The 56,005-nt window shown below is 54.1% G+C and carries 58 protein-coding genes, 1 tRNA gene, 2 pseudogenes and 1 riboswitch (2 of these 62 only partly in view); of the genes and pseudogenes, 27 read left to right on the forward strand and 34 right to left on the reverse strand.

The features are described from left to right. The 4 genes from AB5Y94_RS02420 to aqpZ all read left to right on the forward strand — a co-directional run. A protein-coding gene (locus AB5Y94_RS02420; protein ID WP_005298645.1) for a hypothetical protein crosses the window boundary here: on the forward strand, positions 1–131 show its end. 256 nt of this gene lie to the left of the window's left edge; 131 of the gene's 387 nt are visible here — the last part of the coding sequence; the start codon falls outside the window, past its left edge; it ends in the stop codon at positions 129–131. Positions 132–338: 207 nt separating this feature from the next. Continuing rightward, a complete protein-coding gene (locus AB5Y94_RS02425; protein WP_368204661.1) occupies positions 339–1,247 on the forward strand; it encodes a Gfo/Idh/MocA family protein in 909 nt (302 codons plus the stop codon). Between the two features lie 187 nt (positions 1,248–1,434). Continuing rightward, the gene (ruvC, locus tag AB5Y94_RS02430; RefSeq protein ID WP_017766544.1) at positions 1,435–1,956 is read left to right on the forward strand and encodes a crossover junction endodeoxyribonuclease RuvC; all 522 of its coding nucleotides are present in this window, start codon (positions 1,435–1,437) and stop codon (positions 1,954–1,956) included. A gap of 326 nt (positions 1,957–2,282) precedes the next feature. Continuing rightward, a complete protein-coding gene (gene aqpZ / locus AB5Y94_RS02435) occupies positions 2,283–2,969 on the forward strand; it encodes an aquaporin Z (RefSeq protein ID WP_025202032.1) in 687 nt (228 codons plus the stop codon). 255 nt (positions 2,970–3,224) lie between these two features. Here the strand turns inward: aqpZ and AB5Y94_RS02440 are convergent, their stop codons facing one another. The 3 genes from AB5Y94_RS02440 to AB5Y94_RS02450 form a co-directional block, all read right to left on the reverse strand. After that, a complete protein-coding gene (locus AB5Y94_RS02440; RefSeq protein ID WP_368205007.1) occupies positions 3,225–3,974 on the reverse strand; it encodes a lytic transglycosylase domain-containing protein in 750 nt (249 codons plus the stop codon). Between the two features lie 172 nt (positions 3,975–4,146). Beyond that, positions 4,147–5,544, reverse strand: coding sequence for an alpha-amylase family protein (locus tag AB5Y94_RS02445; RefSeq protein WP_005298654.1), 1,398 nt, complete (start codon positions 5,542–5,544; stop codon positions 4,147–4,149). A 194-nt stretch (positions 5,545–5,738) separates the two neighbouring features. Continuing rightward, entirely contained in the window at positions 5,739–6,902 is a 1,164-nt protein-coding gene (locus AB5Y94_RS02450) for a M23 family metallopeptidase (RefSeq protein ID WP_368204664.1), read from the reverse strand. A 467-nt stretch (positions 6,903–7,369) separates the two neighbouring features. Here AB5Y94_RS02450 and AB5Y94_RS02455 point away from each other — a divergent pair, with 467 nt between their 5' ends. Further along, on the forward strand, positions 7,370–7,810 hold the full coding sequence (locus AB5Y94_RS02455; protein WP_019839648.1) for a GNAT family N-acetyltransferase: 441 nt from the start codon (positions 7,370–7,372) through the stop codon (positions 7,808–7,810). Positions 7,811–7,814: 4 nt separating this feature from the next. Here the strand turns inward: AB5Y94_RS02455 and AB5Y94_RS02460 are convergent, their stop codons facing one another. After that, positions 7,815–8,357: a DUF1439 domain-containing protein gene (locus AB5Y94_RS02460; protein ID WP_005298658.1), complete on the reverse strand. Its 543-nt coding sequence runs from the start codon at positions 8,355–8,357 to the stop codon at positions 7,815–7,817. 96 nt (positions 8,358–8,453) lie between these two features. On the opposite strand from AB5Y94_RS02460, the gene cls reads away from it, so the two are divergent. After that, positions 8,454–9,935: a cardiolipin synthase gene (gene cls, locus AB5Y94_RS02465; RefSeq protein ID WP_005298659.1), complete on the forward strand. Its 1,482-nt coding sequence runs from the start codon at positions 8,454–8,456 to the stop codon at positions 9,933–9,935. Between the two features lie 95 nt (positions 9,936–10,030). Beyond that, a complete protein-coding gene (locus AB5Y94_RS02470; RefSeq protein ID WP_017785845.1) occupies positions 10,031–11,293 on the forward strand; it encodes a DUF945 family protein in 1,263 nt (420 codons plus the stop codon). Positions 11,294–11,362: 69 nt separating this feature from the next. On the opposite strand, the gene purU is transcribed toward AB5Y94_RS02470, so the two are convergent. Beyond that, complete coding sequence (purU, locus tag AB5Y94_RS02475; protein WP_011705222.1) at positions 11,363–12,199, reverse strand: formyltetrahydrofolate deformylase; 837 nt, start codon at positions 12,197–12,199, stop codon at positions 11,363–11,365. A 199-nt stretch (positions 12,200–12,398) separates the two neighbouring features. Continuing rightward, a riboswitch (FMN riboswitch) is annotated at positions 12,399–12,556 on the forward strand. A 105-nt stretch (positions 12,557–12,661) separates the two neighbouring features. On the opposite strand from purU, the gene ribB reads away from it, so the two are divergent. Then, complete coding sequence (gene ribB, locus AB5Y94_RS02480; protein ID WP_005298666.1) at positions 12,662–13,315, forward strand: 3,4-dihydroxy-2-butanone-4-phosphate synthase; 654 nt, start codon at positions 12,662–12,664, stop codon at positions 13,313–13,315. A gap of 224 nt (positions 13,316–13,539) precedes the next feature. Beyond that, on the forward strand, positions 13,540–13,782 hold the full coding sequence (locus AB5Y94_RS02485; RefSeq protein WP_010634682.1) for an Lpp/OprI family alanine-zipper lipoprotein: 243 nt from the start codon (positions 13,540–13,542) through the stop codon (positions 13,780–13,782). Between the two features lie 143 nt (positions 13,783–13,925). Here the strand turns inward: AB5Y94_RS02485 and AB5Y94_RS02490 are convergent, their stop codons facing one another. Both AB5Y94_RS02490 and AB5Y94_RS02495 read right to left on the reverse strand, forming a co-directional pair. Beyond that, positions 13,926–14,774 carry a tetratricopeptide repeat protein gene (locus AB5Y94_RS02490; protein WP_126882294.1) on the reverse strand — a complete coding sequence of 283 codons (849 nt, stop codon included), beginning with the start codon at positions 14,772–14,774 and terminating at the stop codon, positions 13,926–13,928. Beyond that, on the reverse strand, positions 14,771–15,493 hold the full coding sequence (locus AB5Y94_RS02495; RefSeq protein WP_195878194.1) for a 4'-phosphopantetheinyl transferase superfamily protein: 723 nt from the start codon (positions 15,491–15,493) through the stop codon (positions 14,771–14,773). The genes AB5Y94_RS02490 and AB5Y94_RS02495 overlap by 4 nt, the downstream gene beginning before the upstream one ends. 275 nt (positions 15,494–15,768) lie before the next feature. Here AB5Y94_RS02495 and AB5Y94_RS02500 point away from each other — a divergent pair, with 275 nt between their 5' ends. The 3 genes from AB5Y94_RS02500 (at position 15,769) to AB5Y94_RS02510 (ending at position 18,306) form a co-directional block, all read left to right on the forward strand. Next, positions 15,769–16,257, forward strand: coding sequence for a C40 family peptidase (locus AB5Y94_RS02500; protein WP_005298673.1), 489 nt, complete (start codon positions 15,769–15,771; stop codon positions 16,255–16,257). A gap of 151 nt (positions 16,258–16,408) precedes the next feature. Next, complete coding sequence (rlmF, locus tag AB5Y94_RS02505; protein WP_139397382.1) at positions 16,409–17,353, forward strand: 23S rRNA (adenine(1618)-N(6))-methyltransferase RlmF; 945 nt, start codon at positions 16,409–16,411, stop codon at positions 17,351–17,353. Positions 17,354–17,586: 233 nt separating this feature from the next. Further along, a complete protein-coding gene (locus AB5Y94_RS02510; protein WP_042006045.1) occupies positions 17,587–18,306 on the forward strand; it encodes a MaoC family dehydratase in 720 nt (239 codons plus the stop codon). Positions 18,307–18,444: 138 nt separating this feature from the next. On the opposite strand, the gene AB5Y94_RS02515 is transcribed toward AB5Y94_RS02510, so the two are convergent. Further along, the gene (locus AB5Y94_RS02515; RefSeq protein WP_042050485.1) at positions 18,445–19,443 is read right to left on the reverse strand and encodes a DUF481 domain-containing protein; all 999 of its coding nucleotides are present in this window, start codon (positions 19,441–19,443) and stop codon (positions 18,445–18,447) included. A gap of 27 nt (positions 19,444–19,470) precedes the next feature. Then, the gene (locus AB5Y94_RS02520) at positions 19,471–20,388 is read right to left on the reverse strand and encodes a L,D-transpeptidase family protein (protein WP_368204667.1); all 918 of its coding nucleotides are present in this window, start codon (positions 20,386–20,388) and stop codon (positions 19,471–19,473) included. Positions 20,389–20,805: 417 nt separating this feature from the next. Between AB5Y94_RS02520 and AB5Y94_RS02525 the strand changes: the two genes are divergently transcribed. The 8 genes from AB5Y94_RS02525 (at position 20,806) to AB5Y94_RS02560 (ending at position 30,623) form a co-directional block, all read left to right on the forward strand. After that, positions 20,806–20,895 (forward strand) — tRNA-Ser (locus AB5Y94_RS02525). Between the two features lie 1,306 nt (positions 20,896–22,201). Further along, positions 22,202–22,603, forward strand: coding sequence for a hypothetical protein (locus AB5Y94_RS02530; protein WP_368204669.1), 402 nt, complete (start codon positions 22,202–22,204; stop codon positions 22,601–22,603). Positions 22,604–24,287: 1,684 nt separating this feature from the next. Beyond that, on the forward strand, positions 24,288–24,833 hold the full coding sequence (locus AB5Y94_RS02535; protein WP_368204670.1) for a fimbrial protein: 546 nt from the start codon (positions 24,288–24,290) through the stop codon (positions 24,831–24,833). Between the two features lie 90 nt (positions 24,834–24,923). After that, a complete protein-coding gene (locus AB5Y94_RS02540; protein WP_368204673.1) occupies positions 24,924–27,404 on the forward strand; it encodes a fimbria/pilus outer membrane usher protein in 2,481 nt (826 codons plus the stop codon). A gap of 34 nt (positions 27,405–27,438) precedes the next feature. Beyond that, positions 27,439–28,182 carry a fimbria/pilus periplasmic chaperone gene (locus AB5Y94_RS02545; RefSeq protein WP_368204674.1) on the forward strand — a complete coding sequence of 248 codons (744 nt, stop codon included), beginning with the start codon at positions 27,439–27,441 and terminating at the stop codon, positions 28,180–28,182. Between the two features lie 82 nt (positions 28,183–28,264). Then, positions 28,265–28,750 carry a fimbrial protein gene (locus tag AB5Y94_RS02550; RefSeq protein ID WP_368204676.1) on the forward strand — a complete coding sequence of 162 codons (486 nt, stop codon included), beginning with the start codon at positions 28,265–28,267 and terminating at the stop codon, positions 28,748–28,750. After that, entirely contained in the window at positions 28,743–29,711 is a 969-nt protein-coding gene (locus tag AB5Y94_RS02555) for a reverse transcriptase domain-containing protein (RefSeq protein WP_368204677.1), read from the forward strand. Before AB5Y94_RS02550 ends, AB5Y94_RS02555 begins: the two co-directional genes overlap by 8 nt. 51 nt (positions 29,712–29,762) lie before the next feature. Continuing rightward, positions 29,763–30,623: a hypothetical protein gene (locus AB5Y94_RS02560; RefSeq protein ID WP_368204679.1), complete on the forward strand. Its 861-nt coding sequence runs from the start codon at positions 29,763–29,765 to the stop codon at positions 30,621–30,623. 1,261 nt (positions 30,624–31,884) lie between these two features. Here AB5Y94_RS02560 and AB5Y94_RS02565 read toward each other — a convergent pair. Continuing rightward, positions 31,885–32,226: pseudogene (locus tag AB5Y94_RS02565) on the reverse strand (IS3 family transposase); the annotation flags it as partial. 315 nt (positions 32,227–32,541) lie between these two features. Here AB5Y94_RS02565 and AB5Y94_RS02570 point away from each other — a divergent pair. The 4 genes and pseudogenes from AB5Y94_RS02570 (at position 32,542) to AB5Y94_RS02585 (ending at position 36,101) form a co-directional block, all read left to right on the forward strand. Next, the gene (locus tag AB5Y94_RS02570) at positions 32,542–32,964 is read left to right on the forward strand and encodes a hypothetical protein (RefSeq protein WP_368204680.1); all 423 of its coding nucleotides are present in this window, start codon (positions 32,542–32,544) and stop codon (positions 32,962–32,964) included. 599 nt (positions 32,965–33,563) lie between these two features. Continuing rightward, positions 33,564–34,185, forward strand: a pseudogene (locus AB5Y94_RS02575) (hypothetical protein); the annotation flags it as partial. A 61-nt stretch (positions 34,186–34,246) separates the two neighbouring features. Continuing rightward, positions 34,247–34,372 (forward strand): hypothetical protein, encoded by a 126-nt coding sequence (locus AB5Y94_RS02580; RefSeq protein WP_368205015.1) that lies wholly within the window; start codon positions 34,247–34,249, stop codon positions 34,370–34,372. Positions 34,373–35,975: 1,603 nt separating this feature from the next. Continuing rightward, positions 35,976–36,101, forward strand: coding sequence for a hypothetical protein (locus AB5Y94_RS02585; protein ID WP_368204682.1), 126 nt, complete (start codon positions 35,976–35,978; stop codon positions 36,099–36,101). A gap of 554 nt (positions 36,102–36,655) precedes the next feature. On the opposite strand, the gene AB5Y94_RS02590 is transcribed toward AB5Y94_RS02585, so the two are convergent. From AB5Y94_RS02590 to AB5Y94_RS02600, 3 genes are all read right to left on the reverse strand, one after another. Then, positions 36,656–37,687: an OmpA family protein gene (locus AB5Y94_RS02590; RefSeq protein ID WP_368204685.1), complete on the reverse strand. Its 1,032-nt coding sequence runs from the start codon at positions 37,685–37,687 to the stop codon at positions 36,656–36,658. 83 nt (positions 37,688–37,770) lie between these two features. Then, positions 37,771–38,331 (reverse strand): outer membrane beta-barrel protein, encoded by a 561-nt coding sequence (locus AB5Y94_RS02595; protein ID WP_368204686.1) that lies wholly within the window; start codon positions 38,329–38,331, stop codon positions 37,771–37,773. Between the two features lie 199 nt (positions 38,332–38,530). Next, positions 38,531–39,802, reverse strand: a complete 1,272-nt coding sequence (locus AB5Y94_RS02600; RefSeq protein WP_368204688.1) for a transcriptional regulator — start codon at positions 39,800–39,802, stop codon at positions 38,531–38,533. Positions 39,803–40,261: 459 nt separating this feature from the next. On the opposite strand from AB5Y94_RS02600, the gene AB5Y94_RS02605 reads away from it, so the two are divergent. Then, the gene (locus AB5Y94_RS02605) at positions 40,262–40,969 is read left to right on the forward strand and encodes a hypothetical protein (protein WP_368204690.1); all 708 of its coding nucleotides are present in this window, start codon (positions 40,262–40,264) and stop codon (positions 40,967–40,969) included. A gap of 84 nt (positions 40,970–41,053) precedes the next feature. Here the strand turns inward: AB5Y94_RS02605 and AB5Y94_RS02610 are convergent, their stop codons facing one another. Then, positions 41,054–42,268 carry a transcriptional regulator gene (locus AB5Y94_RS02610; protein WP_368204691.1) on the reverse strand — a complete coding sequence of 405 codons (1,215 nt, stop codon included), beginning with the start codon at positions 42,266–42,268 and terminating at the stop codon, positions 41,054–41,056. Positions 42,269–42,351: 83 nt separating this feature from the next. On the opposite strand from AB5Y94_RS02610, the gene AB5Y94_RS02615 reads away from it, so the two are divergent. After that, complete coding sequence (locus AB5Y94_RS02615) at positions 42,352–42,651, forward strand: hypothetical protein (RefSeq protein ID WP_368204692.1); 300 nt, start codon at positions 42,352–42,354, stop codon at positions 42,649–42,651. Positions 42,652–42,831: 180 nt separating this feature from the next. On the opposite strand, the gene AB5Y94_RS02620 is transcribed toward AB5Y94_RS02615, so the two are convergent. The 20 genes from AB5Y94_RS02620 to AB5Y94_RS02715 all read right to left on the reverse strand — a co-directional run bounded on the left by AB5Y94_RS02620 (position 42,832) and on the right by AB5Y94_RS02715 (position 55,341). Continuing rightward, complete coding sequence (locus tag AB5Y94_RS02620) at positions 42,832–43,239, reverse strand: type IV toxin-antitoxin system YeeU family antitoxin (RefSeq protein WP_368204694.1); 408 nt, start codon at positions 43,237–43,239, stop codon at positions 42,832–42,834. 2 nt (positions 43,240–43,241) lie between these two features. Next, positions 43,242–43,556 carry a hypothetical protein gene (locus AB5Y94_RS02625; RefSeq protein ID WP_368204695.1) on the reverse strand — a complete coding sequence of 105 codons (315 nt, stop codon included), beginning with the start codon at positions 43,554–43,556 and terminating at the stop codon, positions 43,242–43,244. A 125-nt stretch (positions 43,557–43,681) separates the two neighbouring features. After that, positions 43,682–43,975 carry a hypothetical protein gene (locus tag AB5Y94_RS02630; protein WP_368204697.1) on the reverse strand — a complete coding sequence of 98 codons (294 nt, stop codon included), beginning with the start codon at positions 43,973–43,975 and terminating at the stop codon, positions 43,682–43,684. Between the two features lie 56 nt (positions 43,976–44,031). Next, positions 44,032–44,922 (reverse strand): DNA cytosine methyltransferase, encoded by an 891-nt coding sequence (locus AB5Y94_RS02635; protein WP_368204698.1) that lies wholly within the window; start codon positions 44,920–44,922, stop codon positions 44,032–44,034. 199 nt (positions 44,923–45,121) lie between these two features. Next, entirely contained in the window at positions 45,122–45,334 is a 213-nt protein-coding gene (locus AB5Y94_RS02640) for a hypothetical protein (RefSeq protein ID WP_368204700.1), read from the reverse strand. A gap of 1 nt (position 45,335) precedes the next feature. Continuing rightward, positions 45,336–45,878: a hypothetical protein gene (locus AB5Y94_RS02645; protein ID WP_368204701.1), complete on the reverse strand. Its 543-nt coding sequence runs from the start codon at positions 45,876–45,878 to the stop codon at positions 45,336–45,338. 82 nt (positions 45,879–45,960) lie between these two features. Continuing rightward, positions 45,961–46,224, reverse strand: coding sequence for a hypothetical protein (locus AB5Y94_RS02650; protein ID WP_368204703.1), 264 nt, complete (start codon positions 46,222–46,224; stop codon positions 45,961–45,963). A gap of 20 nt (positions 46,225–46,244) precedes the next feature. Beyond that, positions 46,245–46,607 carry a hypothetical protein gene (locus AB5Y94_RS02655; protein ID WP_368204706.1) on the reverse strand — a complete coding sequence of 121 codons (363 nt, stop codon included), beginning with the start codon at positions 46,605–46,607 and terminating at the stop codon, positions 46,245–46,247. Next, complete coding sequence (locus tag AB5Y94_RS02660) at positions 46,604–46,819, reverse strand: hypothetical protein (protein WP_368204708.1); 216 nt, start codon at positions 46,817–46,819, stop codon at positions 46,604–46,606. The genes AB5Y94_RS02655 and AB5Y94_RS02660 overlap by 4 nt, the downstream gene beginning before the upstream one ends. Next, complete coding sequence (locus AB5Y94_RS02665) at positions 46,819–47,325, reverse strand: hypothetical protein (RefSeq protein ID WP_368204710.1); 507 nt, start codon at positions 47,323–47,325, stop codon at positions 46,819–46,821. Before AB5Y94_RS02665 ends, AB5Y94_RS02660 begins: the two co-directional genes overlap by 1 nt. A gap of 178 nt (positions 47,326–47,503) precedes the next feature. Further along, positions 47,504–47,758 (reverse strand): hypothetical protein, encoded by a 255-nt coding sequence (locus tag AB5Y94_RS02670; RefSeq protein WP_346209899.1) that lies wholly within the window; start codon positions 47,756–47,758, stop codon positions 47,504–47,506. A gap of 24 nt (positions 47,759–47,782) precedes the next feature. Continuing rightward, entirely contained in the window at positions 47,783–47,974 is a 192-nt protein-coding gene (locus AB5Y94_RS02675) for a hypothetical protein (protein ID WP_368204712.1), read from the reverse strand. Then, complete coding sequence (locus tag AB5Y94_RS02680; protein ID WP_368204714.1) at positions 47,971–48,468, reverse strand: JAB domain-containing protein; 498 nt, start codon at positions 48,466–48,468, stop codon at positions 47,971–47,973. The genes AB5Y94_RS02675 and AB5Y94_RS02680 overlap by 4 nt, the downstream gene beginning before the upstream one ends. Before the next feature lie 88 nt (positions 48,469–48,556). Beyond that, positions 48,557–48,751 (reverse strand): hypothetical protein, encoded by a 195-nt coding sequence (locus AB5Y94_RS02685; RefSeq protein WP_368204717.1) that lies wholly within the window; start codon positions 48,749–48,751, stop codon positions 48,557–48,559. 148 nt (positions 48,752–48,899) lie between these two features. After that, positions 48,900–49,283: a DUF2787 family protein gene (locus AB5Y94_RS02690; protein WP_368204719.1), complete on the reverse strand. Its 384-nt coding sequence runs from the start codon at positions 49,281–49,283 to the stop codon at positions 48,900–48,902. Between the two features lie 19 nt (positions 49,284–49,302). Continuing rightward, on the reverse strand, positions 49,303–49,881 hold the full coding sequence (locus tag AB5Y94_RS02695; RefSeq protein WP_368204721.1) for a lecithin retinol acyltransferase family protein: 579 nt from the start codon (positions 49,879–49,881) through the stop codon (positions 49,303–49,305). 88 nt (positions 49,882–49,969) lie between these two features. Beyond that, entirely contained in the window at positions 49,970–50,410 is a 441-nt protein-coding gene (locus tag AB5Y94_RS02700) for an IrmA family protein (RefSeq protein ID WP_368204724.1), read from the reverse strand. Between the two features lie 79 nt (positions 50,411–50,489). Continuing rightward, positions 50,490–51,092 (reverse strand): hypothetical protein, encoded by a 603-nt coding sequence (locus AB5Y94_RS02705; protein ID WP_368204726.1) that lies wholly within the window; start codon positions 51,090–51,092, stop codon positions 50,490–50,492. Positions 51,093–51,182: 90 nt separating this feature from the next. Next, a complete protein-coding gene (locus AB5Y94_RS02710; RefSeq protein ID WP_368204728.1) occupies positions 51,183–51,743 on the reverse strand; it encodes a recombinase family protein in 561 nt (186 codons plus the stop codon). A 748-nt stretch (positions 51,744–52,491) separates the two neighbouring features. Next, positions 52,492–55,341 carry a hypothetical protein gene (locus tag AB5Y94_RS02715; protein ID WP_368204730.1) on the reverse strand — a complete coding sequence of 950 codons (2,850 nt, stop codon included), beginning with the start codon at positions 55,339–55,341 and terminating at the stop codon, positions 52,492–52,494. Positions 55,342–55,695: 354 nt separating this feature from the next. On the opposite strand from AB5Y94_RS02715, the gene AB5Y94_RS02720 reads away from it, so the two are divergent. After that, positions 55,696–56,005: the 5' portion of a helix-turn-helix transcriptional regulator gene (locus AB5Y94_RS02720; RefSeq protein WP_368204732.1), read on the forward strand. It continues 83 nt past the right edge of the window; only the first 310 of its 393 coding nucleotides appear in the window; the start codon lies at positions 55,696–55,698; the stop codon falls past the right edge of the window.

Genomic DNA, 56,005 nt, shown 5'->3' on the forward strand with positions numbered 1-56,005 from the left:
AGGCCAACTATGTCCACGTCTATATTCCTGCCCGTAAAATGCTGTTCGGGGTGATCGACCTTAACTACAACGACAAGCCGCGGGTCACCTACTACGACTGCCAGTCCCTCAAAGGGCTGTCACGGGGCTGATCCTCGCAGGCCGATTCGGCGTGTAATGCAAGCAACAGATGCAGAAACAGGGGCGACCGGCGGGTCGCCCCTGTTGCTTTTGGCGCCGCCGATGGAGGGGAGAGGAGGGGAGTGCTACTCTGTCCACCAGTTTGCATTGACCGGTTGGCGCAGGCGTTCACCATCGCTGACTCTGCCCACGCGTGCCTGATAAAACAAGGAGTTGTCATGCGCATTGCCCTCGTAGGTCTTGGTGATATTGCCCAGAAAGCCTATCTGCCGCTGCTGGCCAGTGACGAGCGAGTCACCCCGCTGCTCTGTACCCGCAATTCGGCGGTATTGGAGAAGCTGGCCCGCCAGTACCGAATTGCCGAGTGTTTCACCGAGCTGGGCGACCTGCTGGCAAGCCGCCCCGATGCGGTGATGATCCACGCCGCCACCGCGGTACACCTTGAGCTGGCTACCCAGTGCCTGCGCGCCGGCATCCCCACCTTTGTCGACAAGCCGCTCTGCGACACTCTTGCCGGGGTAGAGAGCCTCGCTAATATCGCCATCGCCAAGAACTGCCCGCTGTTTGTGGGCTTCAACCGCCGCTATCTGCCCGCCATGAGCGAAGCCCGCGGCCAGCTGCTTACCGAGCTCAACTGGCAAAAACACCGCCACGCCCTGGCGGGGGCCCCGCGCGCATTTCTGTTCGACGACTTTATCCATGTGCTCGACAGCCTCTGCTACTACGGCGGCACGCCTGATGGGGATCTGCATGCGGTGCTGCGGCGCTGTACCCGCCAACCCGAGTTGCTGGCCGGGGTGAGCGTGGCCTGGCAGAGCGGGCAGGTGGCGGTGAGCGGCAGCATGAATCGCAGCGCTGGCATTACCGAGGAGCGTATCGACGCCTATGGCGACAACCTCTCCCTGCATATCGAGAACTGCACCCGGGGCACCCTGGCCCGCGATAAAACCGTGCAGACCCTGGCCCCCGACGACTGGCAGTCGGTGCTGGCGAGCCGGGGCTTTGCCGCCATGCTGGCCCACTGGTATCAGCAGATTGAGGCGGGGCGGGCCGACGGGGCGCTGATAGAGAGCTACCTGCACAGCCACCGGCTGGCAGAGCAACTGGTGGCCCTGGCGGGGGAGTGAGGGTGAGCGCCGCGCCGGTTTGCTCGGGCCATGGACAGGAGGGGCGGGCGAAAAAATCGCCGGACCACTGTATGAGATGGCGCATCCCTGCGCAGTCGGCAGGGAAGGGCACCTGCCGGGCGAGCCAAGCGCTGGCTTGTTTGCTATCTTGGCGAGCAGAAACGGCCTTCAGAGCAGCAGCGAGTCTATGAGCATTATTTTGGGGATAGATCCGGGTTCACGCATCACCGGTTACGGGGTCATTCGCATCGTGGCGGGCAAGGCGGAGTACCTGGGCTCGGGCTGCATCCGCACCGACCTGGGAGAACTACCATCGCGCCTCAAGCAGGTCTATGACGGAGTGAGCGAGATCATCACCCAGTTCAAGCCGGACGAGTTCGCCATCGAGCGGGTCTTTATGGCCCGTAATGCCGATTCCGCTTTGAAGCTGGGTCAGGCTCGCGGCAGCGCCATCGTGGCGGCGGTCAATGCCCTGTTGCCGGTGAGCGAATACTCGGCCACCCAGATCAAGCAGGCGGTGGTGGGCACCGGCGGCGCCGCCAAGGAGCAGGTGCAGCACATGGTGACTCACCTGCTCAAGCTCTCGGCCACCCCCCAGGCGGATGCGGCGGATGCCCTCGGGGTGGCGCTCTGCCACTTCCATACCCGCCAGATCCTGATCAAGATGGCCGGACGCAGCACGGGAGCGGTGCGCGGTCGCTACCGCTGAGCCGCGCATGCCGCCGTGATAGCGGCACTGTCGGGCAACCGGCCATGCACCGGCGGGTTGCCTCTTCTGGCAGCGGCGACTGTCGGCAGAAGCCTCAAAAGGGTCACTTTCTGTCGCACCTCCTCTTCACCGAGAAGGGCAGCCTGATCGGTCGCTAACGACAATCCTCTCAGTTAATCAACAGCTTGTGATGCATGTCACGTTTTATGGCCGTGCTCCCCTCCCTTCGCATGCCCGATCCTGACTCCCATAATATGCGCCGGCCGCGTGGTGCGGCCCGGTGAGCCCTGGGCTCCCGCTTCATCCATCATTGAGAGAGTCGAGAAGTGAAACCTTTTGCAGCTGAATTCATGGGCACCTTCTGGCTGGTGCTGGGGGGCTGCGGCAGCGCCGTGCTGGCTGCCGCCTTTCCAAACGTCGGCATCGGCCTGCTCGGCGTGGCGCTGGCCTTCGGCCTGACCGTGCTGACCATGGCTTACGCCATCGGCCATATCTCGGGCTGTCACCTGAACCCGGCCGTGACCATCGGGCTCTGGGCCGGCGGTCGTTTTCCGGCCTCCGGCGTGCTGCCCTACATGGTCGCTCAGGTGCTGGGCGGGATTGCTGCAGCGGCGGTGCTCTATGTGATTGCCAGCGGTCAGGCCGGTTTTGACCTGGCGGCGGGCTTTGCCTCCAACGGCTATGGCGAGCACTCCCCGGGCGGCTACAGCATGCTGGCGGCGCTGGTGTGCGAAGTGGTGATGACAGCTTTCTTCCTGTTCGTCATCATGGGCGCCACCGACAGCCGGGCCCCGGCCGGGTTTGCCCCCATCGCCATCGGCTTGTGCCTGACCCTCATTCACCTCATCAGCATTCCAGTGACCAATACCTCGGTCAACCCGGCGCGCAGCACGGGCGTGGCCTTCTTCGTGGGGGACTGGGCACTGAGCCAGCTGTGGCTGTTCTGGGTTGCGCCCATCGTCGGTGCCATTCTGGGTGCATTGGCCTATCGCGCGATCGCGACCAAAGCCTGATCCGTCAGGGCAGCAAAGTGTGGTATCGACACGCCCCCGGGCGTGTTTTTTCGTTTCTGGCGGGTACGAAAACGGGCCGCAAGGGCCCGCAAAGTTGCTTGGTCGTCGGCAAGAGGGGTGAGGCTACAATCCCTTGGCGCTCAGCATGTCCTTGTAGCGCTGGCGCAGCAGCTGCACCCGCTCCACACATAGGCATAGGTGCGGGTTTCGGCCATATGGGAGGGTGTGCCACCTTGTTTGTGGCTTACCAAGGGCTTACAACCCCTTGGCGCTCAGCATGTCTTTGTAGCGCTGGCGCAGCAGCTGCACCCGCTCCACATAGGCACGGGTTTCTGCGTAAGGGGGTATGCCCCCATGCTTTTGCACCGCGCCGGCACCGGCGTTGTAGGCCGCGGTGGCCAGCGCCACGTTGCCACCATACTGCTTGAGCAGCCCCGCCAGGTACTTCACCCCGCCGAAGATGTTCTGTTCCGCCAGCATGGCATTGCCCACCCCCAGCTCTCGCGCCGTGGCGGGCATCAGCTGGGTCAGTCCCATGGCCCCCTTGCGGGACACGGCGAGGGGGTTGAAGGCGGATTCGGCGTGGATCAGCGCCCGGATGAGGGCCGGCTCCACCTGATAGGCCTTGGCCGCAGCCTGGATGGTGCTGGCGTAGTCATAGAGAAACAGGCCGGTGGTATGCCAATTGACCTTGGAGTTGGGGTCGCAGGCGTAACAGTCGTTGAACAGCAGCAGCTCGTAGCGGCCCTGATCCGGCATCACGTCCGAGTAGCGCACCACGCCGTTTTTCTGCACCGACTTGTAGACCTGGATCTGGCGGGTACCGGGCGGCAGCGGGGGGCTGGCCGGCTCGGGCGGTGGCAGCACCCCCGGAGTGGGCATGGTGACGGGGGGGGCCGCGGGGGGCGGTGCCGGCGGCTCGGCGGTGAGGATCACCACCTCGGCCGGGGCGGGTGTCTGGCTCCAGCCGGGCGGGGAGAACAGCGGGATCAATCCCATCAACATCCATGCTTTCAACGGCTTGCTCCTTCAGCCTCGTTAGCCTTGTTGAGTAAAGCATCACGGCGCGGGCAGAACAAGCCCGCCCTGACCGACCCGTGCTCTCAACCGAGAAAACAGCGGCGGCAGACCAAATAAAGAGGCCGCCCGGTGGCGGCCTCGCACGGCAGTTGCCGGTTTACTCCTGCAGCCAAAGGCGGGCGCTGCGGGCGGGAATGGCGACCCGGACCCACTGGCTCTGCACGTTGACCACGGCGCTCTGGTCGAGCACGTCCCGGTAGTTGCGATACCAGTTCATCTCGAACTTGGCGGTATCGAGCCAGTACTCCTGCTCGTAGTCGCACTTGTTGATGCCGACCAGCCCCTGCTTGCCGCGCTTGAACAGCACGAAGCAGTCGCCGCTGCCGACCAGCTGCATGGGTTGGCCCTGCACCGCGTTGTGGAAGCGGATCATCCCCTTGATGTCACTGCGCAGGTAGTAGTCCTGCCAGCGCAGCCCGTCCTTGGCCTGGGTCTCGCCGTGATCCGAATAGACCAGCGGCGAGCCGCCGTCGCGACCAAGCAGGTAGGCGTAGGCCAGCTTCTCGTCGGTCGGGTTCAGGATCTGGTAGCGAAAGCCGTCGTTGGTGGGAATGTCGTGGGTGATGGCGAAGGTGACCGCCCGGCTGCCCGGCAGGGCCTGGCCATAGGCACCGGGATCCGCCAGCAGGTTCATGCTGCCACCATAGCCGAGCGCCCCACGCAGGGAGGCAAACAGCGGGAAGTCATAGGCACCCTGACCGCTGCTGTCGAGATAGGGCTTGAGGAAGCGCTCGTAGTCGTTGCTGCCGGCGCCGCCGGTGGTGATCACCTCGCCGAACACGTGCATCCCCTGCTTTATCTCTGGGGTGAACACGGCGTTGATCTGGTAATCGCTCATGTGCTTGACCGCATCGACCCGAAAGCCCTTGATGCCCATCCCCTTGAGCGCCTTGAGGTAGGCTTGCTGCTGGCTTACCACCCAGTTGTTGGGGTCGAGATCCGGCAGACCCTTGTCGCCGGCACCGCCGCACAGCCGCCAGAATTGCACGTTGCCCGGATCGTTCCAGTCGCTGATGCACCCTTCCGGATGGAAGTCCTGGCCGGCCAGGAAGTTCTGGCCCAGATCGCCAAACAGCTTCTGGCGCTCGAAGTAGCCTGGGTTGGCGGCATAGCTTTGCAGCAGCTCGCTGCCGGGGTAGTTGAGATCGCTGCGCTTCCAGCTCTCGTTGGCCATGTGGTTGAGCACCACGTCCGCGTAGACGGCGATGCCCCGTGCCTGCATGGCGGCGATCAGCTGCTCGAGATCCTGCTTGTTGCCAAGGGGGGTATCGATGAGGCGCAGATCCTGGGGTTGGTAGCGGGCCCACCACTCGTTGCCCGATGACTTGAGGGGCGGCGAGATGAGCACCTGTTTGTAGCCGGCAGCCTTGATGAGATCGGCCTTGGCGGTGACTTCACTGTATTTCCAGTTGAAGGCGTGCAGTATGACGTCGGCGTGTGCCAAAGGAGCGATCAGCATGCCTGCGATCGCCCAGATTCCCGCTGTGTGTTTCATTATTGTCAGTCCTTTTATTGGGTGCCCTGATGGGCACCCAGAGCCTCACACCAGCCTGGCTGGCCGGCAATCGCCTGACGGTGATTTTGTGAGCACTTTCAAAGCGGACTGTGCGGATCTGTGACGGCTTGCAAAAAACTGCACAGATCCCATCATTACTGATTTTTCAATCACTTAGCGGGTTGTATTGCAACTCAGTCTACCCCGTTGTTGTAGAGCGGCTGCCAGGCACAGTAGCGCTGGCCATTGCGCTGGTTGTAGAGCCAGAAGCGGTTGCAGTTGTCGTCGTAGTTGCTGGCGCCGACGTTGACGGCATAGCTGCTCAGCTTCTGCCCCTGCAGGGACTGGAACACTCCGTTGTAGAGCAGGGAGAAGTGCAGGTGCGGGCCGGTGGAGGAGCCGCCCTCGCACAGCGCCTCGTTGCGGTTGCTGGCATAGGTGCCGATGGGGGTGTCGGCGGCCACGTAGTCGCCGCTGCGCACCGAGATCCCGCTCATGTGGTAGTAGTTGGTGGCCCAGCCATTGGGGGCGGTGACTCGCACCTGGCAGCGGGAGAAGACGGTGACGGTGCCGCTGTTGGCGGCGGTGACCGTGTAGGTGGCACCGCCCCAGCCCGGCCAGTCGTAGGAGACGTCGATGGATGAGTAGGGGTAGCCGGAGCCGGTATGGGAGTGGGCGCCGTTGGCCTTCCAGCTGTAGCCCTGGCGCCAGGGCAGCTGGAACTGGCCGCCAGCCAGCGGTACCGCGGGCGCAGCCGCGCCGCCCCCGGGGGAGGTCATGGCATCCTGGCCGAACAGGGTCCGCCACTGCTCACCGAGCTGCTGCTGCACTGGCGCGCTCAGCAGGCTGGCTAGGGCGGCCTGGTGCGCGGCTTGCGGCGCCAGGGCGGGGGCGCGGCGCGGGGTGAGCTGCAGCTGGGCGCGGGCCTGGTAGAAACGCTCGGAGAGCTGGCGCGCCATCAGCTCCAGCTGATTGTCAAAGCCCCTGGCTTTCACCAGCTTGGCGAATGGTGCCGCCATGGCCTGCTCGGAGGGGGCCGAGATGAGCTGGCTGCTCGCCTCCATCAGGGCCAGCAGCAGCTGGGGGTTGAGGCTGGTGATGCCGCTCCAGTGCAGGATCACCTCCTCCTTGGGTAGCAGGTGAGGCGCCTGTTGCAGCAGGAAGTCGTGCAGATCGAACGCCATGGCCGCCTCGCCGAACACGAAGTGGGCCTCATCCAGGGGGAGTGCTGAGGGCTGGCCGGCGGCAAGCTGCTGCGCCGTGAAGTGATAGGGGGCAAGCGGGACATGGATGTCGCCGGCCCAGCCGGCGGCGGGCAGCAGGGCCAGCAGCAACAGGGAGGGGATCGGTCTGGACATGATAGCTCCTTGGCAAAGTGGTGAGGTGTCGGTGTGGGGATGACCCCACGCAGGCAACAACAGCGCGATGCTATGCCAAGGCTTCACCATAGGGCGAAACGGTGAAGTTGCTATTCGAATGGGGCTTTTTGTGTAGGGCGATGACGAGAATGACTTGTTAATAAATGTTTACATGATCTGTTTGTAGAGCCAAATCAGTGAGTTGCGGGTCATCAAATGGCGAGCTGCCGTAAAGGGTCAGGAGAAGGGACAAACAGTGTCTGCCTCTGGTTTGCCGTGCTAGGATTGCGGTTTGCTGCCGTGCCGGCAGCATGTTAAAAAGTATGCAACTTGGTGTGGTTATTGGCTTTTTTGTTACTAGAAGCCGTGATATCTTCATGCTGGTCGGATCTCTTCGACCAACAATCAATATGCGAGGATCTGGCCGGGTGGCCAGGGATGAAACGAGTGTGATAGGCAAACGGGCGATGGAACTCACGTTCGAAGAGTACTGCGATGCGGATCTCTCCCTGATCAGGGACTACTACGAAACCACTTTCTCCCACTATGTGCCGGATCTGGCCGAGCGGATCTTCGTGGTACGCGACGCCCACTGGCTGGTGGGGGCCGTGCGCCTGCGCGACGAACAAGATTACTACCACCTCTGCGGCTTTCGCCTGCTGCCCCACTACCAGTCGCTGGGGCTGGGTTCTCGTCTGTTGCAACACGCCTGCAGCGATCTGCTGGACAAGCCGGTGATCTGCCAGGCCTTGCCGTTCGAAAAACCCTTCTATCTCAAGGCCGGCTTTGCCGACCTGCCTCTGAATGAGCTGGAGGGGCCGCTCTTCTCCCTTTATGACCAGCAGCGCGAACAGGGATACCAGATCGAGCTGCTGGTGCGCCAGGCCAAGGCCCCGGTCTACAACTGAACCGTCACTGGGGCTTGGTCAGCAGATGGATCTTGCCCGGTGACAGCTCCAGCCCCAGCAGATTCTCCTTCAGCCAGGCCTGATTCGGATCCTTGGCATCGAGCCGGTAGACCGGTTGGGTCTCCAGCCGCTTCTCCATGCTCTGCAGCAGCATGCCGAGCATGAAGCCGAACTTCTGCTGCGCCGCCTCAGGCTCCAGCTTGTATTCAATCAACTTCATATTGTCGAGGAACAGGGCGCTCTGCGCCTTGTCGTAGCGTGGCCTCGCCTCGTAGGCCATGTTCAGCCGGGCGTCGTATTCGGTGTTGTCCGGCAGGGCGATCTTGAGCTTGCCCTTGCCGTAGACCCGGGCGGTGTCCGGGCTCTGACGCCCGATCTGCACGTCGCTCTGCTCGAGCTGCACATGGGCCTTGATGATGCCGGGCAGCTCCAGCTGTTTGTTCACTTGCACCTGGGATTGCAGGTACTGGTTTATCTGTTGCTCATTGATGTCATATGAGCCTTGACCTAGCATGGCCAGACTGAGCAGCATAGATGACAGGATCATGCTAACGACCTGATTGAATGGGTGTGTCTTACAGCATACCATCCTGCTTTCGTGGGATCTGCCCACCGCTTTCACCCCTGTGTAAAAGGAGTTCTCGTGATCAACGGTCTGGAGCACGACATCCAACTGCTGTTTTCCCAGTTCCTGGGCTGGTTGCTGCTGCTGTTTCACACCGTGATCGTGGCGGGGGTCTCATTGCGGGTGGTGATGAAGCGACGCCCCATCGGGGTCTCGCTGGCCTGGCTCGCCCTCATCTATGCCATCCCGTTTGCCGGGGTCGGCTTCTACGTGCTGTTTGGCGAAATTCGCCTCGGCCGGCGGCGCGCCGAGCGGGCCCAGGCCATGTACCGCCCTTACGCCATCTGGATCCGCCAGCTGGCCCGGCTCTTCCCTCAGCACTGCTGCGAGGTGGGGGAGAAGGCCCAGCCGCTGCACGATCTGATCCAGGGGCGGTTGGCCATGCCCATGCTCTCCGGCAACCGGATGACGCTGCTCAGCAAGCCGGAAGCCATCCTGCGCGAGATAGTGCGCGACATCCGTCAATCCTCCCAGTCCTGCTACCTGGAGTTCTACATCTGGCACCCGGGCGGCGACACCGACGAGGTGTGTGAAGCCTTGATGGAAGTGGCGGCGCGCGGCGTGGATTGTCGCTTGCTGCTCGATTCCATGGGCAGCAAGACCTTCTTCCGCTCGCCCTGGCCTAAGAAGCTGCGCAAGGCGGGGGTCAAGCTGGTGGAGGTGCTGCCGGTCGGGGCCTGGCGCATCCCGTTCCAGCGCCAGGATTTGCGCATGCATCGCAAGCTGGTGGTGATCGACGACAGAGTCGGTTACACCGGCTCCATGAACATGGTGGATCCCCGCTTCTTCAAGCAGAACGCCGGGGTCGGCCAGTGGGTCGACATCATGATCCGGGTACAGGGCCCCATGGTGCCGCTGATGTGGTCCATCTTCGTCTGGGACTGGGAGATGGAGACTGGCGAGCGGCTGCTCGACAGCCTGCAGCACGAGCCGGAGGCCTGGCCCCAGAGCAACTACCGGGCCCAGCTCATCCCGTCCGGCCCCTTCGTCGGCGGCGACTGCATCCAGCAGAGCCTGCTGCTGGCCATCTACCAGGCCCGCCACCATCTGGTGCTGACCACCCCCTACTTCGTGCCGGACGATCCGCTGGCGGCGGCGCTCTCCTCGGCGGCGGCCCGCGGTGTGCAGGTGCAGCTGGTGCTGCCGGCGCGCAACGACTCCATCATGGCCAATTACGCCTGCAATGCCTTCATGGAGGAGTTGCTGGAGGCGGGGGTGGAGATCTACCGCTACGACGCCGGCCTGCTGCACACCAAGAGCGTGCTGGTGGATGACGACTTCGCCCTGGTGGGGACGGTCAACCTGGATCGGCGCAGCCTCTGGCTCAACTTCGAGGTGACCCTGCTCATCGACAATCCGGTGTTCGTCGCCGAGATGACCCAGCTGGTGCAGGGCTACATGGTGGAGGCGACGCCCATGTCGCTGGCCAAGTGGCGGGCACGCCCCTGGTACAAGAAGGCAATGGAGAACATGTTCTATCTGTTCAGCCCCTTGTTGTGACATCACTTAATTGTGGCCGGCGCCGAATTGCGCTTGCCTCCCCCCGAACTTGCCCCGTAGAGTGCGGCAATCACTCCCTGGAGAACGGAATAAAGATGAAGAAGCGAGTAGCGCTGGCCGTCACGGCGGCCTTGGTGGTGGGTGGGCTGGGTGCCTGCTGGTACACGGGCAATGCGTTTGACCGCATCATGGCCGAGCAGATCGCCAAGGTGAAGCAGGAGAGCGGCATCGAGTTGAGCTGGCAGCCGGGTTCGAGCAACCTGTTCACCCGCGACGGCGTACTGAAGATGGTGATCACCCCGCAGACCCTGGCCAGCCTGGATGGTCAGCTGGAGGGGAGCGAGCCGGTCGAGGTGCAGTTCATCGTCGACAGCCGCATCCTGCCGCTCTACATCAAGAGCAACATGCTGCTCGACACCAGGCAAGGTTCGCTGGCGCCCGTGTTCAGTGCCTTCAAGATGGAACAGTGGCAGTTTGGCATCGAGTCGGTCAGCAGCCTGTGGACTTCCAGCAACAGCAGCCGCTTCTGGGCCAACGAGTTCAAGGTCAAGCAGGGGCTCGACGAGTTCAGCTTCCTGCCGATGAAGGGCGACTATCACGGTGATCTGGAAGGCAATGGCCACCTCACCTTCCACTGGCAGGGCATGACCCTGCACGAAGAGCAGAACAAGATGGACATGGTGCTGGCCGAGCTCAAGGGCAGCGCCGACATGGCCGAGATCCGCGGGATCTGGCTCTCTCCCCGCAGCGACATGACCCTCTCCGCGCTGTCGGTACAGCTGCCGGACAACGTCAAGTTCTCCCTGCAGGGGCTGACCTCCGAGACCCAGCTGGCTGGGGATGATGCCCAGACCCTCTCCAGCAGCTACCAGATGAAGGTGGATACCCTCAATCTGGAGAACGAGGCGGACAACCTGGCGCTGACCCAGAGCAAGCTGGCCCTCAATCTGAAGGGGCTGGATCTGGAAGGCTATCAGGCGCTGCAGGCCTCCAGCGGCCAGGGCGTGGAGGAGGAAGCGATCCAGCAGGCGCTGGACAAGATGCTCAAGCGTGGTGCCACGCTGGAGCTGGTGGACTTGAGCTCTCACCTCAACGGCGAGCCGGTGGCCATGAAGGGCGACATCAAGCTGGCGGGCACCTCGCTCGAGCAGCTGTTCAACAGCGAAGAGGGGATGCACGCCCTCTCCGGCCTGCTGCACGCCAACCTGAGCGGCAAACTGGGCAAGGCGGTGCCGCAGCTGGCACCCATGCTGGATCAGTTCGCGGCCATGGGGTATCTCAAGGCAGACAAGGAGCAGCTGACGGCCGAGATCAAGCTCGACAAGGGCGCCATGACCATCAACGATCTGCCGCTCTGATTGACGTCTCGTCAGTGCACATGGAACAAAGGCTCCCGCGGGAGCCTTTGTCGTTTTCAGGGGCCGGAATTACTTGAACACCACCGTCTTGTTGCCGTAGACGAACACCCGCTCGTTCAGCACCAGCTCCAGCGCCCGGCTCAGCACGGACTTCTCCACGTCGCGGCCGGCCTTGGCCATGTCGTCGGCACTGAAGGTGTGATCGACGTGGATCACGTCCTGCTCGACGATGGGGCCCTCATCCAGATCGTCGGTGACGAAGTGGGCGGTGGCGCCGATCAGCTTGACCCCGCGATCGAAGGCCTGGCGATAGGGGCGGGCACCGATGAAGGCGGGCAGGAAGGAGTGGTGGATGTTGATGATCTTGCGCGGATAGGCCTCGACGAAACTCGGGGTCAGCACCCGCATGTACTTGGCCAGCACCACGTAGTCGGGCTGGTAGCCGTCGATGATGGCGCGTACCTGCTCTTCATGCTCGGTGCGGCTCAGATCCTCGTGACTGACGGTGTGGAACGGAATGTCGAACTTGCCGGTCAGCTCGGCGAGGGTGTCGTAGTTGCCGATCACCGCCACTATGTCCATGTCCAGCGCACCGGCGTAGTTCTTCATCAGGATGTCGCCGAGGCAGTGGGTCTCTTTGGTCACCAGGATGACGATGCGCTTCTTGCCGGCCTTGACCAGCCGGCGCTGGGCACCGGCGGGCAGGGCATCATCGAGGTCGGCCAGCAGAGTCTCGTCGTTGAAGCGCCCCTCCAGCTCGGTGCGCATGAAGAAGCGGCCGTTTTCGTGATCCACGAACTCGTCGTTCTTGTTGATGTTGAGCTGGTGCTTGTAGCAGATGTTGGTGATCTTGGCGATGAGGCCCTTGGCGTCCGGGCAGTCCGTCAGCAGTATTTTCTTTTCCATCTCTGTCATGATTCCGTTGGTGTTGTTGGCGCCTGAGTCTGCGCAGGCCGCGCGTTTTTTCTGGCACTATGCCACAAACAAAATCAGAAAGGACAGCGCGCCGTGCATCCGGGCGATCCGTGCCCGGGAGCAGGCATGCTATTCATCCTTGATGGGTTTTGTGCTGGTATCCGGCGCCGTTTTTCTTTAGGCTGTCTGCGCTTATTCTCAGGGCGGGGTGAAATTCCCCACCGGCGGTATCCCGATCTGACTCGGGGAGCCCGCGAGCGCCCGACCCGGTTTTCAGCCGGGGCGGGGTCAGCAGATCCGGTGAGATGCCGGAGCCGACGGTCACAGTCCGGATGAAAGAGGATAAGACAGACTATTGCAGGCAAGCCCCCCGTGGGCCGGCCGCTGCATGCCTATCTCTGTCTGCCTTTCCATGCCCTGATTCTGGTCCTTGTCTTGTTTAGGAGTCTTACCATGAATCAGTCTCTTCTCAGTGAATTTGGTGATCCCATTGCCCGTGTCGAAGCGGCGCTGGCAGCCCTGCGTGCCGGTCGCGGCGTGCTGGTGGCCGACGATGAAGATCGGGAGAACGAAGGGGATCTCATCTTCGCCGCCGAATCCATGACCAATGAACAGATGGCCATGATGATCCGCGAGTGCTCCGGCATCGTCTGCCTCTGCCTGACCGACGAGCGGGTACGCCAGCTCGAACTGCCGATGATGGTGGAGGCCAACTCCAGCCACTATCAGACCGCCTTCACCGTGACCATCGAAGCGGCGCAGGGGGTGACCACCGGCGTCTCGGCGGCCGATCGCATCACCACCATCCGGGCCGCCATCGCCGACGGCGCCAGACCCTCCGACCTGCACCGCCCGGGCCACGTCTTCCCGCTGCGGGCCCGTACGGGCGGGGTGTTGACCCGTCGCGGCCACACCGAAGCCACGGTCGATCTGATGCAGCTCGCCGGGCTCAAACCGTTCGGCGTGTTGTGCGAATTGACCAAGGAAGATGGCTCCATGGCCCGCTTGCCGGATCTGGTGGCATTTGGCCGCCGCCATGACATGCCGGTGCTGACCATCGAGGACCTGGTGCAGTATCGTCAGTTGCTGTCAGAACGTTCAGCCTGAGCCTCATACGAAATTGTAATAAGCACAAAATTTGGTTACGCTTTGTGCGAACCTCATCCAGTGACCCTTATTTTTGACTGAACTTTGCACAAAAAGTGTACGTTTAAAAAAAAATGAGGGTTTTAATGCATTTATCTGTGATGGGGCCTATCCAAACTATGATTTTTTTGTGCCATAATCACGCCGCTTGCTAAACGTCTGGCGAGTTAAAGGGAGCTTTTAAAATGAAAAAAATGTTGTTGGTAGGTGTTGTTGGTCTGTCCGCTCTGCTGGGCGGTTGTGCAAACACCAGCGAACTGGAAACTTCCGTTCAGAATCTGTCTAACAAAGTTGACCAACTGGCTCAAGATGTTAGCGCTGTTCGTGCTGATCAGTCCAAGATCGCTGCTGATGTTGCAGAAGCCAAGCAAGAAGCTATGCGTGCTAACCAGCGCATCGACAACATGGCTACTTCCTACAAGAAGTAATCCATGCGAAAAAAATGGCGCAGTTATGCGCCATTTTTTTTTGCCTGAAATTCATCAAATTCCCGCATTTTCCTCGCTAATTCTCGCCTGACAAGGCAATGCCGAACACTCGGCATCACCCCGTTGCTCATCTTCGTTTCAAGTCAGTAGAGCAGGCTGTAGAGCTTGCGACGGTAACCCTGCGCCGCCGGGTTGGATCCCATGGTGGTCAGGATGTCGAGATAGGTCTTCTTGGCATCACCGAAGGCGAGATCCCGCTTGAGGATGGTGAACAGCAGCGCCAGCGCCTCTTCCTGGCGGCCGGCCTGGCTGTATTGCACCGCCAGCTCCTGGGCCAGGGCAAAGTTGTCAGGCTCCTGCTGGTGGCGGGCTTCCAGCGCCCGCAGCTCCGGGCTGTCCGCGGCCTGTTGGGCCAGCGCCAGACGGGAGACAAGCGTCTGATAGTGGTCATCCTGGGCGATCATCGGGATCTTGCCGAGCAGCTCCTGTGCCTCATCAAGCAGATTGAGATCGAGTGCCGCCTGGGTCAACCACAGACTGATGTCGTGGCGATCCGGCGCCAGCTGATGGGCCTTGCCGAAGTGGCCATAGGCCACGCTCGTCTGGCCGTCCGCCAGTGCCTGTTGCCCCTGCTCGAGCAGCAGCTCCTCCTCCTTGGGGGCGAAGGCGGCGAAATAGCCGCGCAGGGTGGCCTCGTCCTGCGGGCCTTCCAGAATGGCTTGCTCGTCAGGGCGGCCCTGATGGAACAGCACCAGCGCCGGCAGGGCGCGCAGACCGAGCTGACCGGCCAGCGGTTGCAGCTGCGGATCGTTCATGTCGACCCTGGCCAGGGTCACCTGGGGATTGGCCGGGCCGACCAGCGCCTCCACCTGCGGGGTCATGGCCTGACACTCCGGCATCTGGGGGGCGTGGAAATAGATGACGATCGGCTTTTTCATGGAAGCATCGATCAGGGCGGCTTGGAAATTCTGGGGATTGATGTCGACGATCATGAGGCTGACTCTTGGAAAATGGTGTGAGTTAACATGGGGTTGAATGGGCTGGAATTCAAGCTGCCATCGAGCAGCCAGCCGTTGACGGCCAGGGTCGGTGCCGCCAGGCTGAGCCAGCCTCGGCCGATGGGCCAATCCTGTACCCGGTAATCCTGTTCATCGAGCTGGTTGTCGAGCCGCCACGCTTCCTCTGGCACGAAGCGCACCTTTTCGAGGCCGGCGGCGATGCCGGCACCGTGGGCTTTCAGCACCGCCTCCTTGCGCGACCAGAGCCGATAGAAGGCCGACTCTTGCTCCGCTTCGGGCAGGGCGAGCAGCCACTCATATTCACTGCGTGCATAAAAGCGGCGCGCCAGTGGCAGAGTCTGGCGGCGGCGCTGACCCATCTCGATATCGACCCCGAGCGGGCCGGCGGCGCAGAGGGCGATCACCAGCCAATCCCCGCTGTGACTGAGGTTGAACTGCCAGCGCCCGTCGCTTAGCACAGGTTTGCCGTGCGGGTTGCTGGCAAATTGCAGTGCATCGGGGTTGCACAGCAGGCGCTCGGCCAGCAGCCGTCGCAGCAGCCCGCGGCTGAGCAGGTACTCCTGGCGGCGTGCCGGCTGACAGATGGACTGCCATATCTGCCGTTCTTCGGGGGAGAGCAGGGTCTGCAGCAGAGTCAGCTGCTCGGCGTCGACCTTTGCCGGTTTTAACAAATAGAGATCCACGGAGATCATAATTTTTCACTTTAAAAGAGCGGCGAAACAGCGATAAAAGTCAGTTTAATCCGGTCAGGACGGCCTCTTTCGAGATTGTATATTGTTTGGCCACGATCACATTAATCAGGAAAAATAATGCATTTCCTTGCAGAAATGTGAGGTCGATAGGGATTTTCGCTTGCCTCGATAGAATTCTTGGATATAGTCGGGTGCTGTTGCCTTATAAATTGCCCGTTCGGGCCGTATTTTAACAAGTTTTACTATTTTGCGGGGATAAAGGATTGCGCCACCTGATGCTACTGCTGGTCGCGCTCGGAATGGTGGGTTGTGCCTCGGCACCCCAGCCCGAGGTCGCGAGCAAGATTGAAGTTTCCATGATGGAACCCGTAATTGAACCGGAAGCTTCACAAACCCCAGATGTAAACGAAATCCTGACTGTATACAAAGAGTGGCGCGGCGTTCCTTACCGCATGGGAGGCAGCAGCCAGCGCGGCATTGATTGTTCCGCCTTTGCCCGTGAAGTGTTCCGCAACGCCGTCGGCATCGAACTTCCCCGTGATACCCGCTCCCAGGTCCATGAAGGCACCCGAGTCTCCAAGCAGGATCTGGTCGAAGGGGATTTGGTCTTCTTCAAAATCAATCGCCGCCTCAATCACGTCGGCATCTATGTGGGCAATGGCGAGTTCATCCACGCCTCCACCCGGGCTGGGGTAACCCGTTCCAAGCTCGACAGCTCTTACTGGCGCAGCAAGTTCTGGCAGGCACGCCGGATTGACATCTGAGTCAGGCTGGACAAACGGCTCGCAGTACGGACTGTTTTTCCAACCTCACTTGAACCGGGCTCCCGCAGCCCGGTTTTTTATGGCCGCGATTTAGACTTTCGGGTGCCGAATCACTATAGTGTGGGCCCGTTTTTTCCCCGGCAGGCCCAGCATGAAGACCCGTTCAGACCATAAATCCGGATTGCACCCGCGCAATCGCCATCAGGCTCCCTACGACTTTGCCGCGCTCTGCCTGCGCACTCCCGAGCTGCAGCCCTTTGTCTTCGTCAATCCCTACGGCGCCAGCACCATCGACTTTGCCGACCCCGCCGCCGTCAAGGCGCTGAACAAGGCCCTGCTGGCGCTGCATTACGGCATCCAGCACTGGGATCTGCCGGCCGGCTATCTCTGTCCGCCCATTCCGGGGCGGGTGGATTACCTGCATCGAGTGGCTGACCTGCTGGCCGAGAGTGCGGGCAAGGTGCCGACCGGCAAGGGCGTGCGGGTGCTGGATATCGGGGTGGGGGCGAACTGCATCTACCCCCTGCTGGGGGCCCGCGAATATGGCTGGCGCTTCGTCGGCTCCGACATCGATCCGGTGTCGGTCAAGGCTGCCTCTCTGCTGGCCAACAGCAACGGGCTGGGCAGCCAGATCGAGTGCCGCTTGCAGGGCAGGGCCGGCGACATCTTTCAGGGCATAGTGGCACCGCGCGAGCGTTTTGCGCTGACCCTCTGCAACCCTCCCTTTCACGCGTCGCTGGCGGAGGCGAGCAAGGGGACTGAGCGCAAGCTGCGCAATCTGGGCAAGGAGGTCAAGGACAAGCCGGTGCTCAACTTCGGCGGCCAGAAGGCCGAGCTCTGGTGCGAAGGGGGAGAGGCTGCCTTTCTGGCCGCGATGATCAACCAGAGCCGGGCCTTTGCCGAGCAGTGCCTCTGGTTCAGCTCGCTGGTATCGAAAAAGGAGAATCTGCCGGCAGCGAAGAAGGCGCTGACCCGGGTCGGTGCTCGTCAGGTGCGGGTGCTCGAGATGGCGCAGGGCAACAAGGTGAGCCGGGTGCTGGCCTGGACCTTCTTCGATGAGGCAGGGTGCCGCGAGTGGTGGTCTGCAGCGCGCTGATCTCTACACAGGCCCGTGACGGGCCTTTTTAATCTCAATGTAAACATGCTCGGATAAAAAACAGGCAATCGATTTCTTTGTTGGTTCATCATGCTGCTATGTAGCTATCCTGTAGTGATTTTTGCCTTGGTACAGCTGTACGCCGAGATTTTTTTGCACTTTCAGCTGTAACTTTAATAAAATAGGACTGGTTAGACCTCTTTACAGGCTTTGAATCGAATAGGGATCGGTACATGAAAGTTGTCGATTTTCTGAAGCGCAAGCGCGAAATACTGGCGCAGCACCCCTTTGAGCTCAAGGATTGGCTCTCCCCGGCTATCCGCGACTACTGGCGTGAGTTTCAGCAAAAGGCACACCTCCACCCTCTGCTGGGGCGAGTGCTGGATTTGCAGGGTGACAGCCAGTCCATGCAGCAGCAGCAGGGCGCGGCCCAGGCCGTCAACGGCCAGCCCGTGCCACCGCAAGAGTCGATCATCGAGCTCGACGGTGAGGCGGCGACCCTGTTTGCCACCTTGCAGGCGCGTATCGGTGAAGAGACCCACGTGGGCGAATGGCTGCATGTCAGCCAGCAGATGATCGATCAGTTTGCCGCCGTGACCGGGGATCATCAGTGGATCCACACCAACCCCGAGCGTGCCGCGGCCGAATCGCCGTTCAAGACCACCATCGCCCACGGCTTCCTGACCTTGGCCCTGCTGCCGCAGCTGACCGGCTCGGTGGACGAGGCCAATCCGGAGTTTCCGACCGCCCGCATGGTGGTGAACTTCGGTCTGGATCAGGTTCGTTTCCCGTACCCCATCAAGGTGGACAGCAATATCCGCGCGCGCACCAAGCTGGCTCGGGTTACCCCCATCAAGGGCGGGTTGGAGCTGCTCAAGGAGATCAAGGTGGAGATCGAGGGTGTACGTCGCCCCGGCTGTGTCATCGAATCTGTCACCCGACTCTACTTCTGATGGGGTGACGGTTGTCACTCCGTGGCCCGAATCGTATAGAAAAAAACAGGCTCACCTCGGTGAGCCTGTTTTGTTTATGGCATTTGTTGTACTTACCTATGTCGCAGCCACTTGCGTATCCATGGCTTGTCTTGAGGACTAGAAGCTTGCCCCCAAGCTTATCAGATGACGCCACTCTTTGCCTGATAAGGGTGTCTGAACACCTTGATAGTCCAATCTCGAGTCTTCCCAGTCGAGCTCGCTCGACCATGAGAGGCGCAGGTGATCGTTGAAGTAGTAGCGCATCCCCAGGCTGCCTTTTACGGCCTGTTCCCGGGTGATGTAGGGCGACGGCTGGTCCAGATAGCGCTTGTAGCTGCCCTTGCTGAACAGCTCCAGTTGCTCCGACCAGAGCGCAACGGGTTGACGATAGTCCCAGCCAAGGCCCATCAGGGGATAGCTGATGATCCTGTCGTTGAAAATATCGGGGATGATGAAGTTGTCCCAATAACCTGGCCGGAAGTAGGAACGCTCCAGTCCCGCTTGGCTGATCAGCTCCAGTCGTCGCCGCTTGTCGTTCCAGAACCGGTAACCCGGGCCGGTCACATACCCCACATCCATGTATTCGGGGTCCAGCATCTGGTATTCAAAGTCGATGGCTGATCGTAAAAACCAGCGCTGGTCGAAGAAAAAGTCCAGCATGGGCTTGAGCCGGTACTCATGGCTGTTGGTGACGTTGTTGGCGGTCTCGTAGATGTACTCCCCGTCCAGCGTATAACGCCAGTCGAGGTTGGCCACCTCGGTGGATGCCTTCAGGTTGACGTTGTTGGTCTGCTTGTCGCTGTGCTTGAGCTTGACGTTCAGATCGCCGCTGCCGCTCCACAGCCAAGCCTTCTTATCATCCGGCGTCAGGGCGAGCAGGGTAATGCCGCTCTTGACGGTCGGTTTCGGCTTGTCCTGCTTCTCGATGCGCCAGCGCTTGACCGCCTCGCGCTTGACCGTGACGGGCTCACTGTAAGGGAGCGCGATGCGCACCTCCTCGTCACCTATCTCTTCTATGGTGCCGGTCAGCCGGTCACCGTTGTCCATCCAGAGGATGTCGGCCAGAGCCGCCGGGCTTAGCAGCAGGGCAAACAGACAAAAAACGCGGTAGCTCATGAAGATCCTCGTGAACATGGTTGGCTATCAGCCGCTGACGGGACGGGGGATGCCGTTCTTGCGGTTGAGCGCGCTGGCGGCCTTGTCACCGTCGACTTCCGGCCTGGCGATGAAGGCCTGCGCCTCGGCGGAGAGGATCAGCGGGGCGCCCTGTTTCAGCTCCAGCTCGGTGCGAGAGAGGGGAGAGTGAACCTCCAGCCAGTGGCGGCCATCCGGCTCGATGGCGGTCTTGACCGGCTGGTTGATCACCCGCACCTGAGTGCCGACGGGGACAATCTTGAACAGGGCCTCGATGTCGTCAGGGCGCAGTCGAATACAGCCGGCACTGACCCGCAGGCCGACGCCGAAATCCTTGTTGGTGCCGTGGATGAGATAGTCCCGCTTGCCATAGCCAAGGCGCATGGCGAACTTGCCGAGGGGGTTGTCTGGGCCGGGCGGCACGACCGCCGGCAGGGTGATCCCTTTTTGTTCCAGCCAGGATTTGCGCACCATGGGGCCGGGCACCCAGGTCGGATTGGGGTTCTTGGCAATGATGGTGGTGGTCATTTCGGGGGTCTCCCGCCCTATGTCACCGATGCCGATGGGCAGCACCATCACCTCGTTCTTGCCCTTGGGGAAATAGTAGAGGCGCAGCTCCGGCAGATTGATCACTATGCCTTCGCGGGGCACGTCCGGCAGCAGCATCTGGGTCGGCAGGGTCAGCCGGGTGCCCGGCTTGGGCAAATAGGGGTCGACTCCCGGATTGGCTTCCAGCAGCGCCAAAAAACCAATCTGGGTATGCTTGCCGATGAGCTCGAGATGTTCATCTGGCTGGACTATGTAGTCCTCCAGCTCGCCGATCAGGCGGCTGCCTGCCGGGGGTAGCGGATAGGTGGTAGCCAGGGCCGGAGCCGTCAGCAGGCTGGCGGTCAGTGCCAGCAATGAGAGGGTTCGTGCGATGAACATGTACTTCCTGTCTGATTGGATGGGGGCCGCGCCGCGACCTCCCCGAGGAAAAAGGGGGAAATTGTCAGTCAAATGCGCGCCGATTGCCAGCCTGGCCGACAAGGGCTGCAGCCGGGTCCCTGCACGGCAATCCGTCATGTTGACCCTGTCTTGCCTGTTTTTAATGCAAAGCCAAGTCATCTGCAATGAGCAGAGGAACGCTGACGGGAGGGGGATGGCGGTTCAGCGCCATCGAATGCACGGGACGCAATGCTGGGGGCTGATCGCCCTGGCTTGGGCACCAATACCGGGAGCGACAGGCTCGGACGCCCGTTTGCCTGGCGTGTACTTATCTGCTGGTTTTGTGTGCAGTTGTTTGATCTTTAAAGAGATTCAAGTTGATTTCCAGAGGCGGCTACGGTAACAATGAAGCCCCGTGGAGAGATGCCGGAGTGGCCGAACGGGATTGACTCGAAATCAATTGTGGCAGCAATGCCACCCAGGGTTCGAATCCCTGTCTCTCCGCCATCTATACAGCCCAACCGATTGATTCGGTTGGGCTTTTTATTTCGATGCTTTTTCTGGTATGCCATCCAGTATGCCATTGGGTGTTGGCTGGCATGCTATCTCGTTACACAAGATTGGACACGTAATGTGCCTAGGTCCTTAGAGAACCCACTACAAGAGAAGGCCTAACAGCTCTCTCCTATCATACAGTTGAGGGGGGATTAACGATTGGTAGGCAGTGAGGATACTGCCCATGATGCAGCGATCCGGTTGGCATCAATAAGGAATCACCATATCCGGTGACGGCCTTGATACGGTGCATGCTGAGTTTGTTGAGCTAAGTGGTGAGTGGGCTCCAATGCTCCTGGAAGTTGCTTGATACGGACTTGCCACCAACACAGTCTACGTCTTGCGGATGGCATGCTACGGCATCGACAGCGGGTTCCTCTTGAGAGAAGATGTTGGGCTATCCCATGATACAGACATGCTTGGTTCCTTTGGTTATTCTTTATACATTGCTTCTCGACTTAATCATAGTGAAAAATACTAAAATTTTCTGAGTGTTAATATCTCCTCGCATCGCAAATGGAACGATTATAGGCAATGTCATTATGTAAACCATCAGTGCCTCTATGGATGTATATGACATTTCAAATTTGATACGTTGTCGCGATATCGAATCGCACTGCTTCTGCACTTATATGGCTAGTCGGGAACTGGACATTGAATATGTATTCTGACATCTTGTCTAGTTAAGGATTAAATATACATCATTTATAGACAGCATTTAAATTAAGTTGTCTGTTATTGATGGTCGTCATTCTGAGAATATATATTGGATTATTTGTCTTGATGAGGCTTATCCTGTACGGCAATTATAAACACGTGAATGAATTAGATGATACCTACTGTCTGCATGAGCATTTCATTGAATGACCTCTGGAGCCTGCTATATTTCATCGACGTGGCTAATATACATCAGCGATAGTTGAGCCTTTGGCAAAGAAGTGGGCAGGCATGTTGGTCAAGTTATGGTAAGAGAATCATCCTGCTATTATATTTTGTTCTTGATGGGGCGGGTGACGCATTGCATCTGCATAATTTTTTGGACTATAACTTTATCTGATTGTTTTTATTGGTATTTTTAAATATTTTAACAGAGCTTAAATTTGAGGTGTGGGTTGCTGTAGTATGTTTGTTGTACTATCGCAGGCAGCGAGCGATGGTTACATCATGGATATCACTTGAATTATATAAATTCACCAATGGTATTCGATGGCTTATTTATATGAAGATGAGTTGAAATTCAATGTTAAACGTAATGGTAGTGAGTGACTACAATCCAATAAAAGAGCTATTTCGGTCAGCATTGAGAAACCACCCCAATGTGAATGGAATAACGCTGGTTAGCGGTGCCGGAGTAAAAGCACAGTCAAAATTTAGCTTTGGTAGTCAACATAGTACGCCGGATGTAATTGTATATGATCTGGATTCATCACTGCACTCACCGGAAAAGCAACTTGAACGTATGGAAGAAGTTATTTTAACAAAGGCATTAAGCAAACATGGGGCCGCTTCTTTGGTCGTTGTCGCGAGTGACGTTCAGTTGGGAAAGTTGCAATCCAAGGTCTGTTTTCTTGACGCATATGTAATCACCAAACATTTTACTTTCAAGCAAGTCATACAGATGGTTAATAATGTCTGGACGACGAGTAACCTCGTATTTTAGTGACCGTAAAACCTTAAATATTCTGGTGAGAGAGTATTTGTCTACCCTATTTGTTGCCGCCTGATGGTTTTACAATGCTATAAATTTAGGAGCCTCTTATTTAGCCCGAATATATCTGAATAGCTTCCTGCCATTTTAGCCGCTCGACAATACCTTGCTTTTCACCACTCTTGTAACGTGAGCGAGATCCTGATGGCTCATCTCTTCCAGAGGTGTAAGTTGATGCCAGGAGCTTACCTGCATCTCATCCTACAGACACCTTACTACTCATATCGTATTGAGATTCCTGAACTGTAAGTACCACTTGCTCGAAAGGCACAATCATGCTGTTCAAGCAATTACTGAAAGCAGGATATCGAACGAAGCGATAACGTCCTGCTCCATCTTTCAAAATGGGGGTACAAGTCAAACTGTATAGATTGGCTAATTTCTCATCGCATATCTTTTTATATAGTCGAGCTAAAAATAGATACCTTAATGACTAATTATGTCTAGGTATAAATGTAATGGTTATTGGTTCCCTATCGAGTCTTATGTTGTGAACATCATAGCTGATTATCAATGTTTCCAACCTTAGTTGGTAGGAATAAAAATTAATGACATCAAAAATACTGTGATTTAAAAGGTATTTTTAAGTGATTTTATATAACTTCAAGAATCTGTCTGCCTACCTTAATATATTTATATCCAATAGCAACATTCGTTCATGTGCCTATTGGTAGGGGGGGCTTTTATTACCATGCTCAGGTCGTCATAGCCCCCCTGCTTACCCTAAAAAGAGTGAGCTAAACGTGATCACTAACGTGATCGGAACTGACTCTTAGTGAAAGATATTGTGATTGATATGCCCAAGTATATAGAGCTAGCACACTGGCTGTATAAGGAGAACCGCATGGTCCCTTTGACAGAAGTTGCGAAATTGATGAATGTCACCCTCTGTGGAGTGCACCACTACATCAAATCTATTAGAAAGTACGAAGAGATATTTCAAGTACGAATAAGCCAGGTCGATGTGTCAGAGCGAAAACAGTATGCTATTGGCGTACTATCTATTCGCCCTTATAAGCTGATATCAGGAAGAAGACCTGTCATTGACAATTCGGCTAGTGGGGTAACGAATCGGTCCCGCGCCATGACGATGTCTGAAATTTGGATGCGATTAGTAAGTAAGCCTTGGTGTGAAGTTCAGCTGGTTGTGTAAATGCAACTATGAGGTGGGAGGTGTAATACTGACAGAGTCGACATTCCTTTGTTCCTGAGTTGTATCCCGTGCGTGGCCTGTAGTGGTCTTTAAGGATTGCCTTTTGCAATCCTTTTTTTTATCTGGTTAATGATTGAAATATATCTACTAGCGTTGAGTCCTTCTTACTAAGGAAAGGCTTGTTGCTCTACTTTCATGTTGTGATTTTGGTGTTTTTTATAATATATGTGAATTATTTTTAGGTTTTGGCTGCTTGATGTAAGTTGTTGTTTTTGTTGGTAATTTAATGTATTTTTTAGTATGTTTTTTTTTGCTTTGTGCCAGGTTACAGTTTTGGCATTGATTCGGTGTGCTGGTGATACACGGTTATGACTAAATCATCATGTGTCCAAATCAATATAAATCGAAGTGTTGTATGTTGTATATCGTAACGTACCGCTTCCGCTCCTTAAACTTTAAACAGCCTTAATTGGGATGATTGATATGAAAAAGACTATGTTAGCCTCTGCTATGATGATGTGCTTCCTTTCCTCTGCCGCTTTCGCTGCAGAAGCCGCTGGTCCTACTGATCAGGGACATGGCGTCATCAAATTCGTTGGTGCAATCATTGACGCTCCTTGCTCAATTGCGCCGGAAAGTGTTGACCAGACAATTCAAATGGGACAAGTCGCCAACAGTATGTTGGAGAAACAGGGTGAAGGTCCGTTGCGTCCTTTTGAGATTCACCTTGAAGGTTGTTCTATCGATACTGCAAAAACAGCTACCATAACTTTCAATGGTATTCCTGATGACACAGAGAAGAAACACCTGGCTATCAATGGACTCGCCAAAGGTGCAGCCATTGCGATGGTGAGTCAACTTGATGGTTCTGATGTTATTTTGGGCACACCAACCAAGGCAATGTCGCTGGTAAGTGGTGATAACCATCTTAAATTTGGTGCCAAACTGGTGAGTAATGTAAAAAGTGGTGAAAAAGCAACGCCTGGTGAGTTCACCGCCACCAGTGACTTTATCATGAATTATCAGTAATAACTGACCAAGTTAGACCGAAAGGGTTCATGTGGATAATTACACGCAGGGACGCGTGTTTCCTTTAGCTTTACTTATGACTTGAAAAATATGAAACAAACATTGATATCGTTGACTATCTCATTGATTGTTATCAGTTGGGCTGAAGGTTCTTATGCTGGTAATATTGAATTCAACACAGATCTTCTGGATGTAAAGGATAAAGAGAATATTGAGTCAGGTGCATTTAAACAGGCTGGATTTATTATTCCGGGTGAATACAGCATGCAGCTGGTTATTAATGACGTGTTGACCGGTGAACGTAAAATACGATTTTATGAGTCAGCAGAAAATACCTCTAAATTATGTCTGACACAAGAACTGGCCGAAGAACTTGGTTTGAAACAGTCTGAACTCGAACACCTGCTTGCCAGCAATCCCTATCTTCTTGATGGGCAAGCTTGCTATGACCCTGAGGTTCTTGACGGCATGCTCATCAAAGGCGAGATAAACAAAGACACCCTGACCATCTCTGTGCCTCAAGCCTATCGAGACTATGTCAGTGATGCTTGGGATCCTCCCTCCCGTTGGGACGAAGGAGTAAATGGTGCATTGCTTGATTACGGCATAAACCTGCAGGAGAGCCGCTCAACTAAGAGTAACAGCACCAATGCCAGCGCCTATGGTGTGGTGGGAGCAAATGCAGGCGTGTGGCGACTGCGTGCCGATTGGCAGGGGCGCTATCAGCGTAATGACACTCAAGGGAGCGAAGAACACGCCCAAAGCGAGTTTGATGTCAGTCGTGTCTATGCCTATCGAGCGTTACCCACACTGGGTGCCAAGTTGATGGTCGGTGAGCAAGACCTTGGCAACTCTATGTTTGATGGTTTCCAGTTTACCGGTGCGTCAGTGGTGACTGATGACAACATGTTGCCACCCAATTTACGCGGCTATTCACCAGAGGTAGTCGGTATTGCCAAGAGCAATGCCAAGGTGGTGATCAGCCAACAGGGGCGTGTGATTTACGAAACCCAGGTCGCGTCTGGGCCATTTCGAATCCAGGATATCAGCGGTGCCGTTACCGGGACGCTGGATGTGCGAGTTGAGGAGCAAGATGGGTCGGTACAGACTTTTCAGGTCAACACCGCCAACATCCCTTATCTATCGCGTCCTGGCTCGGTGCGTTACAAGTTCAACAGTGGCAAGGTCAGCAGTCGGACTCATGAGCTTGATGGACCGGCCTTCGCCAGCGGTGAATTTTCCTGGGGGGTCAGCAACGGTTGGTCGCTGTTGGGGGGGGCGTTGCTCAGTGATGGCTATGACGCTCTGTCCATTGGTATCGGACGTGACTTGTTGCAGTTTGGCGCGATCTCATTTGATATCACAGAATCGAGGGCGCGTTTGGCAGAAGGTAGTAAGACTGGTGGCTCCTATCGAATCAACTACTCCAAGAATTTTGAAGATTATGACAGCCAGGTAGCCTTTGCTGGATATCGTTTTTCTGAGCGTGATTTCATGAACATGAACGACTACATGGCTGCAAAACAACTTGGTGATCCTTATCGCGGTGGCGCCAAAGAGATGTACAGCGTGGTACTGAGCAAACAGTTCAAAGCTGCTCAATTAGGTGCCTATATCGATTACACCCACCATTCCTACTGGTCGCAAGTAGATAGCGATCGCATCAGTCTCTCTCTTTCTCATTACTTTGACGTGATGGACTGGCGCGGCATGACTGCATCGCTGACGGCGTATCGCAACGAACAGAGCAACCTGACCGATAACGGTATGTATTTCACTCTGTCGGTGCCGTTTGGTCTTAACAAGCACGTAAGTTACAGCGCCTCATCCATGGGGGGGAAAACCACTAACAGCGTCAGCTTCTTCGACCGCGTGGACGAGCGAAACAGCTATTCGGTGACCGCGTCGACCTCGCCGAGCGGCGAAAGTGCCAGTGGTTTTTATACTCATACGGGCGACAAGACCACGCTGATGGCCAATGTCAGCCACCAGGCAGGCAGTTCGACGGCAGCGGGGCTCTCCATCAATGGCGGGATCACGGCGACCGGGGAGGGTGTTGCCATGCACAGGGTGGGCATGATGGGGGGCAGCCGCGTCATGGTGGATACCGACGGCGTCAGCGATGTGCCAGTGCACTCCGGTGGTCCTGCCACCTTCACCGACAAAAATGGCAAGGCCGTGGTGGCAGATGTATCCAGCTACTATCGTCAACGTACCAGCATCGATGTCGATCAACTGGGAGAGGATGCCGAACCCATTGGCACGCCGGTTTCCATGGGGACGCTGACAGAAGGCGCTATTGGCTACCGCCACTTCGATATGCTGGCTGGCAGCAAAAGCATGCTTGAAATAGTCAGAGCTGATGGCAACACAGTGCCGTTTGCTGCTGAGGTGTTCAACGGCAAGGGTCAACAACTTGGCATGGTGGGGGATGATGGTATGGCCTATCTGGCCGGATTGCATGAAGGCGAGGCCGTAGAGGTGCGCTGGGGCAATGATCAGCATTGCCGCTTCTTTCTGCCTTCACCACTGCCGGCGATGGATGTGATGGCACGACTGACCTGTCAATGACCGCGACTGTTTAACCTGATAGAGAAAGCCAAAGATGACAAAAAAACTGATTTATACTGCTTCCTTCGTACTGATCTTGCTTGCCAACCAGAGCCAAGCGGCTGTGTCGCTGGACCGCACCCGGGTGATCTACCCAGGGGAGGCCAAGTCCATGAGCCTAACCATTCGCAACAACAACAAAACCCTGCCTTATCTGGCGCAAGCCTGGTTGGAAGATTCTAATGGCAACAAAATCAATAGCCCCTTCACCTTGTTACCTCCAGTGCAGCGGTTGGAGCCAGGGATGGAGAGCCTGTTCAAGGTGCAGGCATTACCTGCTGTCTCCCTGCTGCCCCAGGATAAAGAGAGTCTGTTCTACTTCAGCTTGCGGGAGATCCCGCCGCGTAGTGACAAGCCCAATACTTTACAACTTGCTTTGCAGACCCGCATCAAGTTCTTCTATCGCCCGGCTAGCTTGTTGGTCGAACCCGGTAGCAATAAGGCGCCATGGCAAGAAAAAGTGACGCTGAGGCAAGTGGGCGGGCAATATCAATTGAGCAACCCCACCCCTTATTACGTCACTATCGTGGCTGGCTCTCGTACTGTCGAAGGGGAGAGTGCGGAAGGGTTTGAACCTGTGATGATTGCCCCGAATAGCCATGCAATGGTCAATCTGGGCGTTTCCCAACTGGGTCAACAGCCCACCTTTACCTATGTAGATGACTACGGTGGCCGTCGTCCCCTGAGTTACCGCTGTGCCGCTAACTGCAGTTTGCAGCCCGTAAAAGATGCCCGCTAAGGAGATCATGATGCCGCGCAGCTCACACCATGCCACCGTTTGTCTATTTGGCTGGAAAACACTGTTCCCACTGTTGGGAATATTGATCCAGACATCAGCTTGGGCTGGCAGCGATACCCTGTTGCTGACCATCACTGCCGAGGTCGTCAGTCAGCCTTGTTCCCTGCGTCCTGGTGATGAAACCATCCAGGTTGATTTTGGCGGTATTGTCAACAAGGTGCTGCTGCGCGACGGTCGCACTCCAGGCAAGCTGTTTCAGCTCCATCTGGAAGAGTGTGACCCGGCCGTTGCCAACAGCGTCAAGGTGACCTTTGCCGGTCAGGGAGCCAGTGAGAACAACAGCTTGCTGGCCCTGGCGGGGGATAGCGCCGCCAAAGGGATCGCCATCGGCCTTGAGCAGGGGGGGCAAGCGTTGCCGCTCAACCAGGCCAGCCGAGCGCTGGCATTGGCAAGCGGCAGCAATGTGCTCGATTTCACTGCCTATGTACAGCTATTGCCCTCGGGGCAGACCAGCCTGACCCCGGGGGCGTTCAATGCCACCGCCAACTTTACCCTTGACTATGACTAACCCATACCCCGTGCTGCATCTCGAGCACGCCTGGCAACTGGCTTATGAGTGGGTTTGCCAACGTCGGCGCCACTACCCGGCCAATGCCGATATCTGGCACCTGCGCTTTCATTGGCCCGCCCTTTCAAGAAGGCTGCTGGCGTCAGTGCTGGCGGGCAACTATCGCCTGAGCCCCATGCTGGTGGTGGGCAAACATGCCATCTGGTCGGCGCAAGATGCGCTGGTGCTCAAATGGGTGGCCTTGCTGTGCGCCCCCTGGCTTGCCTTGCATCCACGCTGCGAACATGGCCTTGGCATGGGGGTCAAAGCCTCCAAGCGGCGGTTGCATACCTTTCTCACCGCAGCGCAAGGGGACGCCCCCTTTGTGATGTGTACCGATATTCGGGGGTATTACCAGCATATCGATAAACATCAGGTGCTGGCACGGGTGATAGGCCCGCTCCCCTCGCCAGTCTGGCGAGATCTGATCCATCAGTACCTCTATTACAGTGTGGAGCAGGGGGGCGAGTTCCATACCCCCACCGCTGGGATAGGGCGTGGCTGTGCGCTGAGCCCCTTGATTGGTGCCAGCCTGCTCTATCACATAGACGCTGATTTTGCCGGGCAGCCCGATCTCTACTATGCCCGCTATATGGATGATTTCATTATTCTGGCCCGCACCCGTTGGCGGCTGCGCCGTGCCATTGCCACCCTGCGCGGTCATCTGGCCGAGGGGGGCTTTTCATTGCACCCGGACAAGACCCGGATTGGCAAGTTGGCCAAAGGGGTCGATTGGCTGGGTGGCTGGTTTAACCCGCAGGGGCTGGTGGGCATAGCGCCCCGCTCCCTGCAACAATACCGAACCCGATCCCTGCGGCTTTATGAGCAAGCTCTACGTCAGGGGCATTCCGAGGAGGAGTGCCAGGCAAGAGTGCGGATGTATCGGCAACGGTGGGGCCGGGGCGCTCTTGCCGCGATGTGATTGAGGAAGTCGGCTCCTGGCTCGCTTCCGATGCAAAATGGACAGACATTCATGAAACGAAACAACCAAACAGCTACATGGCGAATCCTACCTGCGATTATCGTATCTTTACCTGCATCCGTCCTCGCAATGGATGGAGAACGCGGAGATCCGGGCAACGTTATCATTCCCATAACAAGTACTCAAATAAATAAGAACACGTGCTCCGAATGGGAAATCCAACAAACATATACGGCTACGTTAATGCCCCGATCCACTATCGACAGCCTATCCCAGTACAACTCGTTCTCAACCGACAACCATTACCATGCCGGGCTCGCCGGAACATCCGACACCGGCGTCTGGTACACGACCATCGACATGTCCGGGACCCCGGAGATGAAGTTAAACCGCATAAACCGGGAAATCTTTGGCACCTCCAACCCTCCACCGGGAACCGTGGTCACGTTCAGGAACTCTCATAATGGCTACTGCGCTGCCGACCAAAACATGCGTGAATGCGTCGGGGTGTTCGTACACGCGGTCAAAGGAAAGCACGTTACGCCCGAACGAGTGCCCACGACCCTACCCGACGGATTCTGTGTTGGCATACCCCCTGCCGACATCAGCTGCTCCTTCTCCACGAACAATGCTCTGATCGACTTAGGTACTGGGGGCATGGGCAAGCGGGCGGGTAGGGCTAGCGTATCATATTCGTGCACGCGGCCTACCATGTTCAGGGTATCAATGGTTCCGCACAACGCTGACCGGTCCGGGATCCAAATAGATGCAGTACGTGTAGACGGGCAACCACTACCCGCCTCAGGCACCTATCAATCCGGTACCCAGCAGATGCAGGTGGATGTCGAGGCGGTGGTCAGTGAGCTTGGCAAGGTGGGGACCAGCCGTGTACTATACATCGACATTCCGTAAATTACCACTAGCGTGACCCGCGCTCCCACCCCCCGCCCCCCATAAGGGGGGCTGGCCCAACGCGAAGCCGCTCTGGATCCGCGAGCCGTAACCGGGAAGGGTTCAGAAACCGCGCTATCGGGTGATTGTCACTGCTTCCCCTGTTGGCAGGGAATTCCTGGTCGCCACGAGATATAGACGCTATACGGGGCAAACACTCAACCTCCGTGACATTCACCAGGTAAAGCGCTAAACGAACGCCCTCGTTCTTGACATCCGGACATACAAGCTGGACCCAGCCCTCCCATCCGACGCTGCCTATCCCCCGGACCGTCGTGCCGGGGGCCAGCGTTCGGGGACGATGAAGGGGCCCTAAAGCCCCGCCTAGAGCGAATGGCGAGGGAAGGACCAGCACAGGTTCTTTAATGGACCGCTCCTATCCCAATAACAAAAAATAAGACGAACGAAGCGATAGCTAATGCGTTGTCAACAATGGGAACTATACCCCCTACTCCCGGGACACGGATAACCATACCCGGAATCCCGGATAGTACGCCCTAGAATGTTACCGGCGAAAACAGGCCACAATCACCCTTGTGGGTGTCTCCTCAGAGGAAAAAGTCCTCGGATCCTAGCGACGTATCGGGTCGTCTCCGCAGGCCTACTCCTCACTTAGCGGGATCTTAAACCCCATAACCATAGATACCGGGGCCCTCGATGCGGACCCCTACTGGTGCAAAGCCCAACCAGGCTATGGGGCTAGCAAGAGCGCCCAAGCGCCGACCTGGACTGAGGACGAACTGGTACCCCAGTCCCCCGTGTCTCGGCCTAGGCGACATGTCCTACGAACAGCCGGAGAACCTCCATCGAATCAGCGGGAACCCGCCCCGCAGCAATCATGTCGACACAGCACCCCGACTGACACCTTTAATCGGGGGTCGAGCGCACACGCTCTTCTACGCCCCCCGACCACCGACCCAGACACAGGTGCCATCAACAACGCTCCCCCTGATTGTGATGCAGACCGTCCGGAAATAGCGGGCCAACAGATTGTGAACATCCGATAGTTATGAATGAGACACATATGCATGCGCGCGCCGGGCTGTTAGGGTACCTACCCGGCATGCGCCGTCTGACTCCGTCCGTAAATCGGAGACCGTTGGCTAACCTAAATGCACCACTCCCCCTCAACTGGTCTAAACGAATCTCCGCATCTTAATAACCAACGACGCGACTCGCAACGACACGACACCCATGCTACCACCGCTAATTCCACTCCTCCTGCGAGATAGATAAACGTAAAACAGGAGGTGGGAATATCGAAAACGCCGCAGACCAGGGTGATATGGGGGCCTGGTCCCTTAATCGGTCAATCCGCGCGTACGTGTGAACTCGTCCGCCATCAAGCGAGTCGTAGCATATTCAGTTCGCCTTTTCTCGTTCGAGCCGGTTGATACGGGCTTCCAGCTACTTAAACGTACAGCCGCCCCGGGGGCACCGCTTTACAGCTTGGGGCTGCGCCACCGCGTTTGACTGCGGACGCTGAACCCAGCGACGAAACACGGTTTCAACGACATCCAGAGAGCGGCTATCGGGAACCGACCGCCCCTGGTCGATCACCCAGGGATGCGGGTTCGAGTTTGAATTCGGCAGTAAATGGGCGACGTCATCTTGTCATTGCACACCAACGGTCTGGGTAGCGACTTTGCCAACTAACGTAGGAGTCCGGGATGATTAGGCCCCGTAAAGTGTGAATGATCGGCGCCCTCATGACTTGGTTAATTCGGAATTATTATAAATTTACCTATCATGGACTTGAATTCTCTTAATTATGACTATGTTGCTGCATACCGGTCGGGTTGGCTCGCATGCAACACTATGTTTTCTGCCTGGAGCCCACAATCATTCAATAACAATCCCCAACAGGAAGGAAAACAAGATGAAATCAACGCGATATTCCATGCTGATGGTCTGCGCCGCGCTAGGGGTAATTTGGCGTAGTAAACCACGCCGCGCCGCCGCCGCGGATACCCCCACGTCGCAGCGCAATGATGCCCAGAGCAATACAGCCAGTGAGGAGGACTTCCCGGTGGTCATGCCTGTTACCGTAAGCAATCAAGGGACCAGGATTGTCGTGCAAGCCTATGCACTGAAGCGTCTCTATGACACTATGGTTATCAGCTACTACGATCAGGTTGGGGGCTTACAAGGGCAGGACGAGTATGGTTATGGTACGCATGATATTGATACTCTTCTCTCTGTTAAAGAGGTCAAATCCTATGTGCTACCAACCAAGCTGATTATTGTCGGCATTAAAGATGAAAATGGGGATATGATAGTGACCAAGGCTACCAATCTCTAACTATCTTTCGCTAATTTTTTAACGATTCAAGCACCAGGTTCAAGACTACTGGTGCTTTTTTATATTCATACGAGTGTATCTAATTATTTGTTTAATGACACTGGTTAGTTTTGAACTGTCTGCAAGACCACGCTTAAATTCCGTATATCGACTTGGCATACTATTTTCTAGTGAATCGGATGATAAGGATGGTTTTTTTGCTGTATTGATTCTCGAATAATTCCAAATTCCATCCGACATAGAACCCGCTTTTTAAAATTGTGTAGAGGCATGGCCTGGCGGCGTGGGTTGTTCGTGTCATAAAACGATTCTCACCGCTTGCCGCTCTCAATCATTCAATCCCGTCACTCCAATCGGAGGGAGCAAATCGCATATACGTGTATATTCCGGCCGATCATGAACACCGATTCCGGTTCAACGTAAACACCATTTCCGGACCAATGTGAACGCTCACTCCAGCTCAACCTGAACACTTTGCCCTTCCTTTCCGGAAACAGTGTTCAACACTCCAGAATCACTGTTCACATTCCCCTGAATCATCATTAACGCGTTGATTTAACAAATTTTGACACGACCTCCCTTTTGCTAGGGAAGAGCCTATGTCTTCCAAGAGGATTGCAATGCGTAAAAATCGTGAAGTGTTGCGACTGCGGCTTGAGGCTGACCTCTCTGTTCGCCAGATCAGTATCTGTACCAAGTTCTGTGTCGGCTCCATCCAAAAACTCCTTAAAAGTGCTCAGGCGCTTGGCCTGACCTGGCCCCTACCCACCGAGCTTGTTGATGGTCAACTGGCGGCCCTGTTTTATCAGCAGGCCGATACCGCCATCTAGGCCCGTCATGTCGTGCCGGGTTGGCCCTCCGTCCCTGAGGAGCTTAAGCGCAAGGGGAGCTACAACTGTTCTGGGGGAGCAGCAACGCTGGACGCGAGGCCGTCTGAAACAGTGGGCTGCCGACATCGGACCGGGCGCTCTGTGCTGGGTCAGTGAACGGCAGGAAGAGAAAACCTAGGCCGAGCAGGCATACCGACTCTGCCTGGGACTATTTAGTCTTCGCCGGGAGTCTCCCCCATCACGGGTCGAAGCCTGCTGCCAGTTGGCCAACCAAGAAGGTCTGGCTCGGCTCAAGCAGCTCATCTCGGTACTGGGCTGTGGCCGTGACCAGCTACCCGTAAACCCGCTCAACTATCCAGTGCTGCAGCAGGAACACGAGAACATTCGCGGACTCATGTGCCCCCCTGGAGGGGCGCCTTATTACCCAGCAAGCCCTGACCTGCCTGAGAAGCTTGAAACTGACCGGCATGGCGGATGCGCCGCGACAACAGATGGAGCAGGACAGTACCTATGACGGTCTGCCCTTCATCGCGCGACTCAGCCTGCTGGTTGAACATGAACAACTGAGCCCGGAATGAGCGAAAACAAGCTCGCTTGGTCAAACAGGTTAAACTCAAACTCCTACCCACGGTACAGTCAGCGGACTACCAGTCAGCTCGCAACCCACTAACAAAAAACCTCAGCATTGCGCTCCGTGGTGCTCCACAGCTTTACCACTCTGAGCGACCAAAAAGCAATTCCGAATAATTCAGAACTCGACACACCACCACCAGGGGTCTCATAGGAACCTCCACCTATTACAGAAAAATCTCATTTAACCGATGACAAACACTGCCCCTCTCTTCCCGAGAGAGGCCCTGTTTATCATCCCTGCCGGAGCCAATCTTTTGATGAGCGTTGAGAGAAATGCACGAAATGGGAACAATAAACCATGAATACAATACTGACCCGCTGGTGGACCAGTTTGTTCTCGCACTCTACCAAGGCCCATGGGCGTGCTACTGGCACCGCGCGATGGGTCATGTGGACCACGCTCGGCATCTACCTGGTCTTGCAGAGCATGCCACCTGTGCTGGCCTGTAGTCTGATGCTGGGTGCGACCAAGGTCAGCACTGGCCAAGGCGGGGATCTGGTTTACACCCGCTTGATCGCGGCGGATGCGCTGGACCCCACACCCAACCCCTGCCATCACCACGCTTCCTCTTGCACCATACGGGTGTGGGCGATGAATGGGGACAGACCCGGGTATACTTCGGCAACGCCTGCTGAGGTAGACAGCCCACCGCCAGCCTGGGATGAGTGCGTGAGTCGCCCGGCCAACCAGACTCTAGGGCAGGTCATCAGCTGTTGGCGCACGAAGCAGGTGCTGCTACGGGACATCATTCTGCCACTACCGGATATGCCCCATGCGGCGATCTGTCTGTTTGCCGGGGCTGGGGGAAACCACCTCCTAACCCCCTTGTCCAACTGCGTGCGCCCTATGCCCAGGGCCATTCGCTGTGAATATGGCCAGGACATGCGACTACAGGTGACCGGCTCGGCTGCCGAGATTGACGCGTCGCGTTTCACAGCCAATTCCACCATCACCTGCGATTCAACCGTGACTGGAACAATGCGGCTCGCTGGCGGTGGTCATCAGGTGCCCCTAACAGGGGGCGGGCGCTGCGAGCTAAATCTGGGTTCCGGCTTTGGGGTGGATCACCGTATGACAGTGCATGGGGGCGAACCCACCGCCCTGATCGCCGAGTGCCGCTTTAAGGGAGTGGACACGCCAGGTCTTCACAAGGGGGCCGGGGTATTGGTATTTGCTCTTGAGTGAGCCCGGCGCCGACTTGGGGGGATCTTTTGGTGAAATCAGCTCGCGTTTGTATCACCCAGGCTGATGACAGCGCGAGCAGAGCAATGCTGATTAAAGAATCATTGTGAATTATGTAGGCACATTGATTCAAATCCATGGCTGGCACTATGGTCATCCCGACTAAGGGAACTACTCAAACGTGGAGCACCACTCTCTTCCTCTGGGTATGGCACAGGGTGACTCGCCGGTCTTCAGTCTTGAACCAACCAGCAGGAAACCCAGCATGGAAAAGAAATAGGGTATCGCCGCAGTCGGTATGACATTGGGTTTGCAAGTGGTTGCGGCGGCGGCCATAGCAGCTGAGCAACCAGCAGGCATCCGATGTGGCCATCAGTGAAGCCACAGTGGTCCAAATTGGCGCGAATGGCGTTGGCAAGCTGCAAGCGGATGATGAATACGGCTATGGTAACCATGATATCAATCAGCTGTTTTTCATCGATGCGATCTAGTCTTTTCCCACGCCCATCAAGGAGGCGATCATCAGCATCAAGGATGAGAGCGGTGTGGTCTTGTTGAGCATGCCTGCCAAGCTGACCAGCATGGGTGTGTAATTGAGGCGATCACTGATGCTCACGTGCTGATAGGGGAGATATTCAGCCCCTATCAGCGTGCAACAACTCTATATTGACTGGCCAGCGCCTGTTTACCCTTCCCATCGATGGCCGATTTTCACCGGCAAGGCGCATTGAAATTCTGGATGCCCCGTTTATCCCCGCAGCTTGTGTCAGCAGGGGGCACTATCACTCTTATTATCTATTCACTTCACTCGCGTCTCGTAAGTGGTTCGGGGCTTACGCACTGGATTTGACCCCACAGATCCACTTTGGGTGGAGTAAATAACGTTATGCCGAATTGGCATTGCCATGGCGGCAGTGGACAGCAAGGATCACAATGGCGAGCTGAGGAAAGGCGTGGAATAAGGGTACAGAGGGGATGCAAGAGACTAAAGGGGAGGAGGAAGGGGGATAAAAAGGGCATCCATGCCCGCTACTGCGTCTCCCTGTTACTGCTCCATCACGGATTTGACACCGGTGATACGTACTTCGACCCGGCGATCAGGTGCCAGGCAGCTGATGCGCTCGGCTTTGGACTTGATGCCATCACAATCACTGCCGGTGAGGGAATCTTCTGCACCACGGCCCTCAACCCGGATCTTGCCAGCCGGCAGGCCTTGAGAGACCAGGTAATCAGCCACGGCTTCGGCACGGGCCTCGGACAGGCGCTGGTTCACCTTGTTGGAGCCGATGCGATCGGTGTAACCGACTACGATGGCTTCACCGTCTTTCGGGCGGGCGGCGGCAAGATCACGATAGAGTGTTGCCAAGGCCTGCAGCCCTTCTGCTTTCAGCTCTGCCTTGCCAAAGGCAAACAGCACATCTGAGCTGAGCTCAAACGTCTTGTCGACCATGACTGGCTCGGGGGCAGGAGCGGGGGGCGTCACTGCGACCGGCTCGACATAGCTGCTGCGGAACGGGTGATAGACCATCTCCAGGGTGGTCATGTTCTGGTTCGGCTTGATTCGGGTCTGGTAGTCGCTGCTGTGCAGATCGGCCACGTCAGTGATATAGCGCCAGCGGGCTTGCACATCCAGCGTCTCGGTCAGCTGATAGGTGACACCGGCACCGAACAGGGAGGAGACCTTGGTATCCTTGGTGCCCAAACCATCGGTGTGGGCCCAATAACCACCTGCTTCCCCGAAGAGGGAAACGCCATCAGCCAGCGGCACTCGACCGATTAGCGAGAGGGTGCCGCCTTGGTTTTCGAAGCGGTTGCCATCCGTGTTGCCACGCCCGGCATAGACATAACCGAGCTCGGCGCCCAGGTAGTCGTTCAGGTTGTAGCCAGCGAAGGCATTGGCGGCAGCGGCATCTTCGGTACCCGCATCCACGCCTTCAATCTTGTTGAGTCCCTGGAAGTGGGTAAAACCGGCACCTGCACCCAGATAAATGTCAGGAGTGCCTTCACTGGCAGTGGCGTGCAGTGACATCAGACCGAGCAGCAGGGAGCTCAGCAAGGTTGGGGTCATGTGTTTCATGCTAAATCCTCACTTTTTAAAAAATGCCCATGGCTTCCTGCAAGGGAAGCAGAGACTTGGTCGTTATTGTTGCTTTTATGGGTTTAGAAATAGAACTTGGTACCGATCAGGAACTTGGTCAGTGAACGCTTGGGATCACCACCGGACATGTGCAGGTCATCGGTCGCAATGTTGTGGTTCACTTCTGCGGTCAAGGCCACATGTTCATTGACAAAGTACTTCATACCGGCGCTGAGCTTGAGGTTCATCGCCGTTGCATCGAATGAATCTGTAGAGGTGTGATTATCCACACCGTTGTAATTGGCCGTCAGCAGCTGTGTGCCAATACCCACGTATGGAGTCCAGTCGGTCTGGTTGACGAAGTTATATTCGGTGAATACACCCACAGCGGCTGATTTATAGGATTTGGTAGCATTGATATCCACATCGCCACCCACTTCCCAGCCATGACTCAGGAAGTAGCCATAGTTGGTGTTGAGCAGTACCTGGTATTTGTCGGCATAATCAAAATCAACAGAGCCCTGTACGCCCACTTCCTGGGTGCCTTCGGTCAAATAGCTTTCATTGGCATGTGCTATGTTGGCTGTGCCCACCCCCAGAATGAGAGCGGTCAGCAGAATATATTTGTTGGTAAGTTGTGACATCATGTTCCTCTGTTTACATTGGGTTATTTTAATAAAAGCGGCAAGAGCCGCATGCTTCGCGGATTACCATCTATCGTCTTGTCTCGACGGATACACAGATTGTGGCGCCATTGGTGACGAAACAGCTGTGCGCGATGGAAACTACGCCATCCTGGCGATAATATTAAGTTCCATATAATTCATAATTTATTGGAATCTGTTAGGTCGCCAGATAAAGCACGCCCCCCATGGTATCGCTCATGAATACCCCGTGGGCACTGTCAATGGTTGTCTGTCTGGCTTCGCTGGCCGTAAATTCACCGATGATTTTAAGAATGTCGACACTGTTGCCAACAATGTCATGGGCATCAATGTTGAAAGAAGCTGGGGCATTATGAAAGATCGCCTGTTGGCTGCCATCCGGGTAACTGATCTCCTTGCGTTCACTTGTTCGATCAAAATGGAACAGGGTTGTCCCTTGGCTGTCTTTGGCAGAAAAATTCTGCAGCACGGTTTTAATTTTATTGGGATGACCACTGCGCTTCACATTCAAATCCAGCAAGAAATGCTTATCCTGGCAGCTGCTGAAGAAACGCATGGAAACGAATTTGAAACTACTGCTGCTGGCTTGTTCATTGGCAATGCTTGGGTTCTCATCACTTGTGATGTTGTTGACCGCACATAGCAACTCCTCACTGAGGTCGCGAAATCCATTCTCTACCAGAAAATTGGACTGCTTGTGTGTGCCATTGTGTGATATGGATACAATGGAGATGTTCTCTTTGGATGCCAGGATATAGTATTTGGCATGGTCGGCTATCCGGCTAAAAACAAGATTAATATCATTAACAGCATGAGTAATGTCATCGGACATCTCACTTTCAAGATCTTTCTTTATAAAAAGTACCCCAAGCGGACTTTCATACCTGTCGACGCTATCAATCAATCGATAGTTATTGTCAACTGAGGGGCTGAATAAGAAATAAATGGATACGAGAGCCGCTAGGACGGACGCCAATGCGACATATGGAAAATACCCTCTTTTTACATGCCAGCTACTCTGTGGTGGAACCGTGCTGACATCACTGTTGTCATGCACAGCAAGTCTGGCTGAGCTGATATGGTTCTCATCTGACGCTTTCTTGAGCTCAGCCACTTCGATGGCACTGTCAGCGGTAACCGGCTTGGCTTCCAATAACAACATGTAGCCAATGCGTGGGACTGTTTGTATTGCATTCTTTACTCCAAACGATTCAAATTTTCGCCTCAGCATCAGAATGTTCTTGTTGAGCCCTATATCACCTGACTCGCTATTTCCCCAAATGGAGTTAAGCAGATGGCCACGCTCAACCACAGATAGGCTGAATGTACAAAGCGTGACTAATAGCTCAGTTTCTTTTTGGCTCAGCGGCGTTTCTTTGTTGTGCGTTATCAGGCGATAACGGTCTGGCTCAAGGATAAAATTATCCCCGATCAAGAAGTGTTGATTCATGCTCTTGGTTCCCTTAATTTATTATCTTTTTATAGTGATGATGTTATGTCATGGGAAGTTATAAGTAGTGGTGGGTTGTTCATATAGAACATATGCAAGCAACAATTCAATCATCGCCGTCAGGATAAATGAGTACATGACAATCGCCATGACCCCAGGGTATTGCCATTTCAACTTCTTTTTTGATGTGGCCAAGGCTATGAGATTACATATTTTATTTTTCACTATCATTACCTATTGTTTCTGAGTGTTATTGTTAAACTGCATTCCACACACATCTTACTTAGTCTTGATAGGTTTTGAACTTACTATTGCTTAATTAAAAATACCATTAAAATCAATCGATTATGCATTATCTTTGGCTTTTTGTCTGTCTGTAATTATTTGGAATCAAAAGTAACTACGCTGCTTTTTGCAAGTGGCTATAATGGTTTATTCATGTCAATAAAGGGGCTGTATATGTATCACGGACTTAAGGGCGTCATACTCAAGATTACCTCTGCGGTTATCATAGTTGCTGCTGCCGGCTTGTATTTCATTAGCTGGGCCCAGCCTTCAAAAAATGACAATGGAACAATGATAGCCATGAGCACTTTTTTCAACCGACCATCAGTGTTTTTTATGTATGCGGGGAAGGATAATCACCCGGAGAGTGAATATAGCTATCGATGGTTAAGAAATGGGGCGGAAATTCAGAATAGCAAATTCAGTATGCTGAATATAGCCATTGATGAGCTGTTGGGGGTGGTTAGTGAAGAGCTCAAAGGTTGTGTTACGATTTCTCATCGCCATAGATATAGTGAGCCGGAATATTGTGTGGTTTATCAGCCGGTGACGCTGCTTGAAAATAGTTTCCCCCCTGAGGCTACACTCTTTACGTACACATATCCCAAGCATACCCTGAATGCAAAGTATTATTATCATTCATCAACATCGACTCCAGAAGGAGATAGCAAGTTTGCCTGGGTTATGAGAAAGAGAAATGGCTTTATTGGTTTGATAAAAACTTGTGCACTGAATGAGCAATGTAGCTTGAATATCACTGATGATATGATGCGAGAAAGTATTGGGGTATTTGTTCAGCCATCAGATCAGCAAGGAACGATCGGCCGGGGTGATATCAAATGGTTTTTTATAAACGGTAATAAAAGAGCCCTAAGTGTGTAGGCCATAATTGAGTGTGGTGACATGTGGCTATATCTGTTTCATTACATAATGCAGTGTATATTTTTATACACTGCACTTTTTCTCTTAGTGATAATCCTTTACGTAAAAAAACATGCCGCCGAAAATTTCACTGATATAAAGCTGGGGTTCAACTCGCGTATGTATGACATTATCTCTAGTTAGTTCAGATAATAGGCCTGAATATAGCTTATTAGTGTGTATTAGATTCATGTTTATATTTTCAGACATTATGCTCTTTTGAACGAACCTCATATTGTCAGTACCAAAGCCAAGATGATTGACATAGCGTTTAATATGAAAAACCTCCTCTCCTGACGGGGTCTTTAGTAGAAAATCTTGCAACATCATGTGGTCTTTATCTGAGCCATGAGCAAGCCTGGTCCCCTTGGAATACAGTATTCCTAATTCAGAAACAGTATTTTTTATGCAATAAGAGTAAAACTCTTTGCTGCTATACATCATGCCACTAACAAGACCGTTGGTTAGCTCATCTCTTGTACTGATATTTTTTGACAGGTAATTGTCTAAGCATGTCAGCTGCTCTTCTGTATTGCGTGCTCTATCAATAGTGAATATTTGCTGATTAACAGGTGTTTCATCTTTGTATAGTATAAAACTTAGCATTTCTTTTGACAAAAGCGCTCTAAAGTAGTAGTTACTTTTTTTGGATAGATAATCATTGGTTTTGATCAATAGTGGCTTGTCATATTTTGCCGATGAGGTATATGTGATGCTAAGCCCAGTCTGGGTCTTGGAGGTGATAACTGGAGCATTATTGTTATCCAAAAATATCAGGCTGCTAACTGATGTAATCAGTATGACGGCGATAGCTGTGAGGGCGATTCTGTAAGCACGTTTTTTTCTACCCACACCATCATGGATAGTTATTTTATTGGAGGCGTTTATATCTGCCGCCTCTTTTTCTGGAGAGGAATCTAGATATGTGTTGTCTTCAGTATATGACAGCTCGGTAATACTTGCATTCAGAGTATATCCAACCCTTGGGACAGTATTGATCAGGTTGGGTAGATCGTGAGATTCAAATTTTCTGCGCAATAATAAAATAGCTTTATTTAGGCCTATGTCACCACTGGCACTATTTCCCCAAATAGGCTCAATGAATAAATTTCGTTCTACGACGACATTGCTGTTAGTACAAAGTACCTCCAGGACCTGACATTCTTTTTGACTCAAACGTACTTCTTTATCATTGACCGTCATTTTATAATTAGCTGGTTCAAATGCAATTGAACCATCAATCAGAAAGCCTTTACTCATAAACAGCCTTTATTATTTAAACAATTATAATTATAATTTTAGTTCTATTTTAAAAGAGTTCAAGTTGCGTATTTATTGACGAGGTGTTGATTCTTCTTTTGTCTGATAAGGCTGGCGATAATTTTGCTCGCGAGCAATCTCACATGTCAATCAAGATATTTTTTGATGAAGAGATGATTTTTATCAAACCACAAACGATGACTGGTGAGTGCCTGCCGAATGGACGGTGGGTTTTGCGTAATCAGCGGACAACTATTGGGCGTTGGCTGGCGGGCATTGGGTGTTTTTCGTTGGATGTCTCTGCTCGCCAGGCGGTCTTTGATGGCTCCGCTGACAATGCTTCTCACAACAGTGTTCTGTTTCTTGCCCACGCCTGTTCTTGATCTTGAGCCAAGGCGAACGAATTCTCTTTGTTGCATTGAAGAAGTGTCCATAGGGAAAATAGCTGTGAGGTGAAGGCTTGGACTATTGATATCTCGGCGTTATCAACCTGGATAGGTCACGCCCGGTGAGGGGCGTGACCTTATGTGATTTGAGAGGAAATTTTAACCACTGACCGCTCTCTATCGCTTTGTGGAATGGGCTGGGGGTTGTGGCATGGCGGAATTGGGATTGCGATAGACCACTATATACACATAGCCATGGCTGCCGAGGGTGTCGGCCTCGCAGGTGAGTTCGCCGTGCTGGAAGGTAATACGGATTTGGTGGCGAGCATCCAATTCTCCTATCAGGAGCTTTCCTTCCAATTCCTTGATGATGGCCGGGAAGGTAGCTTCCAGCTGATCTATTGCCTCTTCTGCCCATTCACCCACCAACGAGGCACGGTCGGACAAAAAGTGCAGGCGATGATGCTCCTGGATAAGGCGAGCGCCAAAGCGCGGAGTGACGGTATGGGGCAGGCCCCACTGTGCAAATATCCTGGTAGGGGTCTCGGGTTGGTGGTCAGCGGTGTTTGTGGTGGGCGTGGTCATGATTAGCGATACCTCAGTTGAATGTCGATGCGGGGGTCGGGCACGTTGTGGCGCTGACGTAGTCTGGCCAAGTGATCAGGGAGGTCGGTCAGGCTTGCTAGGCGCCCCAGGTAGAGCCGGGAGAGATTGACGTAGTCGGGATGGCTCACTGTGATGGTCACCTGATGTCCAGGCTGCCAACAGCCAAACAGGCGGGTTTTGGCCTCCTTGATGGTGGTTATGCCGGGAACAGGTAATATCTGCCGGTTGCGCAGATGTAGTTTGTTGAGCTCGGGGGCATAGTGATGCACCTCGAGCCCGGTGATAAGACGGGTCATGTTCGGTGACTTCAATGATGCAAAGGGCCAGCCTGAGAGGGCTGGCCCTTTATGTTTTTGTGGATGAGCGGAGCTGAGTGGTTGTGGTTGTTGACCGCTGCTGGGTCGCGGTAACGGGGCAGTGGCTAGTCGTTGTAAAACAGGATGTAACTCACTCCGGCTTGCTTTGCTGCTGCGAGCAGGGGTTGCAGTGATGGTGGAATAGTGTCGAACGCCATTGCCAGGTTCAGGATGCACTCGTAGGCAGAGTCCTCCTTCACGCCGACATGTTCGTGGGAGGCCATGCGTTTGACCCATTGCCATTCAGGTACTAGCTCTGCGTCATCGTAGTCGCCAACGATGGAACTCATCACGACATCCAGCATCAGCATGGTGGGGTGGCCTGCCAATGGGTCGGCGGTGGGTTGTGTGTCGGTCATGTGGCCTCCTTTGATATTGAGCTAGCATACTTTGTCCTTGTGGATGGGGGTGAGGGTCATAAGTGCGCATTGCGGGTGGTGAAGTACCGTGCGATTTGTGTTGCCACCCAGCGCCCTTTTTGAAATACCACGCCATTGCCAATCATGCGATAGGCATCCGAGTCAGGGACATTAAAGACGAAGTGGTCAGGCAGCCCCATCAGCCGTGCGTATTCCCGGACGGTGTATGGCCTGGGTGTGCGGGTCTTGGGGTCGATAACCAGCCGGGTGCCCTTGTCTTTGGCGTAGTGGGCCAGACAGGTGGGGGCTATATCGCCCTTGAAGGGGTCGCTGATGATGGGTCTGTCGCGGTACTGCCCATTGAGGCGGGCATAGACGGATGGGGGGATGACGATCTCAGGGTCACGCTCCAGCAGGGACATGAGCGAGGGCACCTTGTGCTTGTCGGGTGCCTGCCAGCTGAAAGGACGACGACTACCGATGATGATGAGGCGGTCACGCCGCTGTGGCACCATGTGCTCGGCCTGTACGGGATTGAAGGTGGTCACGTAGTAATCTGGCAGCTGGGTCATGGCCTCCATCACCACCGGGAACTTGGTCATACCGGGCACATTTTCCACCACATAGACTTCGGGTTGCATCAAGGCGATGTGTCGGAAGAAATGCAAGAACAGGTCATCCCCAGTACGCGCGCCATTGATGTCAGCGATGCTGCTGTATTTGGTACAGGGGTAGGTGCCAATAATCACGTCCGCTTCGCCTTGGCCGGTGACACACAGCCGGGAGATATCGACGTTCTCAACGTGATGACCCAGGTTATCACGCTGCACCTTGCAGGCACGGGCATCGAGCTCGAACGAGCGGGTAATGGGCAGACCACCACAGATAAGACCTGCATCCATGAGGCCTGCGCCGGAGAAATAGGAGTGAACGGTGGGGTGGAACATGTTGTTTCTCCATGAAAGTCATCTTGCATCAAGTCACCCTGATGCGGGAGGGAATATGCCGAGTGGGTGGGCTAGCGCGATGGATTGATAACAGGCTTGCAGTTGAGCCGGTCCAGCAGGTGCAGCGAGCCGTACTGGGCTACCAGTCGGTCTATGGCCATCTGGGCGCAGGCCGTTCTGCTGGGCTTATTCTCAGGTATTACGTAACGAGCGGTGAGCCAGCCACCGAGCAGCGCGATGCGGTAGCCACTGGGGATGTGAGTGACGTTCCTATCCCCCTCCCGTGAATGAGGAAGGGCACGGCCTGGCCGCCGATGTCGATATCCATACGCTGGCCCTTGAGCTCGAAGGTGGTGAGCTCACCGGTCTGCGGGTGCTTGCCCGGTACCTTGATGGCTATGTTCTTAGCCATCTCACACCTCCGGCTTGGCTTCAAAATGGCGGGTCACAACGCCTGCCTCCGGGTCGATACTGATAAATGCTGGGGCTTGCGGGTGGTACTGATAGAGCCGCGCCAGCTCTGCCCGAAACGCTTCGACGCTCGGCGCAATCACATGGCTGGTATCGCCCTCGGCATAGGTGAAGGTTTCCAGCTTCTCTGGGTTAATCCAGATACCGAAGTACCAAGCGTCCTGGTCTGTGTCGTATTGCTGCCAGCCCTGGGCCAGCAGTGTCCGGTCGTAATAGTAGCGGTCTGCCTGATGGCTACTCCGGTCGAGTCGGCTGCCGGTCACCGTGAGCTCGAGCTGGATTCGCCCTGCCTTGTGAGCCTTCTTGACCCGACGCAGCAGCTTGAGGGCATGGGCTCTGCTGCGACTATCACCGAGCGGGTGCGGCTGTCTGGCCCGCAATGCGAGGTGGCTCATTATCTTCGGCGTAGTGTTGTGGTTGAGCTGACTGATGGCTGTTGTAATCTGCTTAGGCGTCAGGGTCTTGTAATCACGCAGGTCGTGCATGGTGTGGTTCCTTCAAATGCAAACAGCCCCTCGGATATGAGGGGCTGCATGGGGTCGTGGTGTGCTGTATAGGGGGGATGGTCTACAGCGATTGCTTGAGGCGGTTGATGCCTCGCTGATAGCGGCGGCGGTGGCTATGCCAAATCACCCGCTCGGCAGTGGCTTCCAGTAGTGCGGTGGTCACGGTGCGAGGCAGGACCAGATTTGCCCCGTCCCAGTTATCCAAGTCCAGCACGCCGGAACTCGCTAGACTGGCCAGTTGTGCATCGAGCTTGCCGGTCAGCTCCAGTGCGATGAACTCCTCGATATGAGCTCGGAGACTGGCGATAGCACTATCTGGAACCATTGGTGATGCCGTGGGCGTTGTCACGTGTGGCAACTCCAATCCGGCGCGTTGTTACTGCCGTGGTTGACGTAGGCTCCGACAATCACCCGCTGCCACTCGCCGACCGGTTGACCCGCTGCATTACAGGCGCAGCGAAAGCGGGCGAAGTTAATCTCACGTGGCAGGTGCTCACACATATCTCGTGGACTGACAAAGAGCTTGGTCTTGTGCAGTGCCGGGTTGGGCGCCACCAGCGGGCCGCCAATACGCTTTCCCTCCACATCGTGGGCATAGGCAAAGCCCGGCAGCATCAACTGCTGGCTGATGAGCTTGGCAAGCTCCCGATGGGCGCACATAGCTTCGGCCACGGCGGCCTGACTAAAGCTGTCATTGAACTCAATCATTGATATTTCTCCATTTCCGCTGGTGAATGGTAAGCCGCTGCCAGCAGCGTAAATTGCTCGACCAGATAACTGATGCTGAACCCCAGTTCATCACTGACCCCATCCCCCAAACGGCGGTGCAGGTGTGCCATGTCATCGGCGATGCGTTGAGCCAGAACGGCTGTGTTGTCCGGCGGTGAACTCGTTATGGTCAGGGTGATGGAGAGATTCATCACATCTCTCCCCAAGGAGCTTGGTCCCACAGAGACAACCGGGTCAGCACGTCTTGTGCGAGAGCCTGCTGCAACTGCTGAATCACCTTCACCAGTCGTGGGGCCTGCTCGGGACTCCCGCTCCATTCGCTCGATTGGTACAGGGCGCAGCAGCTGAATTTGTAGAGCACCACCAGCTCGCTATCGGTGAGTTGTGCCTGGTGATAACGGTGGGCAGGTTTAAGCGGACTCAGTTTGGTTGCGCCACGCGGGTGTGGTTCCTTGTGGTCCTGTTGACGCCCCAGCTGATAGCGATGCCAGACCGCCCGCCGATTGGCGAGCATCATCAGCCGTACCAGCCGGTTTACCCGCCACGTCCAGGTGCTGGTGACATCCGCTGGAGGGTTCCACCAGATGGTTCGCAACCACTCAAGGGTGTAGTGTGGTGGCATCGGGGCATTGCAGAAGCGGTGTAACTGCATGGCAAAGGCCAGGTAATCCTGGCGGTCAATCATGAAAGCAGACATGAGGGACTCCTTGAAATGAACAGGGCCACCTTCAGTGAGGTGGCCCTGTGGGTGATGTCGGAGTATCCGGATCATGGGGCTGACGCTGATGATCCGGGTTTGGGGATGTTGGCGTTATTCATACGCCTGCTCAGTGTCGGGGTGAGCTGCATCGAACAGGATGGCGTAGAGCGCACAATCAATGCCGTTGACGGCATCGTGATGCAGGTAAGCGCTCGAAGTTGTCGCCAAAGCAGTTGAGACACTCGCGTATTTCGACGGTGGAGCCCAGCAGCAAAGCCTCTTCAAGCTGCTTGTCATAAAGCTCGTCATCACGCGCCTTGGTGACGGCCTTTTCCAGCAACGTCAGCGCATCCTCGTTGCTGGCGATTGTCAGGCCATCGCGCAGTTTGCCCAGAGTTTCCTCCAGGGAATAGGGGTTAGGTAATCGCATGGTGCTTGTCTCTTCTTGGCCTGATTAGTGCCGCAACTGATGCAACAGCGCATCAATGGCCTCGATGCAGTCAGCCTGGGTGAGCAGGTAGCCGTTAGGCAGGTGCGCCACGATGGCGGGCGCTGCCTGCATCTCGACTTTGTCTGCCAGCCAGCAGCGCAACTCGATGAGGATATCGAGGGCGGTGAGGTGTGATTTGCCTGGGGTCTGGTTCATAGCAGGTTTCGTTCAGCCAGCGAGACTACGCCCTCGGCACCGACCACCAGATGGTCAAGCAACCGCACATCCACCAGCGCCAATGCCTCTTTGAGGGCCTGGGTAAAGACCCGGTCACAGTGGCTGGGTTCAGGGTCGCCGCTGGGGTGATTGTGCACCGCGATGATGGCCCCACAGTTGAGTAGTAAGGCCCGCTTGACCACTTCCCGTCGGTAGATACTGGCGCTGTCCAGGGTGCCACGAAACAGCTCCTCAAAAGCCAGTACACGATGCTGGGAGTCGAGGAACAGAGCACCAAACACTTCGTGCTCCCGGTCCTGTAGCAAGGTTTGCAGCCGCTCGGCGGCCTCTGTGGTACTGGTGATGGCAGTGCCTTTGGCCAGACGCTTGCGGGCAATCTGGTTGGCGATACGCAGCAGGTCTTGCTCGGTCACCGGTTCCGTAACGACATAAGTGCCGGGGCATTCCCCGGCTTTGAGTTTGTGGTAATGCATGGTGGTCTCCTTAAAAAGAAAGACCCCGGCAGCGCGAGGCATACTGGGGCTAAATGCAGAGAGGTTGTTGGTTCATTGTGAGGGTAGTTCAGCTGGCCGTCGTGATGGGGCCTGCTTTGGCTGTGGGTCCATGTTTCACCGGCATCAGCGATTCGGGGACCAGCACGGTGAGAGGGATGGCCAGTGCAAGGCTCAAGCGCTCTGCCAGTTGGTAGGCGGGTCCGATGGTGTCGTAGTCAGCTACCCAGGTGGCCAGCGCCAGCCCACTAGCGCAGGTAGACACTGTAGCCCTGAACTGTCAGGCCACTGTCACGCACCACCTGTGTCTCTCCCTCTCGATTGATGGCCTCCAACTCAACGGCTATCGGTTGTTTGGGCATCATGCCTCCTCAGTCACCACTGACGGTGACGGTAAAAAAGCCCAGCTGGGCTTAGGCAAGAAAACTGTTCTGCCACATGTTGAATAACTCTTGGGCATCCGCCATGGGGAGCGGTCCCCAGCCTTGCAGGTAGTGCTCGTTATCCAGGAAGTTGAAGTCGAGTTCTTTGCAGAGCTCGGTATCTTGTCCCAAGCCTTGGTAGCTAAAATCAGTGACGTAGTCGAATAGCCAACCATCAAGACCACGTATCAGCTGGATCTCGACCGGATGGACCCCACCACTTTGAGGTTGATAGTCAGGGTTGCGAAAGCTGAAGGTAAGCCGAGTGAGTTGTTCAAGGTCGAAGTCATATTTCACGGCTTCCTGATTGAGTAGTACCAGCAGTGGCTCTGTCACAAACAGGCTAACGCCATCCCGGTGAAAAGGAATTGTCATGATGTCTCCTCGTACAGATTCAGTCTTTGAGCCAATCCCAGAGTTTGCTGACGCTATAGGCAGCAACGGCGCCTACTGCAAGAGGCGCTAACAGCGGGGCTGAAGCAATACCGGTGATCGACACTACCGTCGCAGCGGCACCACTACCGCCAGCAGTCGTGGCTAGCGTACTGGCAGCAAGCCCTGCGGTTGCACTGGTGGCCGCCTTGCCCAGCGTATGGCGAGCCACTTCGGCTGCCACCACCGTTGCTACAGCGGTCTGCAGCAGCTTGGGGGGATGCTGAACCCCTTCAATGCACCAGGTAACAAATTGCTCGCTACTGGCCAATGGCTGGCCTTGTTCACCTTCGCTGAGCCGTGCATAGGCCCGCGTCAGGCTTTCCTCTCGGCTGAAAAGGCGTTGAGCATGGGGTTTCACCTCAATGGTGTTGTGCTGACTGAATTGAGCCAAGGAGGTCAGCGCCAGTTGGCCTGAGTGCTCCCCGGCAGGCGATGGCAGGCAGTGAATGACCTGGTCATGGCCAACAAAGATGCCATGATGCTGGCCTTCAGACTGCGGTGTTACCAAGTGATCGCCGATAATGAAATGTCGTGTCATGGGGTGATGTTCCTCATCAAGGGTTGGAAATGAAAAAGGGCGTCACCGTGATGGTGACGCCCTTGGGCTTTATTTTTTTCTGAGCGGGCTACTTGCCGCCTACGGTGATCTTCAGTGGTTGATGAAACTCGGGTGTGAAGGTGGAGATTGGGAGCCGGGTAACCTGGTTATGTGCAAAGACTTCGGTCGCCTGAATAATGGCGATGGACTTGGCTTGCTCAACCTGTCCGCAATCAACCTCCGTAAAACCGCCACCATAACGAGTAGCGGAGCTCCCGCCGAAGGGTTCAACCTCCAACGTTGATTCGGCCAGCGCTTTGCCCTTCTTGTCATTAAATTGCAGCGTGATATACAAATGTCCAAACTCGTCTGCACCACCACTATCTAAAGAGAAGTGATACGCACAGACGCCTTGGTTTGCGTAAACGGTGTCAGTGTGCTGGATAGCGAGGTAGCGTTGGGCCGTGGCAAAACAGGTTGTACTCCAACACAAACTACTCACGAGAAATACCGCAAAGCATTTTTTCATGCCACTTCGCACCTTTCGAATTTTATTCATGTTCAGCTAAGCCACCTTTTAAGTTGGGTGTTAGTTTCAACACGTTTAATTAACAGTTACCGGTTTTCTGACAGAGCTCTTTCAGACTTTGTTTGCCAACCCATTGCTGAAGTTCTCGTTCTTCTTGGCGCTGTTTGGCTTTGATTGAACTGAGCTGTTGTTTATCGATACAACGCTCTGGTAACACCATTAGTATTTTGGTGCGGACCGACTGCTGTGGTTCATCTGAGAGCATAGAGTAACGCGACTGCTCAAATTCAAGCGCCTTCCCGGTGTCGACAATGGAGACGTAGCAACCTTTTCCTTCATCTTCACCTTGATATATGATGCTGATATCAGAGTAGTCACCACTGCGTGGCTTATAAGAAAGATAGGTAAGTGTTTTTTTGTTCTTGTCAGCTAAAAACAAAGGACTTCCAGACATTTTTCTCAGGAAGGCATATTTGGTCCATGGATATTTATTTATGACCTCGCCACTCCATTTGAGGGCGTTATGCATCTTGTTGTCATCAAAATCATCAGATGAGTGCCAGCCCTGCGATTTCATAGTCGCCCAAGTATCATACGTTCCTGTGATTTCAGCCGCGTGAGCAGATATCGTGGTGAATATAAGTCCACTCGATATCATCATTGCTTTGAGTATACTGTTCATATCAATCTCCATTTTATATCTCCCCATTGTCGGAAGATGTACTATCGATGTTTGGCTTATCGCTTACTGTTATTCTTGCATTGTTCTTGGCTAAACTCGTGCCCGGTTAGTTTGATTTCTGAGGATGCGTTGTACACTGGAAATACTTATTCCCGTACGTTTTGCAATTTCAGTTCTGGATAGTCCTTTGGCAACCAATGCCAGAACTTCATTACCTTTTGCCATTGCGGTAGGCTTACGGCCTTTATAAACACCTCGTCGCTTGGCTAACTCAATTCCTTCAGCTTGCCGCTCCAACATCAACTCTCGTTCGAATGTTGCGATAGCACCGATCATGGTTAGCATTAACTTGCCAGTAGGTGTTGAGGTATCTATCCCCAGATTCAATATCCGTAATGCAACTTGCTTATGTTGTAGAAATTCTGATATTTCCAATAGGTGACGAGTATTACGAGCCAGACGATCCAGCTTGGTAACCATCACCACGTCTCCCTCCTTCACATAATCCAAGAGGAGAGCAAGCTGTGGCCTATCATCACTGGCACCGCTAACCTTCTCCTGGAAAACTTTATTGCATTCAGCCAGTGCTCGAAGCTGGACTTCAAGGCTCTGACCTCCCGTACTAACACGTGCGTAACCTACCAGTGCCATGGTCTCCTCCCGGTCAATAGGGCAAGGTACACTGACCCCCATGGTCAAAAGTCTCGAAGAGACCTTAATGACCAGAAAATGGAGGGAAATAGATGAAATGAGTGCCGATTTCGTGAGTGTCACTAGGGCTTGATCTATTGAATCATACCAGTGGTTTAAATAATAAACCGGTTGTCTGATTGAGCTGCACTGGGGCGCAGAGCGTTCTATCACAACAGAATATAGGACTTCACCTTATCCCCGCCTTGGAATATCGGGTCTTGGTTGGTAGGGCCAGTACCTATAATTTTCGTCCGCCGTTGAGCAACCCAGCTGCCTCCAGTTCAAAGCCACCGGCTGCCTGCAACCACATATAGAAAAACGGCGTTAGGAGGGGGATAATTACCGAGGCTATACCTGGGTGGTTGGCCGATATAGGCCACGGAGTCAATGAAATGAGTCATGAAATATCTCCAATAAAAATGGGACTGATAGAGCAGTTCCTTGGTTAAGTTCATGGAGATAACATATATCTTAAATTTTTTATAATAGGAGGGGGGAGAAACACCAACTATTTAGGATCAAAAGCGCGTGAAAATTTAGAGCCAGCTATGAGCAAGGAACAGCAACTTAATACCTCCCCCCACACTCATAGAATGAAGAAATGGTCAATAGATGGCAGGGCTTTTTTTGGTCTTAAGACACTGCTATTTTCGCTACAAATAGCAAAAATAGCAATGTATCACGGGGACGGTAGGCCACTATAAGGTCAGTTTACGGTGACACCTAGGAAGCTGTCCCGAGCCTTAGAGCGCAGGTGGTCATACAAGCGTGCCATATTTTGTTGTTGAGATGCGAATTGGGAAATAGCCAAGACGTCATTAAGCCCCATCGAAGGTCCGCATAGATGCTCAATTAAAAACAAATTTTCTGACATGCAGTTAATGAAGGATGAATCTTTTAGGAAGGGAATAAGATCACCATGAAGGTCATCTTCTGTCAGCGTTGTACGGTTCATGAATATTTCTGTGTGTTGTTCTGGTGAAGCATTTGGCGATATATTGTTTAATTCAGCCGTCAACGTAGCGCTAACATGGTATAACCTGTCTAACATACCGTATATTGCTTGTGGTATGGGGTCGGCCCCATAACCTTTCTTGGAGGTACAGGTCAATTTTAATGTTAGCTGATTGTAGGCATAAATGGCACGCATGATTGAGATATTGTTCGGGGAAGATGTTAAGTTATTGTGCGACTCATTAGTGAGTGTGCTGTTTATGAGTTGACTTATCGCAATCGGGCTTTTTTGGCATGTGGTAATAAGGCCCTGCCCTGCTATGATGTAATGAGACAAGATAGTCAACTTACTGTTACTTAGCTTTCCTTTATTTAAGCGAAAATGCAATCCAACGTAAAGCATCGAAAAGGCATAGGCAAGAAAACTAAATTGTTCACATGCACCATATGGCGCATCGTCAGCTAATTTGTAAGCATCATCTAATTTCCCATCCTGAATGCAGTTAATAATGCTGATAAGATAGGCATAGGGAATGAAAACAGTCCGATAAGCGCCATCTTGCTTATCTATATCCGTGATAGGCTTAAAAATGGCTCGGTCATAGATATTCAAATGAGATTTATGCGGGTTGGAGACGAGGTCTTTTAGCTGATTTATTAATTGTTCATTTTCCTGTATAGTGTCTACCGACAACTCATGTCTGACCGGTGTATGAAGAAGATTAACCAGTGGCGCAAACTGGCGCTTTAAGTAATTGTCACCAAGCCTGTTTATTTTATTAATACCAAGGTCCCCCGTCAAATTTGGCAGGAAGAAAAGATTTTGTAGATGATATTGCAGGCAAAGCATTTGTTCATCCTTAGATAACAGCTTATGATAACAGTGAACAAGTGTTTCTAAATGAGCTGATTGGCTTTCCAGTCTAGACAAAAGTGACATCGCGAGATATGCCGTGTTTAGCTTTAGCAATTTCGTTAACTCTGCGCATTTCTTCTCATTGATAGGCAGCGCATTCGCTATGATTTTAGCTCTGTCATTTTCATATCTCTTCCTAAATTCAAACATGCCAAGAATGGTATCAGCAGTTTGCATTCTGCCAGGGCCGATATTCTTGATGTTTCTTGCAATTTTCTTGGCAATATCATTTTCATTTAAATCCAAATACTGAATGTATTGTCTTAAGTAAAGCTTTATCCTGACATGCAAATTATCGGCACTGAGTGTTTCATTATCAAAATTCGATTCAAGCATTTTGTGAATGTGATAAAAAAACGACTCAGCACGTTCAATTATGCTTTCTTTGTGAATGATAATGGCGATTATTGGTATTAATACATGTTTGACATAGCAATCCTTTACTTCTTCTTCGGATTTCAATGTGATGATTGGGATAGATGAAACTTCTAAATATAGATGTTCCAGTACACTATAACGAAAGGGCGTAAAACCGCTGGTTGTGCCACTCATTAGATCGATAAGCAAAGGCATGTAAGTGCCAAACATATCCTGGTGTGCCTTAAAGTCATTAGTGTTTTTAAAATGTCCCTTTCTGGTCTGCTTTATACCCTCTGGATTCGAATGCTCATTGATTAGTTTCAATGCGTAAAAAACATCATATATAAAGATCTTTAAAAAATGCGTCTGTACAAAAGGTTGCAATGGCTCTCTAATGAATAGCTTAGGGGCAGTTTTATAATGAGCTTGTAGACATGAATAAGGTGTAAGATTCTTTATAGCGCGTTGAGGTATACGATGATTATACCAATACGTAAAGCGATCTAACTGCATTTTAAAATTGTGCAACAACGTTACTGATGTAGCTTTATTTGTTAATAAGGAGCTATTTCGAAAGAGCTTATCACTATCTGTACACAGCTCATTACTGATTCGCATCAATTCAAGATGTGGTAGTGCTAACGCATTGCAGATTTCAGTCGGGGCACGGGTGAGATGGGCTTCCTTTGGCAAAGGATATTTATCAAACATACGAAGGTGTTGCTCGATAAGCAGCACCCGGATCTGAAACGGAAAATGCGCCTTCACGTTCTTCAAGAACGCTATCACGTTAACGGCTTTTGTGTGTTCTTGTATCTCGATATAAGCCCAGCGCGATGCGCAATCTTGTGCGACCAGCACGTAATGATGCGCAGTGTTCTCCGGCATATCGGGCAGACGCCTGATCCTTATCTCAACAATGCCAGGCTTGTTGAGCTGACGTCGTGGTTTGACCTTTGCTCGGATGTATTGAGATAACGGGTCCGTGATGTTGGTTTCCCCATCACGCGCTAAGCTGCGGTACAGAGCGGAGCGAGACGTTGTAGACAGGACGAAGGTTCTCGCGACACACAAGAGATCATCAAGCGTCAGACGAAGCATTTTGTGCACCGCAATCAGAAACCACTGCTGCTCTTCTGTAAGCGTATTGGGAAGACGATGTGGAGTGTGAGAGGCATCCTCCGTCGTTTTCCTGGCCTTCCAGCGTCTTACCGTTCTTTCGGATACACCCAACGTGTTCGCCAGCTCAGAGACCGTCAGTGGGGAGTTTTGTATTAACTTGCGCTGTTCGGTGGTTGTCGTGGCATTTGGATGTCGTGATGCCATGGTTGCGCTCTCCTTCAATTGTGCAAGTCGATACTGTAAAGCAAATGACTCTGGCCTGCGAACCAATCATCCGGAATAGATAGAGTAGAGGGATCCAAACTAACGATGAATATCTCCGCATGAACTTTATCAGTAAGCTATTGATTATTATTTGTTTTTTCCAATCAAGGCGAAGTTGTTTTTATTTTTTTAATTTCGTCAAGATAAATATTCAAGTTCCCTGCCATGCTGGGATGAATTGAGTGCAACTATCTAACTGCATGAAAAATAAAAATTAAATTTCAATCCTGATTGATGGGGCGTGGCCTGCATGTCATTTTTGACATCAAAACAGGGTATTAAACAGCGTTAGGCATGGTTAGCAATATTTTTTATATCGCTACAGATAATCGATCGATGCATGAAATGATTGGTTCACTGACAAGCAAAATAGATGTGGAGGTGAGCATGGAACATTCGAAGAAACTAAGTTTTATGAACGATGACGCTGTACAGGCTCAGTATCATCACACTCGGTATAATGCAGCGTTAACTAAGCCAGCGTCAAAAATGCCTTATCCTATTCAAATTATTCGCATGAAGGACTTAGTGGTGCTTCTTGGTCTTAGTCGCTCTACTATCTATAACAAAATAAATCCACGCAGCCGGTGGTATGACAAGCGAT

The organism is Aeromonas sp. s5 (assembly GCF_040907865.1).
In the GTDB taxonomy this organism is placed as follows: Bacteria; Pseudomonadota; Gammaproteobacteria; order Enterobacterales; family Aeromonadaceae; genus Aeromonas; species Aeromonas dhakensis.

Excerpts from the sequence above, each read along its gene's own strand:
- AB5Y94_RS02425 (WP_368204661.1), top strand. The coding sequence starts at position 339 with ATGCGCATTGCCCTCGTAGGTCTTGGTGATATTGCCCAGAAAGCCTAT.
- ruvC (WP_017766544.1), top strand. The coding sequence starts at position 1,435 with ATGAGCATTATTTTGGGGATAGATCCGGGTTCACGCATCACCGGTTAC.
- AB5Y94_RS02440 (WP_368205007.1), bottom strand. The coding sequence starts at position 3,974 with ATGTTGATGGGATTGATCCCGCTGTTCTCCCCGCCCGGCTGGAGCCAG.
- AB5Y94_RS02445 (WP_005298654.1), bottom strand. The coding sequence starts at position 5,544 with ATGAAACACACAGCGGGAATCTGGGCGATCGCAGGCATGCTGATCGCT.
- AB5Y94_RS02450 (WP_368204664.1), bottom strand. The coding sequence starts at position 6,902 with ATGTCCAGACCGATCCCCTCCCTGTTGCTGCTGGCCCTGCTGCCCGCC.
- AB5Y94_RS02455 (WP_019839648.1), top strand. The coding sequence starts at position 7,370 with ATGGAACTCACGTTCGAAGAGTACTGCGATGCGGATCTCTCCCTGATC.
- AB5Y94_RS02460 (WP_005298658.1), bottom strand. The coding sequence starts at position 8,357 with ATGATCCTGTCATCTATGCTGCTCAGTCTGGCCATGCTAGGTCAAGGC.
- AB5Y94_RS02470 (WP_017785845.1), top strand. The coding sequence starts at position 10,031 with ATGAAGAAGCGAGTAGCGCTGGCCGTCACGGCGGCCTTGGTGGTGGGT.
- purU (WP_011705222.1), bottom strand. The coding sequence starts at position 12,199 with ATGGAAAAGAAAATACTGCTGACGGACTGCCCGGACGCCAAGGGCCTC.
- ribB (WP_005298666.1), top strand. The coding sequence starts at position 12,662 with ATGAATCAGTCTCTTCTCAGTGAATTTGGTGATCCCATTGCCCGTGTC.
- AB5Y94_RS02485 (WP_010634682.1), top strand. The coding sequence starts at position 13,540 with ATGAAAAAAATGTTGTTGGTAGGTGTTGTTGGTCTGTCCGCTCTGCTG.
- AB5Y94_RS02490 (WP_126882294.1), bottom strand. The coding sequence starts at position 14,774 with ATGATCGTCGACATCAATCCCCAGAATTTCCAAGCCGCCCTGATCGAT.
- AB5Y94_RS02495 (WP_195878194.1), bottom strand. The coding sequence starts at position 15,493 with ATGATCTCCGTGGATCTCTATTTGTTAAAACCGGCAAAGGTCGACGCC.
- AB5Y94_RS02500 (WP_005298673.1), top strand. The coding sequence starts at position 15,769 with ATGCTACTGCTGGTCGCGCTCGGAATGGTGGGTTGTGCCTCGGCACCC.
- rlmF (WP_139397382.1), top strand. The coding sequence starts at position 16,409 with ATGAAGACCCGTTCAGACCATAAATCCGGATTGCACCCGCGCAATCGC.
- AB5Y94_RS02510 (WP_042006045.1), top strand. The coding sequence starts at position 17,587 with ATGAAAGTTGTCGATTTTCTGAAGCGCAAGCGCGAAATACTGGCGCAG.
- AB5Y94_RS02515 (WP_042050485.1), bottom strand. The coding sequence starts at position 19,443 with ATGAGCTACCGCGTTTTTTGTCTGTTTGCCCTGCTGCTAAGCCCGGCG.
- AB5Y94_RS02520 (WP_368204667.1), bottom strand. The coding sequence starts at position 20,388 with ATGTTCATCGCACGAACCCTCTCATTGCTGGCACTGACCGCCAGCCTG.
- AB5Y94_RS02535 (WP_368204670.1), top strand. The coding sequence starts at position 24,288 with ATGAAAAAGACTATGTTAGCCTCTGCTATGATGATGTGCTTCCTTTCC.
- AB5Y94_RS02540 (WP_368204673.1), top strand. The coding sequence starts at position 24,924 with ATGAAACAAACATTGATATCGTTGACTATCTCATTGATTGTTATCAGT.
- AB5Y94_RS02545 (WP_368204674.1), top strand. The coding sequence starts at position 27,439 with ATGACAAAAAAACTGATTTATACTGCTTCCTTCGTACTGATCTTGCTT.
- AB5Y94_RS02555 (WP_368204677.1), top strand. The coding sequence starts at position 28,743 with ATGACTAACCCATACCCCGTGCTGCATCTCGAGCACGCCTGGCAACTG.
- AB5Y94_RS02560 (WP_368204679.1), top strand. The coding sequence starts at position 29,763 with ATGAAACGAAACAACCAAACAGCTACATGGCGAATCCTACCTGCGATT.
- AB5Y94_RS02570 (WP_368204680.1), top strand. The coding sequence starts at position 32,542 with ATGAAATCAACGCGATATTCCATGCTGATGGTCTGCGCCGCGCTAGGG.
- AB5Y94_RS02590 (WP_368204685.1), bottom strand. The coding sequence starts at position 37,687 with ATGAAACACATGACCCCAACCTTGCTGAGCTCCCTGCTGCTCGGTCTG.
- AB5Y94_RS02595 (WP_368204686.1), bottom strand. The coding sequence starts at position 38,331 with ATGTCACAACTTACCAACAAATATATTCTGCTGACCGCTCTCATTCTG.
- AB5Y94_RS02600 (WP_368204688.1), bottom strand. The coding sequence starts at position 39,802 with ATGAATCAACACTTCTTGATCGGGGATAATTTTATCCTTGAGCCAGAC.
- AB5Y94_RS02605 (WP_368204690.1), top strand. The coding sequence starts at position 40,262 with ATGTATCACGGACTTAAGGGCGTCATACTCAAGATTACCTCTGCGGTT.
- AB5Y94_RS02610 (WP_368204691.1), bottom strand. The coding sequence starts at position 42,268 with ATGAGTAAAGGCTTTCTGATTGATGGTTCAATTGCATTTGAACCAGCT.
- AB5Y94_RS02620 (WP_368204694.1), bottom strand. The coding sequence starts at position 43,239 with ATGACCACGCCCACCACAAACACCGCTGACCACCAACCCGAGACCCCT.
- AB5Y94_RS02625 (WP_368204695.1), bottom strand. The coding sequence starts at position 43,556 with ATGACCCGTCTTATCACCGGGCTCGAGGTGCATCACTATGCCCCCGAG.
- AB5Y94_RS02630 (WP_368204697.1), bottom strand. The coding sequence starts at position 43,975 with ATGACCGACACACAACCCACCGCCGACCCATTGGCAGGCCACCCCACC.
- AB5Y94_RS02635 (WP_368204698.1), bottom strand. The coding sequence starts at position 44,922 with ATGTTCCACCCCACCGTTCACTCCTATTTCTCCGGCGCAGGCCTCATG.
- AB5Y94_RS02640 (WP_368204700.1), bottom strand. The coding sequence starts at position 45,334 with ATGGCTAAGAACATAGCCATCAAGGTACCGGGCAAGCACCCGCAGACC.
- AB5Y94_RS02645 (WP_368204701.1), bottom strand. The coding sequence starts at position 45,878 with ATGCACGACCTGCGTGATTACAAGACCCTGACGCCTAAGCAGATTACA.
- AB5Y94_RS02650 (WP_368204703.1), bottom strand. The coding sequence starts at position 46,224 with ATGGTTCCAGATAGTGCTATCGCCAGTCTCCGAGCTCATATCGAGGAG.
- AB5Y94_RS02655 (WP_368204706.1), bottom strand. The coding sequence starts at position 46,607 with ATGATTGAGTTCAATGACAGCTTTAGTCAGGCCGCCGTGGCCGAAGCT.
- AB5Y94_RS02660 (WP_368204708.1), bottom strand. The coding sequence starts at position 46,819 with ATGAATCTCTCCATCACCCTGACCATAACGAGTTCACCGCCGGACAAC.
- AB5Y94_RS02665 (WP_368204710.1), bottom strand. The coding sequence starts at position 47,325 with ATGTCTGCTTTCATGATTGACCGCCAGGATTACCTGGCCTTTGCCATG.
- AB5Y94_RS02670 (WP_346209899.1), bottom strand. The coding sequence starts at position 47,758 with ATGCGATTACCTAACCCCTATTCCCTGGAGGAAACTCTGGGCAAACTG.
- AB5Y94_RS02675 (WP_368204712.1), bottom strand. The coding sequence starts at position 47,974 with ATGAACCAGACCCCAGGCAAATCACACCTCACCGCCCTCGATATCCTC.
- AB5Y94_RS02680 (WP_368204714.1), bottom strand. The coding sequence starts at position 48,468 with ATGCATTACCACAAACTCAAAGCCGGGGAATGCCCCGGCACTTATGTC.
- AB5Y94_RS02690 (WP_368204719.1), bottom strand. The coding sequence starts at position 49,283 with ATGACAATTCCTTTTCACCGGGATGGCGTTAGCCTGTTTGTGACAGAG.
- AB5Y94_RS02695 (WP_368204721.1), bottom strand. The coding sequence starts at position 49,881 with ATGACACGACATTTCATTATCGGCGATCACTTGGTAACACCGCAGTCT.
- AB5Y94_RS02700 (WP_368204724.1), bottom strand. The coding sequence starts at position 50,410 with ATGAAAAAATGCTTTGCGGTATTTCTCGTGAGTAGTTTGTGTTGGAGT.
- AB5Y94_RS02705 (WP_368204726.1), bottom strand. The coding sequence starts at position 51,092 with ATGAACAGTATACTCAAAGCAATGATGATATCGAGTGGACTTATATTC.
- AB5Y94_RS02710 (WP_368204728.1), bottom strand. The coding sequence starts at position 51,743 with ATGGCACTGGTAGGTTACGCACGTGTTAGTACGGGAGGTCAGAGCCTT.
- AB5Y94_RS02715 (WP_368204730.1), bottom strand. The coding sequence starts at position 55,341 with ATGGCATCACGACATCCAAATGCCACGACAACCACCGAACAGCGCAAG.